Origin of the sequence: Paenibacillus allorhizosphaerae (genome assembly GCF_042659105.1) — a bacterium.
Lineage (GTDB): Bacteria > Bacillota > Bacilli > Paenibacillales > NBRC-103111 > Paenibacillus_G > Paenibacillus_G allorhizosphaerae.
Genome location: NZ_JBHSRV010000007.1, coordinates 173,014 through 230,565 on the forward strand (window position 1 = coordinate 173,014; position 57,552 = coordinate 230,565).

The window sequence follows — 57,552 nt, forward strand, 5'->3', positions numbered from 1 at the left end:
GAAGCAAGCCAAACGTCTGGCGAACTTGGCTCGAAATCATAATGTCCGGGATCGTGACACCGATCGGACAGGAGCAGTAATTGCAGCGCCGGCAATTGTGGCTTCCGAGCTCCAGCGCCAGCTGCTCCAGCTCGCGGCGTTCCTCGTCTCCCACTTCCTCGCGCATCGCCGCGATATTTTCCTTCACCTCGTCGACGCTGACCATCCCCGAGATAATGACGTTCACATCCTGACTGTACGGGTAACGGATCGCCTTGGAGACCGGTTGAATAAACCCCCCCGAGAGCGGTTTCATTGCCGTCTTGCCCATGTGCTGGCGGGTAGCCTCCGGGATCAGCTCCTGCAGCGCAAACGGCTGCGCCAAATTAAGGTGAAACAACACCTGATCGAACTGCCCTTTGCTGATCCATTTGGCAAGAAGCTCCGGACGGTGGCCGGTAATGCCGATAAAACGGACATGCCCTTTGCGCTTCATCTCCAGCGCCGCTTGATACGCGCCATCCTCTTCCATTGCCGCTTTAAACTCCTGAACTGTGTTTACATAATGAATCTGGAGCAAGTCGATAACGTCCGTTTTCATGCGGGTCAAACTGCGCTCCATCTCTTCCATGGCCGTCTTGTAATCGCGTTTATTCGTCTTCGTGGCGAGAAAATATTCCGAACGCCGGTGCGAGATGCTGTCCCCGATAATCTCCTCGCTGTTCCGGTAGCCAGCGGCCGTATCGATATAGTTGATGCCTTCATCCAGCGCGTAATTGAGCGCCGCCTTTGCCTGCTCGAAAGGAACGCCCGGCAAATTCATCGCTCCAAAACCAAGCGAAGATGCCCGGTGTCCCGTATTGCCAAACATCGTGTAACGCACGTAGCTCCATCTCCCTTTTCCCATGCGTAATCATGTTTCGGAATGAATGGTAAGTATGTGAACATTATAGTGCAAACGTCTGCAAAAAAACAGACTTGTCCCGGATTAAATCCGGGTGTATCATCGACTTTGTTATGCTGTGGACGTATAACTGGCAGGCTGCGCCCCGCTCAGCTTGTCGCTCTCCACCGAAAATCATTGCAGCATAAATAGCGCAGGCCGCCAAACAAACAGCGGCTGCCTGCGCTCTACTAAAATAAAAATGATGCCGCTTGAACAGCATTGCTTCACCGTCCGCCGCCTCTCGACTTATCGTCGTCTTTCCCATCATTTTTCTTTGAATCGTCGGTCTTGCGATCGTTATTTTTGTCCTGATCTTTGTTGTCCTGTTCTTTTTTGTCCTGATCTCGCTTATCCTGTTCTTTCTTCTCTTGCTCTTTCTTCTCTTGCTCTCTCTTTTCCTGGTCCTTCTTCTCCTGCTCTTTCTTCTGCTCTTCCGCTTTCTTTTTTTGCTCCTCTAAGCGCCGGGCGGTTTCTTCCTTCCGGCGCTGTTCTTCATTTTTTAGGGCTTCTTCCCGCTTCCGTTCTTCCTCTTTCTTCTTTTCCTGCTCCTTGCGATCATCCTGTTTGTCCCCGGGACGCACCGTGCCGGGATTGGTTGTTCCCGGCTTCGTCTGCGGATTGGAAGGATTCGTCCCCGGCCTGGTAGTGACCGGCGTAGACTTGTTATCCTTGCGGTCATCCTTCTTGTCGTCGTCCCTGTCTTTTTTATCGTTGTCTTTTTTATCTGTTGGTTTGCTGGGAACGGCCGTACCGGGCTTTTTCGGATCCGTTTTGCCGTTTTGCCCGTTCTGGTTCGTTTGATTGCCTTGACCGTTTTTCTCGTTTTGATTCGTTTGCCCGTTTTTGCCCGGTTGACTGCCGGTGGTCGTGGAGCCTTTGCCGTTGTTGTCTCTCTTCTCTTTCAGCTTTTCTTCGAGCTTCTTGTCAAGCTGCCCCGATTTCTCTTCCTCGACGAGCTTCTTGATATCCGATTTGCTCGGGATCGCCCCGCTCTGAATGGCCTTCGATATTTCTGGTTTTTCTTTCGATAGCTGCAATACCGATCCTTTTTTCAGCTCATCCAGCGTCACTTCCGTCCCGCTGTTTTTGGCATTCAAATACACGGTGTATTTGCCCATGGAAACACCGTTCTGGACGGCCGCTTGGCGTACTTCCTGCGGTGCGGCGAACGCCGCGACCTGGTAAGAGCTTGCCTCGGCCGGATGCGTCTTCTCGATGTGTTTGGTTACCTGCTCCTGCAGCTTGGTGGCGAGCTGCGTATCGCTGACCTTGGCGTTCTCTTGTACCACCGTGCTAGCAATAACGATCTCCGCTTCGCCTTTCGCTAGCGACTTTTCCTCTGCCTTATCCAGAAGACGGGATGCGACCGATTCAAGCTTTTCCCCTTTGTAACTGATGTTCTGAACCAATTCGTTGCCGTCTTCGTTCAGCCCCCGAAGCTCAAGCACGTTCTCGTTCATATCGATGCCCATCTCAATGCTCGGGTTTATATCCATCGATATGTAAGCAATGACTTCGGGACTTCCCAGCTTGCCGTTGAAGCTCGCGAACAGCACCAGGCAAAAGATGACAGCTGCAGCAATCGCCGAGCGTCCTGCGACAGACGGACTTCGCCAATTGATTCCGGAATCGGCGTACGCAATTTCTTCGCCGATTTCACAATTTCTTTTTTTGCGGGACACCCGTTCGAACTTGCCGTCCGGGCGCATCACGATGATGCTTTTGTCCGATATTTCCATGACAACCCCTTTATTCACTCGCAACCCCCCCTTCTTCCGAGTCGTCTCTGATATGTAAATACTCTCTGAGATACGGGTATGGCCCGTTGTAAATCAGAGCGACTGCAATAATAAACTTACGGTTGCGCTCAAGCGTCTTGCGGGATACTTCCACCTGATCGAGCAGTTCTTTGATCGGAAGCATCCTTTTTGTGACCATAATCCGCATGAGCTCCGGATTCAACGCCAGCTTCTTGGCAATGACAAACAACGCCTGCCTGGAATCGTCGTGCTTCGGGGAAGCATCGACCAAATCTCCAAACTGGATACTGAATTCGGACAGGCAGCGGTTCAGATCGAGAATTTCGCCGCGACGTTCTTCGGCGCCCTTCTCCTTCTCGTACTCTTCGATGGCTTGGTGAATTTCAATCGGGTTGACGATATTGTCTTCCTCGTCCTCCACCTCGAACGTACTGTACGGAATTTGCTGCGAGAACCGCTGCTCCTTGCGGACATAATCAATCAGCCTGCGGCGAATAACCTGTTCGGCAAAGCCCAGGAACGACCTTCCGGCGTGAGGCGAAAACTGATTGATCGCTTCATTGAATCCGCCGAGAGCGATACTGAATTCATCGTCGCGGGCCGGGTCGATATATCGTTTGCAAAATCTGCTCGTCACCTTGGCTACATACGGCTGATAGTCCGTAATGAACTGGTTGCGCAGACGTAAATCACCTTCTTGGATACAAATTACAATTTGCTCCGGGGTTTGCATGCTCCCCGAATCGGGGTGGTGAGACTGTCGTTTCCCGAGAAACTTCTTAAATAAAACAAGCAGCAATCGTTCCACCTCGCACTAAATTTTTCGCTACGTTTACTGGAATTACGGGGGTCACTGGCACTCGAATGAAACCTTATTTTCAAGGTGCTTTTCGGAATATAAGGTTTTCTTTTCCAAGACCCGTATTTACAAAAAAACGTCCCTCAATCCGCTGTTCTTAGACAGGCCGAATAAACGGCGGACCCGGGAAAGCAGCGTGCTTTTCCGGCGGCTCGCCATAGCGGCTTATGTGCAAGCGACGGAACTCCGACGCGTTGCCCCTGCTAAACGTATCGCGGGGAAGGGACGAAAGAAAGGTCTTACTTAACGGCCTCGCATGGTCTTCTTGTTCTTCAGCTTATGGCGCCGCTTGCTCAGGATATTCAGCCGTTCCTTCAGCTGCTGCTCCCACTCGGCGTCGCCGATTTGCTTGGCCACCATCAGCAGGTCCAGCGCCATATCGATCTGGCTGCGCACCACTTCAAGCGGGTCTTCGTTCTCGTTGTTGACGCAGTTTTCGAACAGCTCGGCTTGATCGCGGCTTTCTACGTATTCCTGGAAATCCACTTCCGGCGCTCCGTCTCCATGCGCGTATTCGGCTAATATTTCATATTCGTTCTCAACCAGATGGTGAACTTCCACCCGGTGGCATACCGGACAAAACAACAGCGGCACATTATGAATTTGTGTCCGGATATGCTTTAACGTCCCCTTGGTTCCGATCATGCTTGCCCCGCAACAAAAACTCATCGACATTGCCCCCTGTCTCCTATCTTGGCTTCCATTTATCTATATTCCATGCAAGTATCGTCGTTTCTAAAAATAATGCGCAGACCGCTATCCCAAATTTTATTCGACCTCAACATACAAAAATCCTCTTTTTTCACAGCGAAAAGTGCCAGTTAAATGTTTCCTTCCGCTCCATTTCCGGTGAAAAATGCATAGCATCGCCGAATGCTGCAAATTATGTAATAGAAATCTCTATGAGGAGGCGCAGCCGTGAATTCACTGCCGACATCCGGCTACGAGCTGCCGGACCGATATGAGAAGGACTTGCTGCACGCCATGGCGCAGGGCCCTGAAACGCTGCATGCGTACTGGGAAGTAAGCAACCGCAAGCGGTGGCTCTGCTCCCAGCAATTCGAATGCGATTACGGGGCGCTGCCGAAAGTGCTGCGGATATACGACGTAACGGCGGTTTACTTCAACGGCCATAACGCGAACGGCTTTTTCGATATCGAAACGACGCCGGAAGCCGTTAGCTGGTATATCTATGGTCTGATTCCGGGAGCTGTGTATTTAGCGGACCTCGGCGTATATACGCTAGAGAGGCAGTTCGTCCCGCTGCTTCGTGCAAATCCGGTCCAACTGCCGCGAAATGCCGAAGCTCCCTGGGGTTCTCCAATCGTACCGGTCGCGCTGCAAGCCCAATCGCAACATCCCGCATTCGGGCGCATCGTTCCGTCTGATTTTGAAAATTTCAATTTGTACTCCAACTGTATGAAATGAGGTCGTCCTTTTATGTTATATTGCCTGCAGCCGAAGCCGGAGCCATCAGGCTATCTGGCTTTGGTTCTCCATGCCCACCTGCCCTATATTCGCCATTACGACAGGGACGATTACATGGAAGAACGCTGGTTTTACGAAGCGATGACCGAGACCTATCTTCCGCTTCTTGAAGTGTTTGACCGTCTGATGGAAGACGGGGTGGATTTCCGGATCACGATGTCGCTGACACCGACGCTGCTTTCCTTATGTTCCGATCCGCTGATGCAAAAGCGGTTCGCCGTCCATTTGGACAAGCTGATCGAGCTGGCGGACAAAGAAACGGTCCGGCTTCGCCAAGACCCGCGTTTTCTTCCGCTCGCCCGCATGTACGCGGAACGGTTCCGCAAGCTGAGGCAGTTGTACGAAGCTGCCGATCGAAACGTTGTTTCCCTGTTCAGGCATTACCAGGACGAAGGCAAGCTGGAGATCATGACCTGCGCGGCGACGCATGGATTTTTGCCGCTCATGAAGACCGAGGAAGCGATTCACGCACAGCTTGCCACCGCCGTTAAGGAGCACGAGCGTCTTCTCGGCCGCAAGCCGCGCGGCATTTGGCTTCCGGAGTGCGGCTTTACGCCCGGCATCGATCGGATCCTGAAATCGCTCGGCATCGATTACTTCATCGCCGATTCAACCGCGGTCGCCTATGCAACGCCTCGTCCGAACCGGGGGCTGTATGCGCCGCTGATGACGCCTTACGGCGTCTCGGCGTTCCCGCGCGACCCCGAATCGTCGCAGCAAGTGTGGAGCTCCGAGCAGGGCTACCCGGGAGACTACGACTACCGCGAATATTACCGCGACATCGGCTGGGATTTGGGTTGGAACGATCCGCGGGAATGGGAGCATATTCGCCCGTATGTCCTTCCGACGCACGAGCGGGTCAATACCGGCATCAAATATTACCGCATTACGGGCAAAGAAAACCACCGCGAGCCGTATAACCCCGAATGGGCGAAAGCGAAGGCGGCGGAGCATGCCGGCCATTTCATGTTCAACCGGCAGCATCAGCTTCGTCACTGGGCCGCCCATTTGGACCGCAAGCCGATCGTCGTCTCGCCCTACGACGCCGAGCTGTACGGCCATTGGTGGTACGAAGGGCCGCTCTGGATCGAAATGCTGTGCCGCAAAATATTTTTCGATCAGCGTGACATTCAAATGATTACGCCGTCCGAATATTTAATTGAATATCCTGTGGCCGATACCGGCAAGCTGAACGAGTCCAGCTGGGGACGAGGGTCGACCGCCGAGGTGTGGCTCCAGCGGAACAATGACTGGATTTACCGGCATCTCCACGAAGCCGAGCTGCGGATGATCCGCCTGGCGACGAAGCATGAGCATCTGACCGGCGGCCGCACCCCCGCTTCGCTGCTGAAGCGTGCGCTGAATCAGGCGGCGCGCGAGCTGATGCTGGCGCAAAGCAGCGACTGGGCGTTCATCATGGACTCGAAGACCGTCGTCGAGTACGCCTGCCGGCGCACGAAAGACCATCTCGGCTGCTTTCGGATGCTGTGCGACCAGATCGAGGCGTCGCAGATCGACGAGGTGTTCGTCGCCGAGCTCGAGGCGAAGGATCATTGCTTCCCCGAGATCGATTTCCGGGACTATATAACGATCGAGCGCACCTCGCCGATTCCGATCATCAGAGACGAGGGCGAATGGCAGCGTGTTTTAAAGGAAACGGAGTACCGGCCAAACCATGTGATGCTGGCTTGGGAGTATCCGCCCAAGTATGTCGGCGGCTTGTCACGCGCCGTCTGCGATTTGGCGGAGTCGCTGGCTGCGCGTGGCGAAATGGTGCACGTCGTTACAAGCTCACACGAGGGCGCGCCTTATTTCGAACGCCGAAACGGCGTCTATGTGCACCGAATACCGGTGCTTCACTCGTACGATACGGACTTTTACCATTGGACATTCGAAATGAATTTGGCGATGACCGAGCACCTGGTGCGCTGGAAAGAGCACGGTGGACGCATCGACCTGCTGCATGCGCACGACTGGATGGTATACCATACGGCACGCGAATTAAAAATGAGCTACGACATCCCGCTCATCAGCACGATTCACGCGACGGAGTGGGGACGGAATCAAGGGCGTCTCCATTCGGAACTATCGAAAAAAATTCATCATTTGGAATGGCGGCTCACGTACGACTCCGATCGGGTGTTTGTTTGCAGCAGGTCGATGAAGCACGAGGTTGAAACGTTGTTTCATCTGCCGGAACGGAAAGTGCTCGTCTTTCCTAACGGCGTCCGTCTGCTAGGCGACCTCTCCGAATCGAATCGTTCGGAGGAATCCGCACAAGAAGCCAAGCGCCGTTTCGGCGTCGAGGGCCGCCGTATGCTGTTCTTCATCGGCCGCCTCGTCTACGAGAAAGGCGTGCAGACGCTCATTCATGCGATGCCGCGCATTTTGGCCCATGCCCCGGATACCGTGCTGTTCATCGGCGGCTCCGGTCCGATGGAGGAGGAGCTGAAGCAGATCGCCGCCCACCTGGGGGAGCATGTCCGCTTTACCGGCTTTGTGGATGACGAGACGAAGGCGGCCCTGTACCGCGCAGCCGATATTTGCGTCATCCCGAGCCACTACGAACCGTTCGGCATCGTTGCCCTGGAGGCGATGAAGCATCGGAAGCCGGTGGTCATTTCCGAAACGGGCGGACTTGCGGAAATGGTCGAGCATGGCGTCGACGGCTACAAGGCGCTGCCCGGTCACGTCGAATCGCTTGCCTGGCACATCAGCGATCTGCTGATGCAGCCGGAGCTCGGTCATCGGATGGCGGATTCGGCGTACCGCAAGCTTCATGAACGGTTTCTGCTGGAGCATATCGCCGGGGGTGTGGCGGATGAATACCGCAAGCTGACGCATGAACAGATGCCTGTGTATGCAGGAACCGTCTGATCTCACGCTTCGGCAGCCGCTTTCGATTCATTTTCTAACTACAAGAGGAGTGATGCGCATGAAAGCCGTAATCATGGCCGGAGGCAAAGGGACGAGACTTCGTCCCTTGACCTGTCACGTGCCTAAGCCGATGGTGCCGCTGACAGGCCGCCCTTGTATGGAATACATTATCGATTTGCTGAAAACTCACGGCATTAGCGACATCGCCGTGACCGTACAGTACTTGCCGGATGTGATACGCGACTATTTCGGGGACGGAAGCGAGTTCGGCGTGCGTCTTCATTATTTCGAAGAAACGGCTCCGCTCGGAACGGCCGGGAGCGTCAAAAATGCAGAGTCGTTTCTCGATGAAACGTTCATTGTCATCAGCGGCGACGCCTTGACCGATTTCGACCTGACGGACGCCGTCCGCTTTCACCGGCATAACCGCTCGCTCTCTACGCTGGTGCTCACGCAAGCGGAGCACCCCCTGGAGTACGGTGTCGTGATGACGGACCCGGAAGGGCGCATTATCCGCTTTCTGGAGAAGCCCAGCTGGGGGGAAGTATTCAGCGATACGGTCAACACCGGCATTTACATCCTGGAGCCGGACATCTTGCGGCGGATGGAGCCGGGAATCGAGTACGATTTCAGTACACAGCTGTTCCCCGGTCTGCTTGCGGAACAAAAGCCGCTATTCGGATACGTCGCTTCCGGCTACTGGTCGGACATCGGCAATCTGCAGCAGTACCGGCAAACCCAGTTTGATATGCTGGACGGGCGGGTAAAGGTAGCCATTCGCGGCAAGCAAATGCAGCCCGGCATTTATATAGGTAAGGACGTTACAGCGGGAGCGAACGTCAAATGGATCGGTCCCGCCTATATCGGCGACGGCAGCCGGATCGACGACGGCGTGGAGATCGGCGAATACTGCATCGTCGGCAAAAACAACGTGCTAGCCAAAGACAGCGTACTCGGGCGGTCCATCTTATGGGACCATAACCACATTGCCGAAAAAAACGAGCTGCTCGGCTCAACGCTGGCCAGCCGCATCTTGTGCAAGGAAAGCTCGCAGCTCGCCGACGGCAGCGTCGTAGGGAGCCACTGCGTGCTAGGGCCTCGAACCGTCGTGCAGCCGGGCGTCAAAATATGGCCGAAAAAGCAAATCCGCGAGCACTCCCGATTGAACTCATCCTTTATATGGGGCGATCATGCCGGCAAAACGCTCTATAAAAGCTTTGGCGTCGCCGGTATGCCCAACGTGGAAATGACCCCCGAATTCGCCGCCCGCTTCGCCACGGCTTACGGCGCCACGCTCGCAGCCGGCAAAACGATCACCGTCAGCTCGTCGCACAACGAATTCGCCAGAATGTTGAAGCGCACCGCCGCCGCCGCGCTGCAATCGGTCGGCGTGCATGTCGTCGACATCGGCGATGTGCTGCCGCCGGTCGCCCGCTTCGCCGTGCGCGAGCTGCAGACGGCCGGCGGACTGCACGTACAGCTTGGCGACGCCCGGTCCGAATGCCGGTTCGAATGCTACGACGAGCAAGGGCTGCCGATCGGCAAAGCGGCGGAGCGTAAAGTCGAGAACAGCTATTGGCAGGAAGACTACGCCCGCGCCGCCGCAGGCGCCGTGGGCAGCTACCGTACCGAAGACAAGCTGGCCGAGGCGTATCTCAAAGCCGTGCTCGCAACCACGGCATTCGCCCCGGCGGAAGACAGCCGCTTCCGCATCGTCGTCAGCACGCATCCGGGCGTATTCGGGCTGCTTCGCCCGCTGCTGAATCAGCTTCACTGCGAGCTCGTGCACTTGCCCGCGGAGCTGCAGCGCGATCAGCTGGGCGAGACGACGCGCGCCCTCGGGGCCGACTTGGGTCTCTGGCTCGACGACGACGGCCGGGCCATGGCCTTGTATACGTCGGAAGGCGAACGCATTGCAGACGACCGGCTGACGGTGCTGCAATATATTTCATTCTTTCATAGCTCCCCGGGAGCGCGCATCGGCGCACCAGGAAGCGCGCCGATGCTGCTGGACAGCCTTGCCGAAGGCCTCGGCTGCATGCTGATCCGCACCAAAGAAAGCATGCGGAGCATCATGGAAGCATCAAGCGATCTGGGCTTCCATCCGTTGTTTGACGGGATGCTCGCTACCGGCCTTATTTTGCAAAATATGAATCGAAGCGGCTTGTCTATTCAGCATTTGTTGGAGCTGATTCCTTCCTTTTATTTGCAGCGCGAACGGATCGACTGCCCTTGGGACCGCAAAGGTCTCGTCATGCGCAAGCTGATGCAGGAGGCGCAAGACCGGCAGGTCGAGCTGCTCGACGGCATCAAATTTTATCACGACGGCGAAACGGTGCTGCTGCTCCCCGACTCCGACGATCCGATCTTTAATTTGATCGCTCAAGGCGACCACCCGGAACGTCTAGCGGCGCTCGTGCATCAATATCGCGAACAAATTCTAAACTTTTTGCAATAAGCATACATTGAATTGTCGATGACAAGCGAGAGATCCGCTGCCGCAGCGGACCGTTGCAGACGGATCTTTCGCCCCACTCGCGGAAGGAGAGGATACCTTATGAAGTTGTTATCGATCGGATCGAAGCAGATCGCTTTTATCCGGTATGACGATCAAGCCTCGCAGATGCATATTCAATACCATACCGGCCAGACCCACACCTGCAACGGCGTCAACCCGGAGCAATACCGGCTGCTGCTGCAATCGCCGAACCGGTACGATCTGATCATGAAACTGACCGCCAGTCCGGCGAACGTTCCGACGCAAGCCTAAAGTTCATCGACAGATTCACGTTTTACCGCCAAATCTCCACTTCAAACTGCACGATGCGCCGCGCGATGAAAGCGATGGCCGAGCGATGCAGCTTCCGGCGGAGATTATTTTTTTGCGGTATATAATCTACGAAAATCGGAAATACCAGATTAATAGAAATGTGAAATTTTGGATTGACCTGTCCGAAAGATCAAGATAATCTAGTAAAAAAAGCCCTTAAGCTTCTGGATCGTACAGAGAAAGTATTCGGTTGGAAGGATGTGAGTGGATTGCCCAGACCGTTAGTTATCGGAAACGGAAAGTTCTTGATCAATCTGGATCAGCATACGTGCATGCGGGACTTATATTATCCTTATGTCGGACAATTGAATCATGTCGGCGGCTATCAATGCAAGGTCGGTTTATGGGTAGACGGTTCGTTCACTTGGCTGTCCGACCCGGAATGGAACATGCAGCTGTCCTACGCCGAAGATTCCCTCGTCACCGAAGTGCACGCTTCCCATTACCATCTGGGCATTACGCTTACGATTAACGACGGGGTGCACCAGCGTGAAAACATTTATTTGAAACAGGTGCGTATTTACAACCACTGGGATACGGTTCGCGAGGTGCGCTTTTTTTTCAATCAGGATCTCGTTATCAACGAAACCGAGGTCGGCGATACGGCCGCTTATTACCCGCAAAACCATACGGTATTTCACTATAAAAAAGACAAGTACTTCATGTTCAACGGCTCCGCCGGCAGTGAAGGCATCTATCAATACACGACGGGCGTCAAACGATTTTACAATGCCGAAGGGACATGGCGGGATGCGGAGGACGGCCACTTGATGGGCAATCCGATTGCCCAAGGCTCCGTCGATAGCACCATCTCGTTCCGGCTGCATGTGCCGCCGGTTTCGGAGGATACGCTGTATTACTGGATGACCGCCGGCAAAAATCTTGAAGAAGTGAAAAAGCTCGACGCTTACGTCAAAGAGAGCGACCCGGGCAAGCTGCTTGACCGGGCCAAAATTTACTGGCAGCGCTGGGTGAACAAATCCGACCGCGACTACGGCAACTTGAACGATGCCTGTATTCGGCTCTTCAAGCACAGCCTGCTGATCGTCCGGACGCAGACGGATGTGAACGGAGCGATCATAGCCGCCAACGATTCCGATATCATGCAATCGAATCGCGACCATTACAGCTACATGTGGCCGCGCGACGGCGCCCTTATCGCTTATGCCATGTCGATGGCCGGCTATCAGGGAATGATAACGCCTTTCTTCGAATTTTGCGCCCGTGCGCTGTCGCCTGACGGCTATCTGCATCACAAGTACAATCCCGACGGCACGGTCGGCTCCAGCTGGCACCCGTTCCTGAACGGCGGCAGCATGCAGCTGCCGATCCAGGAAGACGAAACGGCGCTGGTGCTGTTCGCCTTGTGGCAAGATTATGCGCGGCACGGCGATATCGAACTGCCGCAATCGCTTTACAGCAATCTGATCCGACGCTCAGCGCGTTTTATGTCAAGCTACATCGAGCATGATCTCAGCTTGCCGAAGCCGAGTTACGATTTGTGGGAGGAACGGTACGGCATCTTCACCTTTACCGCGTCGGCCGTCTACGGCGGGCTGATCGCAGCCGCCAATTTTTGCGCCTTGTTCGGCGATGAAGAACGATCGAGCCGCTACCGCCATACGGCGGAAAAAATCAAGAGCGGTATCCTGAAGCATCTGTGGGATGAAACGGAAGGCCGGTTCGTCCGCGGGCTCTATTTGGACAACGGCGTATGGGTGAAAGACAAGACGCTCGAGAGCAGCGTATACGGCATCTTCGAATTCGGGGTTTTGCCGGCCGATGACCCTCGCGTCGTCAGCACGATGAAAGCGAACCGCGCCGGTTTGGCCATCAAGACCGAGATCGGCGGAGTCGCACGGTACTATCACGATTACTATTTTCAGCGCTCGTCCGATATCGGCAATATCCCCGGCAACCCCTGGATCATCTGTACGCTCTGGATTGCCGAATGGGAGATCGAAGCGGCAAAGACGCTTGCCGATCTGGAGTCGCCTCGCCGGACGCTGGAATGGGTCGTATCCCATGCGATGGAAAGCGGTATTCTCCCCGAACAACTCGATCCGTTCGATGGCGGGCCCGTCTCGGTAGCTCCGCTGACTTGGTCCCATGCCACTTATGTGCTTTCTGTTGTGAAGTACACGGAGAAGTACAAGAAGCTCTGTGCAGACACCTGAAATAAGCACCCTCGTAACCGCCTCAGCCTTTGTGCTGCAGCGGACGCACGGGGGTGCTTTTTATATTGCCGGTCTTCCTGCTACATCTTGATTAGAGCACTGCCTCTTTCAGCTTCGGCGATCTCCCGCTTCAAACCGAGACATTGCCGGATCGTCTCCGCCTTAACCCGCTCCCTTTGGGCGACTTCGCTGCATCCAAAAAAAGCATCGTCGCGCAACAGCTCTTTGAGCGCCAACAAAGCCGCTTCTACGGCTGCCGCCTCCTTTTGGAGCAAAAAATAAGCGATCCGATAACAAAGCGCCTCGTAGGATTTGAGCACTGTCCCTTTGTCCTTCAGTTCCATGTCTCCCCACCGCCCCTTGCAACGCAGATTAAGGTTCCTTCGGCCTTCACGCTTCCGCGCTTAATCTCTTCTACTCCATTAACGACGCTGCCATCCATTTTCTGACGGGTGAATTTCAAGATCATAGTCGCCATAAATTAATGTATTTTTTTCCATTTCTCCGTCAGATTCCCTTCGGAACGCTCGTTTATATCATTGAAAGCCCATTATTCCAAAAAGGAAGTGTGTATTCGTATGAACAAATGGAACTGGCTCATCTTGTTTTCGCTCATGCTGCTCCTCTCCGCACCGATGCATGCGCTCGCCTCCGAAAGCAAGGAAACGGAAGCCAAAACCTCGGCACCGCCGGAAGAAGCACATGTCGACTCCACTTTCGACCCCTACTTCAATTATTTGGAAAACGGATATGGCTACATAACGGCGCAGGGCAGCGGCAAGGTGTCCATATCCGGCGAATCCCACGCTACCCAGTATGTCGATACGTTAGGCGTACAGATGACACTCCAGCGCTATACCGGTTCGGATTGGGTCGATGTGAACGTCGGAAGCGACTATACGAATTCGGAAAGCAAACGGGTATACGCTTCGGACACTCGCCAAGTGGCAAGCGGTTACTACTACCGTCTGGTGACGAAGCATTGGGCTGTCGAAGGTAGCGTGACCGAGTCCGGGTACCGGACATCGTCCAGCGTTCTGGTGAACTAGCGAAAAAAGCGCAGACTCAAAAAAGAACCTCCAACTCCACGGCGGAACATCTTCGTGGTTTTGGGGGTTCATTGTTGTTTATTTGCGATGGAGCCGTCAGGCTCTCGTATTATTTCATTGATTTGGCCAGCTTCATAATTTCTTCCTCGCCGAGCTTACCGTAGATTTCTATCTTCACATCCTGAACGAGCCATTCCAATCTCGAGCCTCCAACCGTGTACAGTACCAAAATGGCGTTATAACCGTTCACGTCCACCTCTTTAATCGTACCTGCCGCTTGATTAATGGTCGTATTCGCACCGGTGCCCTCCGAACTCAGCTTCTTTTGCGAAATATCGAGCATTTGTCCCGATGCGTGAAGATAAGTCAAATCGGATAAGCGATATACGCCGTCGGTATCTTTATAAATCTCCACGCGGTCCAGCGCGTAGCCTTCGGGTAGCACAGCGGGCACCTGCAGTGCGTAGTCCAGCTTCTTCTTCGCTTCCTCCACTGTTACTTTCTCCGGATGAACGACGCCACCGTTTGCGGACGGCCCTCCGATCGGCATCGGCACAGAGCCGTTGCCCGCCTTGGCATACTCCGGCGGAGGCGTCGTCTTGGCCCCGGTCGTATCGGCTTTCTTCGTCGAACCGAAGAAGACGTTGACCATGCCATCGTCCGTTTGCCGAACCATCTCGAACCAGTTCTTGAACGCGGATGTCGGGCTTAAACTGCCGAACGATAACCCGATGAGAATGGAACATGCGGCGATCGCCGAACCGATCCTTACCGACTTCCACCTTTTACGCCGCCGCTGCGCCGTTTGCAGCCGCACCTGCAGCTTCCCCCAGGCTTGTTCCCCGTCAGGCACATGCAGATTTTCATATATGGTTTTCACTGTTTCCCTGATGGGAACATCATGCTCCGACTCGATCCTGTGCTTTCCTTGTCCGTCACTCATGGGCCGTCACTCCATTTAAGTCTGAAAAGTTGCGCCAACCGCTTCCTCGCTCTGGCCAGCCGCTGCGTCAACACCTGTTCGGTAATGCCAAGCTCCCGTACGATCTCCTGATAAGGCTTCTCCATAATATAATGCAGCAATATGACCGTACGATGGTCGGGGCTCAGCTCTCCAATCGCTTGATGCAGCGCTTCGTCGCGAATGGCTCGTTCCACCCGGGCGTCGATCGCCGTTTCGATAGCAGCCGCGCACGAAAGCTCTTCATTTGTATTAACGCGCTCCAGGTCAAACATCTGACGGTACTTTTTATTTTTACGAATCAAGTCGAGCGCAGCATTGCGTGCAACTCTTCTCAGCCAGGCAGGCATATTCGAATCCATGCGGGTTTTCGGTCCATGTTCGATGATTTTCATAAATGCGTTCTGGATCGTGTCCTCCGCAAGGCCGGGATCGTTAAGCAGAAACAACACATCGCGATATACGAGCTCCCGGAACGATAGGAACAATTTCCGCTGCGTCTCTTCATCGAGCGCGTAAAAATTACTGCGGAACAAAAAAAATAATGGTTCAGACAAGATACGGTCCTCCGAATAGCGTTTTCCTTTTTTGGAACTAGATTCCATTCCTACCCTATTATAGGGCCGCTGCCCGGAAGCTGTCTACCAATCTTGTGAACCACTGTATAAAAACAGAGGCTATTCGTGTATGTACGTTGCTTTGTATCGCTCCGCGTCCCATAGCTGTGCAAGCTCGGACGAATCGCTCATTTCGATCACAAGCAGCCACCCTTGTCCATAGGGCGACATATTGATCACGTTCGGTTCTTTGTGCAGCTTCTGGTTCGTATCTACGATCGTGCCGGATACCGGCGCATACAGCTCCGTAACCGTCTTGACCGATTCCATGCTGCCGAACGGTTCGCCCGCCTGCACCGTATCGCCGACTTCAGGCAGTTCTACAAACATCACCATGCCGAACTCTTCTTGGGCAAAATCGGTCATGCCGATGACGGCACGGGTGCCTTCCACGCGAACCCAATGATGATTTTCACTGTACTGCAGACCTTGAATCACTTCCATATGAACGATCGGCTCCTAACCATTTTGATCATGAAATAGATCGTAACATTGGACAAATTCAAAGTCAATATTATAACAATTCCTATATTATAATTATTATCATTTGTCACAAATTCATCTTTTTCGGGATTTCTACAAAAAAAACTCTTACGATGAGCAAGTCATCCTAAGAGTTTTTCCATGCTTTTGTTGTCTATCTTATTTACGGATTGCGTTAACGATAAGCTCACCCATCACCGTCGTACCGATCGCTTTGCTCTTATCGACGGCGATATCGCCTGTCCGGTGTCCGGCATCCAGTACTTCCTTCACAGCGCGTTCAATGGCTTCCGCCGCATCGTGGTAACCGAAAGTCAAACGGAACATGAGCGCTACGGACAAGATCGTCGCAATCGGGTTGGCAATGCCTTGCCCGGCGATATCCGGCGCCGAACCGTGTACCGGCTCGTACAAACCGAATGCGCCTTCGCCCAAGGATGCGGACGAAAGCATACCGATGGAACCGGTGAGCATGGCCGCTTCATCGCTCAAAATGTCGCCGAACATGTTCTCGGTCACGATGACGTCGAAGCTGGACGGACGGCGCAGAAGCTGCATTGCGCAGTTATCCACGAGCACGTGCTCGAGTTCTACGTCCGGGTAATCCGCTGCGATCCGGATTACAGTCTCTCTCCACAAGCGGGACGTTTCCAGCACGTTCGCTTTATCTACGGACGCCAAGCGCTTGCTGCGGGTTCTGGCGATTTCGAACGCTTGACGAACGATGCGCTCGATTTCTTTTACGTTATATACACAAGTATCTACCGCTTCTTGACCGTTCTCGCCTTCGCGGCGGAACTTCTCGCCGAAGTAGATGCCTCCCGTCAGCTCGCGCACCACGATCAGGTCGGTGCCTTCCAGCACTTCCGGCTTCAGCGTCGAAGCTTCCTTCAGGCAATCGAATACGTTAGCCGGACGAATGTTCGAGAACAACCCGAGCGCCTTGCGGATGCCGAGCAAGCCCGTTTCCGGACGCAGCTCCTTCGGATTGTTGTCCCACTTCGGACCGCCTACCGCTCCAAGCAGAACTGCGTCGGAACGTTTGCACATCGCCAGTGTATCTTCCGGAAGCGGCGTACCTTTCTCGTCGATTGCAATGCCGCCGAACAAACCGTGTTCAAATTCGAATCCGTAACCGAATACTTCCTCGGTCTTCTTCATTACATTAATCGCTTCCGCCACAACCTCGGGACCAATGCCGTCCCCGGCGATAACGGCGATTTTTTTCACGTCAGCCATGCAGTTCACTCCTCTGATTTCATTATCTCATTTGTAGCATATTTGGTTTGTAATGACAAAGATATAAAATCTATCATCGCGATAGTTAAAACCTATAAGCTTCTGTTAATCACCATGCTCATGATGCTTCTTAAAGATTCACCGAAATCGTTCAATTGGGATTTGGTTACTTTACCCGCGTTCAGCCAAAAACCGAAAACGGGATTAGCCCCCTTCCCTCAGCACATGCTAGTCACAGCGCATAGTAAGTATAAAGACGATGCGTTCCTCGTGCTGGAAACGATGCTATCGGATGAAGTGCAGACGGCTAGAGGCCGGGATGCGGGAATCGCTCCGGCATTGAAAAATAAGTCCGTGCAGGATCAGTTCATGAAGGGCGTCGGATTTGCGGCAGGAAAAAATGTCGTCGCGTTTTTCAAGCTCGAGTTCGCCGCACCAAGAAAAGGAACACCGTACGACAAATTAGCGATTACTGAAGTAAGCAATGTGTTGACCTCCGTCCTGCAAGGAAAAAAAGATGTCAATACGGCGCTGCGTGACGCGGAAGAGCTAACCATAAAAAAAATAGAATCGGAGATAGCGAGCAAGAAATAAATTTTTTCGTCTAGCTTCCAACAAAAAAAGTGCGAGCGTCAACAGCTCAAAATACGATTGTTGACGCTCGGCAATTTCCTACTTCAACAGCTTGATCGACTGATCTTTTGCGGAAACGATGACAATCGCATCATCATAGGCACTTACGGTCTTAACCGGATCCGCCACGGCCAGCTCAAGACGGCCCGACGGGTCAACAATTTTGAGACCGTAATCTTCGCCCTCCGCCAGATTACAGAGGATGCGGCCATTCACGAACTGCATGCTTTCCAGCGGCTCCTTCAATACAAGCACATCTTCTCCGGAAGGCTTCACCTGGTACAAATCATATTGCCCGTAATTGTTCTTGTCCGCGACCGTGTAATACACTTGATCTCCGGCTTCAAACCAGTCGAACGCCGGATGCTCGGATACTTTTTGCTCGTTTGCCCCATTCAAGTCCGATACATATAAAGCGCCGTCCGCCTCCTTCACATAGTAAAGCTTGTTATTTATTATTTTAAAACGGCTCACTTCCGCATCTACGATCTTCACGGTTTCGTTTGTCGTCAAATTCACTTTGTAAATTTTATTGAAATCGCTCCGTTCATCCGGATTCGATGAACCAAGCACATACACTTCGTCTCCGACGACGGTCGTAGACTTATCCGCGCCGAACCCTCTGCTGGATTCGTTAACGGTAAGATGCCATCCGTACATCAGCTTCGGATCGCCTACAGGCGTCCTTTCGCGATCCGCTTGACCCGGCTGTACCAATGAAAGATTGTTCCCGGAAGGAGGCACCGCTTGGCTAATGATTAACGTTCCGCGCGCCGTATTCCGGAAATCCAGATATCCCCGGTGCTGGATTGCCGCTTTTCCCGTATCATCGACCTTGCAATAGACGTCGGAGCCCATCAACGCCCCGCCGACATGATACATAAACCAAAGCTCGTCATCCCGGATCTGAAAGTTTAACCGTTTCATCGGGCCTTTTTCCGTATCCAACTCATAAGCGTATACGAGTTCTTTACTTGTCGTGTCGTCCATCGGTGATCGGTACACCCGGTTCGTTAATCCTTCCGTCTCCGCATAGTAATAGTATCCCTTAAACACGGCAACGTCGTTATCCCCTGCCTCTTTCGGGAGCTTCACCGTCCGGACCTGCGGGTTGTCGGAACGAATCGTAAGTCCGTCCGCATCGTTCCACTCATAATCCCAGCCGAATTCGTCATGGGCAAATTTCCACGTAAGCGGGAAATACGTGACATCGTTAAAGCTTAGCAGCGGATACTGCTCCTGCGAATTATCGACTGCTTCGCCATTCATCGTGATCGCAAATTCCGGAATCCCCGCACTGTAACTTTTCGCATTTTTGCCGGCTTTGCTGTAAGGCTCATAGGAAGACGCTACACTGCCTTTCGCAATCGCAAGTCCGTCCTCCGCTGTCCAGCTCGACTCCAGCCCAAGAAGTCTGGTATCGTACCATGTCATCGGAAAATACGTAATATCTTTGTACACGAGCAGCGGATATTCCCGGTATTCATTTTCGATGTGATTCCCATTGAGCCTGACCGCAAAATCAGGCAACGTCACTCTCACTTGGCGTTCCGCAGCAAAGCTGGCGCTCGTTGGAACGATTAAGCTTACCCCTAACGCCAATACCGCGGCGCGCAAACCAAACTCCCTCCTCATGATTCCCATTGCTCCTCTCCCCGCTTCCTATGCGTATTAGACTGCGAAGCCGTCAAAATTGTTGCGAGGGTTATTCCTTAAACCCGTTATTGTGTTGTCGCATATAAAAGATTAAAATAGTTTTAACACGAAATATGTTGTCGAACTTGACTAAAGGAGTCCTGTCGTTATGAATTACCGTTTTTCCGATACCATCGAGAGCTTCAAATCATCAGCGGTTCGCGAAATACTGAAGCTAACGCAAGGACGCTCGATCATTTCGCTCGCCGGCGGCTTGCCCAACGAGCAATATTTTCCTACGGAAGCGGTGAAAGAAGCGTTCGAGCGCGTGTTCGAGCAAGGGCCGCAAGTGCTGCAATACGGTTTGACCGAAGGCTACACGCCGCTGCGCGAGAGCATCTCGCGTCATTTGGCGCGCAAAGGCATTCATGCCGGCGTGGACAATATGCTGCTGACGACCGGTTCGCAGCAGGCGATCGACTTGCTCACCCGCGTCTATATCGATCCGGGCGACGTCATTCTCGTGGAACGGCCGACTTATTTGGCCGCCATTCAAGTGTTTCAATCCCGCAAGGCGCGCATCGTATCGGTCGATTGCGACGCCGACGGCATGGATCTGGAAGATTTGGAACGCAAAATCAAGCAGTACGCACCCAAGCTCATTTATGTCATTCCTACGTTCTCCAACCCTTCCGGCAAAGCATGGAGTCTGGAACGCCGCAAAAGTACGCTGTCCATTTGCAAGCGCAACAACGTGCTTATTCTCGAAGACGACCCGTACGGAGAACTGCGCTTCGGCGGCGACAACGGCGAGATGTTCCCTTCGCTCTTCTCGCTTGACGAAGGCGCAAACGGCAGCGCGGTGCTGTATACGAGCACATTCTCCAAAATCGTTGCGCCGGCGCTTCGCACCGGATGGATTGTCGGCGATAAGGAAGTCATTATGCATATGACGCGCGCGAAGCAAGCCGCCGATCTACATTCCAGTTCCATGGACCAGCAGGCGCTGTATCAGCTGATGGAGCATTTCGATATTTACGCGCATATCAATCTGATTCGCCGCGAATACGAGGCGCGGATGCGGCAGATGATTTCGCTGCTGCAAGCGAAAAACTGGGAAGGCGTCAAGTGGATCGAGCCCAAAGGCGGCATGTTCGTCTGGGTCGAGATGCCGCAGCATATCGATACGCAGGAGCTGCTCAAGCTCGCCGTCGAAGAAGAAGTGGCTTTCGTTCCCGGCGCCAGCTTCTACGCGGACGAGCCGCAAAAAAATACGATGCGCCTCAATTTTACGCATACCGATACGGACGATATGGTTCGTGCGTTCGATCGTCTGGGCCGTGCGCTGGAAAGAATGGAACAGGTCATTGCCAAATAAGGAACAGCTAACGATACTTGCACCATGAAAAAAGCTCCCTGAAGACACGATCGCGTGCCTCAGGGAGCTTTTGCGTATGGTTTCGTTTGCTATTTTAAATCAACGTCACGTTGTCTCGTCCGCGTGCCGGCGATTTGCGTTTCTCGATCAGTCGGTTGATCGCGTCGACGTAAGCGCGGGCGCTCGCTTCGAGAATGTCCGTGCTGACGCCTCGTCCTTGCACGGAATAATCGCCCTGCTTAAGCACGACATGCACTTCGCCGAGCGCATCCTTGCCTTGGGTGACGGACTGGATCGAGTAGTCGTCCAGCTCGACGTCTTCCTGCGTAGCTTTGTCGATCGCCTTGTAGATGGCGTCGACCGAGCCATTGCCTACGGCCGCTTCATCGAGAGTCGCGCCGTCGAGCGTCTTGATGCGAACCGATGCGGTAGGCGTCGATTGGTTGCCGTATGAAACCTGAATCGTCTCCAACGCGAACACTTCCGGCGTTTCGATCAGCTTCTCCTCGATCAGCGCCAAAATATCTTCGTCGGTGACGTTCTTTTTCTTGTCGGCTAAATCTTTGAACTTCGCAAATGCGCTGTTTAGCTGTTCATCGCCAAGATCGTAGCCGAGGTCGACGAGCTTCTCTCGGAACGCGTGACGGCCGGAATGCTTCCCGAGCACGAGCTTGCTCTCCTTCAACCCGATCGTTTCCGGCGAGATGATCTCATACGTCGTCTTTTCCTTCAGCATGCCGTCCTGATGAATGCCCGACTCGTGCGCAAAGGCATTGGCGCCGACAATCGCTTTGTTGCCCGGGATGACCATACCTGTCAGCTTGCTGACAAGACGGCTCGTACGGGCAATTTCGCTCAGCACAAGCGACGTCTTCGCTTGGAAAAACTGTTGTCTCGTTTCGAGTGCCAACGCCACTTCTTCAAGTGCCGTATTGCCGGCCCGCTCCCCGATTCCGTTGATTGTGCCCTCGATTTGATCGGCTCCGTTCAAAATCGCCGCTAGCGCATTGGCCGTAGCCATCCCGAGATCGTCATGGCAGTGCGCGCTCAGCTGAATGTTCTCGATGCCCGGCACGTTTTCCTTGAGCGTCTTGAAGATGTTGCCATATTCATACGGCGTCATATATCCGACCGTATCCGGGATGTTGACGACCGTCGCACCGGCGCGAATCGCCATCTCCGTCACTTCGCACAGGAAGTCGAGCTCCGTCCGTCCGGCATCCTCCGGAGAAAATTCGATTTTGTCAAAATATTTTTTCGCGTACCGAATGGCCGCTTCCGCCGTTTCCAGCACCTGATGCTTTTCCATCCGCAATTTGTGCTTGCGGTGAATCGGCGAAGTCGCCAGGAACAAGTGCAGGCAAGGGTCCTGCGCACCGATCAGCGCTTCGCGCGCCGCATCGATATCCTGCGTACGGGAGCGTGAGAGGCCGATGATCGAAGCGTTCTTCACTGCGCGGGCCACCGCGCTAACACCTGCCAGGTCACCCGGGGACGCCGCCGGAAATCCGGCCTCGATCCGGTCCACGCCCAGCTTCTCCAACTGCAGCGCGATCTCGACCTTTTCCTGCATGTTCAGATTGACACCGGGCGATTGCTCGCCGTCGCGAAGCGTCGTATCGAAAATATAAATTTTTCTCATGGCCTGTGTTCACCCCCTGAAGTTTGGCAAAACGGTTATCCTCTGCATAAAGCACAAAAAGGTACGACCCGAAGCGAGGCGTGAGACGAACGGGAAACCCGTCCGCCTTCGCGCGTCTTCAAACCGACCTTATGCGCATCAATAATACAATGAACTGTCCTGCTATATTACTTCTTGATCCAGTGCATCAGTTCGCGCAGTTGGGAACCGACTTGCTCCAGCGGATGCTCGGCTTCGAGGCGGCGGGTAGCCGTCAGGAATGCGCGGCCCGATTGGTTTTCCAAAATAAAGTCGCGAGCGAATTTGCCTTGTTGGATATCGGAAAGCACTCTTTTCATTTCTTTCTTCGTTTCGTCCGTAATGATGCGTGGGCCTGTTACATAGTCGCCATACTCCGCCGTATTGGAGATGGAATGTCTCATGCTGGCCAAACCGCCTTCATACATCAGGTCAACGATCAGCTTCAGCTCATGCAAGCACTCGAAGTATGCCATTTCCGGAGCGTAGCCCGCTTCCACGAGCGTTTCGAAGCCGGCTTTCACGAGAGCGGAAGCACCGCCGCAAAGTACGGCTTGCTCACCGAACAAGTCGGTTTCCGTTTCTTCGCGGAACGAAGTTTCGATGACGCCTGCGCGCGTGCAGCCGATCCCTTTGGCGTAAGCAAGGCCGATTTCTTTGGCTTTGCCGGTAGCGTCTTGTTCTACGGCGATCAGTCCAGGTACGCCGAAGCCTTCAACGTATACACGGCGAACCATGTGGCCCGGCGATTTCGGAGCGACGAGCAGTACGTCTTTGTCCGCAGACGGCGCAATTTGGCCGAAGTGAACGTTGAAGCCGTGGGAGAACATAATCGTTGCGCCTTGCTTCAGGTTCGGTTCGATTTCCTCTTTATATACGCGGGCTTGCGTTTCGTCAGGCATCAGGATTTGAACAACGTCGGCAAGCTTCGTAGCTTCCGAAACGGAGAACACTTCGAAACCGTCGTTTTTCGCTTGTTCGAAGGAACGGCCTTGACGAAGACCGATAACCACTTTCAGGCCGCTGTCGCGAAGGTTTTGCGCTTGTGCGTGGCCTTGGCTGCCATACCCGATAATTGCGATCGTTTTGCCTTTCAATACGTTCAAATCAGCGTCTTTTTCATAGTACATTGTTACTGCCATGGTATAATAGCTCCTCCTTTGATTTAAAAACCCTGTGAGCGGGTGTTCAAACGGACTGCATGGCCGTCCTGTTCGAATCCGCTTGAACTCCCGCTCACAGCTTCATTTTACTACGATTCAATTCATCTATAAACGTTTATTTCACTGCGCCGCGAATCATGGCCGTTACGCCCGTGCGGGACAGTTCTTTGATGCCGTATGGCTTGAGCAGCTCCGTCATGGCGTCGATTTTGTCCGAATCGCCGACGACCTGCACGATCAGCGAGCTCGGCCCGATATCGACGACAGCGGCGCGGAACGTCTCGACGACGCCGAGAATTTCCGGGCGGGCGCTCGGTTCGGCGCTCACCTTGATCAGCGCGAGCTCGCGCGCGACCATCGGATTCGAGCTCAAATCGACGACTTTGATCACGTCGATCAGCTTATAGAGCTGCTTGGAAATTTGTTCAAGCGTATTGTCGTCGCCGGTCGTCACGATGACCATCCGGGACAACCCTTTCTCCTCCGATTCGCCGACGGTGATGCTTTCGATGTTGAAGCCCCGGCGTCCGAACAGGCCGGACACGCGCTGCAGCACACCGGGCTGGTTATTGACTAGTACGGAAATGGTGTGTTTGCGGTTCATTCCGAATCCCCCATTAACATTTCATCTAAGGCCGCGCCTTGCTGAACCATCGGGAACACGTTCTCGTGCTTACGGACAACGAACTCGACGAGTACAGGGCCCGGCGTATCCAGCGCTTCCTGCCATGCGCGGCGCGCTTCTTCCTTATTGGTCGCTCGCAATCCTTTCACGCCGTAAGCGTCAGCCAGCTTGACAAAGTCGGGGCTGCCCGCCAGATCGATGTGGCTGTACCGGTTGTCGTAAATGAGTTCCTGCCATTGGCGTACCATGCCAAGCACCTGGTTGTTGATGACGACAATTTTGACCGGAATGTTGTTGATTGCGCAAATCGCCAGTTCCTGCGAACACATCTGCATGCCGCCGTCGCCGTTAATGGAAACGACCAGCCGGTCCGGATTGGCCACTTGCGCTCCGATCGCCGACGGGAATCCGAAGCCCATCGTTCCGAGTCCGCCGGAGGTAATCCAGGAACGCGGCTTGTTGAATTTGTAATACTGCGCCGCCCACATTTGATGCTGCCCTACGTCCGTCGTAACGATCGCATCGCCTTTGGTCGTCTCGTGGATCATCTCGATCACGTACTGGGGCTTCAGCTCCGTCTCCGAATCCTTGTAGCCCAGCGGGTTGTTGCGGCAGCTTTCCTGCACCCATTGAATCCACGCTTCCGACTTCGCCGGCTTCGCCTTCAAGTTCGCAATCTGAAGCACCGCCTTCACGTCGCCGACAACCGGGATAGCGGTCGGAATGATTTTGCCGATTTCGGCGGGATCGACGTCGATGTGCACGATCTTCTTCGCGCTTCGGGCAAAGCTGCTGACGCGGCCTGTGACGCGGTCGTCAAACCGGGCGCCGATGCTGATCAGCAAATCGCAATTTTGCAGCGCATGGTTGGCCGTGTACGTTCCGTGCATGCCCGGCATGCCCATCCACAGCTCATGCGCGCTCGGGAATCCTCCCAGCCCGAGCAGCGTCGTCGTTACCGGAATGCGCGTTTTCTCGACGAACTCGAGCAGTTCCTTCGACGCATCGGCGTAGACCACGCCGCCGCCTGCGAGAATAACCGGTTTCTCCGCCTCGGCGATCGCCTCGAGCAGCCGGTCGACCTGCAGCTTGTTCGGCTGCACCGTCGGGTTGTAGCCGCGAATATCCACTTTGTCCGGATAAACGAACGGCTCTTTCGCGTTGGACACGTCCTTCGGAATGTCGATCAGCACCGGTCCTTTGCGTCCGGTCGATGCGATATGGAACGCCTCTTTCACGATCCGCGGAAGGTCCTTCACATCGCGCACCAAATAGCTATGCTTGGTGATCGGCATCGTAATGCCCGTAATGTCCGCTTCCTGGAACGCATCCGTACCGATCAGCGTGCTGGCTACGTTGCCGGTGATAACGACGAGCGGCACCGAATCCATGTAGGCCGTCGCAATGCCGGTGACCAGATTCGTTGCCCCCGGGCCGGAAGTCGCGATACAGACGCCAACTTTGCCGGTCGAGCGCGCATATCCGTCCGCCGCGTGGATGGCACCTTGCTCATGCCTTGTCAGCAAATGGTTAAAATCGGGATTGCCGTGCATCGCATCGTAAATATATAAAACCGCTCCGCCCGGGTAACCGAAGACGCAATCCACATCCTCCAGCAGCAAGCTTCTCAGCAGCGCTTCCGAACCTGTAATGACGTCCGGCTGCAGCAGCTCCTGGCGAAGCTGTTCTTTTGATTTTTGTTGAGTTTGAACGATCATTTCGATGGGCCTCCTCTCAAAACTCGGGAATATACCAAAAAACCCCTTTCATCCCCGACGCATGGAATGCGTCTGACGGGACGAAAGGGGTTAAGCTTCCGTGGTACCACCCAGATTTGTTAAATGCCTCGCGGCAAATAACCTTAGCAGGTAATGTACGCCGCTAGCACCATTGAAACTGCCGCACCGGCTAGCGACGATGTTCGCAGTCAACGATAACGTGACGATTACCTTCGGCACGTTAACGTGTGCCATTCCGATTCTCCCTACTAGCTATGGCGCTTTTAAGCAATACAATCCTACGCAGCCATACTTTTCAGGAAAACAGCTCCGAGGTGAGCTCGTTCATAAGGGATTAAGGCATTGGTTTCAGCATCTCCGCTGCTCTCTGGTTCATAAGAGCCCTTATAACTTCGTCCTCTTCATAGCCGTTAACATCTGTTGTACTTTTTAAGTATTATATGCCTTATCGGTGCGTTAGTCAAGCGCTAATCCGGCCGCCGCCCCCCCCAGATCCTGCTTGTTTACAGCGGCGCCGGTTCTCCGGTTGAGCAACACCATTGTCCGTCAGCCAGCTTAACCGTGATGTGGAACGGCCTCTTCGGCACACTCGGGCGTGGCAGACGGGCGAAAGGTCCAGTAGTAATTCAAAATAAAATTCGAGAGCGGAACCGCAACGACCACCGTGCACTGTCCGATCAAGTAATGCCAGTGCAAAAGGTCGACCGAGACATACATCAGCGCAACGTTCAAACCAAGCCCCGTAACGGAAACGATGCAGTATTTCAAAAGCGGTCCCCACCCTGACGGCGTCGATTGGAACGTCCAGCGCCGGTTCAGCACGTACGAAACGAGCAGCACCAGCAGAAAGCCGAACGCCGAAGCGAGCACCGCGCGCAGCCCCAGCCACTCGACCAACGCATACAGGGAGGCAAAATGAAGCACCGTCCCGAGCACGCCGACAACGCCGTATTTGACCATCAGCCGGATCATGAGACTTCTCCCGGATGAAACGGCAGCGCGGATGGTGGACTTTGCCGCTCGGCCGTCGAGGCCGCCTGACTTTCCAGGCGGCGGCTGACCAAATACCGCGGCCTCCCTTTGACTTCGTTGTAGATGGAAGCAATGTATTCCCCGATAATGCCTAGCGATATCATAATGACGCTTCCGACGATCAGCAGCAGCAAAATGACGGTGGTGAACCCGGTCACCGCGCTGCCCGTCAGCTTCAAGTACAGCGTCTGTACGCCTAGCAGCACCGCCCCGATGAAGAAGATCAGGCCGAACAGGCTGACGAAACGAAGCGGAATGGACGAAAACGCGACGATCGCATTCACTGCCAGCTTCAGCAGGCCGAGAAAGCTCCACTGGCTTTTGCCGTCGGTCCGTTCCGGCACTTCGAATGAAATTTGCGCCCGGTCGAAGCCGAGCCACGCCGTCATGCCGCGGAAAAACGTATTGCGCTCCGGCATCTCGCGCCATGCCTGCACCACCCTTTGGTCCAGCAGCTTGAAATCGGAGGCGCCCTGCAAATCAAAGCCGGACAGCCGGTTCAATAGGCTGTAAAACAGCGCCGACCCCATCGCTTTGTCGATCGGCTCCTTGCCCCGGTTCTCCTTGACGCATTCCACGACTTCCTTCCCTTCCTCGCGCCACATCCGGATCATTTCCGGCAGCAGGGCGGGCGGATGCTGCAGATCGGAATCCATGATGATAACCGCGCGTCCCCGGGCATGCTCGAGTCCCGCGCAAAGCGCAAGCTCCTTGCCGAAATTGCGGCTGAGCTTCAGCGCCGAAAATGAACTCGACCGCCGCGCGGCAACCGTTAACTGTTCCCATGTCCCGTCCCTGGATCCGTCGTCAATGACGATCATCTCGTACGAGGAAACGAGCGAACGGATTTCTTCCTCGATCTTCCTGAGCGAATTCACGATATGCTTCTCTTCATTGTACACCGGGATAACGACCGATATTTCGGGCTGCGTTCGTTCCACCGTCTTTCACCTCCTCTGGATTCCGTATCACTTTGTACAAGCGCCATTTGCCGCCGATTTCCTTATCCAGAACGGTCCAAGATGTCCCGTGCTCATAAAACCCCGGATACGTTCGCTCTTCGGCGCTTTTGGCCGAGCTCTTGTCCGGCTTTGGGCTTACAATATAATCGATGCCGCTTCCTACCGGATCCTTCAGCGCATCGTCGAATTCCGTATCGCTCGTAATCAAAAATTTCTCGGGATGTCGGCTGTTCAGAATGACCGAATAGGCGGAATAGGAATCCATCAAAATTTGATGCCCCGCCAGCTCCGTATCCAAATAACGGGCCACTTCCTTCTCAATCTGCTGGGACGCCGCATACTGCCTTGCATGCAAAAACTTGTTCTCGTCCGGGGCAATCGCCGGATCGAGCAGCGCTTTGGTCAAAATGACGGCAGTGAGCGCCATGCCGACAAGCACGATGCCGTAGTTGATGACCGACCGCTTGACTCGCGACAGTTCATAAGGCAGCCATGCCACCGTAATCGGCAGCACGTACATGAAATAGCGGAACCACCCGTAAGACGACCCTTTCATCAACATGAGAAACTGCAGGGCTATTATCGACACGAACATGAGAAGCAGCACCGCCAGGTCCCACACGAAAAACCGGCGGTTCCACAACCGGAGAAGCAACACCGAAGCGAGAGGGACGGAATAGTAAGCCGTCTTTTTGGCGACGAAAAGCAGTCCGAGCAGCGGATTTCCTATCATATCGACAAACTGTTGTTCGTTCGCAAGCCCTTCCGCCTGCGCTACGTTCGAATAATCCCCGCGCAAAAAATAAAGCGGATCGCCCATAATCAAGTAGTTGAAGCCGACCCACAGCAGCCCCGAGTAGATGAGCGGCGACAACGCCAACGCCCATGTGCCTTCGATCTGAAACCAGCGGAAGACGACATTGCGCCTCGGAAGCGGCTCAATATTCGGATCGCTCGTAGGAATCAGCATGACGATCAGGATGATGCCGAGCGCGACGGCCGCCCCGAATGGCACCGCTTCGTAGCGCGTCCAGAATGCAAGCGCCAGCGCAAAACTGAGCTTGATCAAGCTGCCGACTTTCCGGCTGCGAACCCACAACGATAAATGCACGACCGCATACATCGTAAAGAAAATAAACGGCGCATCGCTAAGCCCATTGGCTCCGAACAAAAACATAAACGGGTTACAGCTGAACGCCAGGCTGAACAAAACGGCGAACCACCGCGACAGCCCGAACTGGGCCGCTGCCCTCGCGAGCATGACCGCCGTCATGCCCGCAAACAGACTGCTCATGAGCACGCCGGCCAGCGCGGAGGAGGCCAGCGCGGGGAACCAGCGGTACGGCAGCAAAAACACAAGCTCGATCAAGCTCGGCAGCGGGTTCCAGACGAAGCCGATCGCCGCCAGATGCGGGTCCCGGCTGTACAGCACATAAAACGCATTGGCCACTCGGCTCATCGTGTCGGAGTGGACATAGCCGATCACATGACTGACATAATAACCGGCCGCAAATTCCATGCCGAACAGCAGCAAGAACAGCCCCCAATACACGCTCCGGTGAAGCTTAGCCATCTGTGCCTTATCCTCCTCCCTGAACCGTCTCTCCTGCTGCGGATGCCGGTTTGTGCTTCGCCAGTCCATGCGTCGTTTTTTCCCAATAAAACGGCTTCGTGATCAACTGCCAAGCTGCTTTCACGGCGGCAATGCTCATCATCACCCAATAAATCGGGGTCAACAGCGCATATTTGACCAGACCGTAGGAAAACACATGTTCCTTTCGCTTCTCCAAATCGTGAATCACCCAATAAACCCCGGCCACGTTGCTGAGCACGAACAAAAAGTTGCCGATCAAAAACTCGACCGCAGCCAAATAATAAATGACGCCGGGGAAAAATTGCGGAATCCACTGCATTTTCCATCCGTACCACAGCACCAGCATAATCCAGTAAACCGGATTGAGCAGCGGCAGCAGCGGCGTGGAAAGAACCATCACCTGAAAGCCGAGGAAGCCTTTCAGACCAAGCTCGCGATACAGCTGCAGCGGGTTGCGCATATGGACAAGCCACGTTTGCATGTAGCCTTTGATCCAGCGGGACCGCTGGCGGATCCAGTTGCCTACGCGGCTGTTCGCTTCCTCCCATGTACGGGAGTCGACGATCGCGGTGGAGTAGCCCGACTTGTACAGCCGAATGCCAAGATCGGCATCCTCCGTTACGTTGTACGGGTCCCAGGCATTGATTTCTTTCAGAATCGACATTTTAAAATGATTCGACGTGCCGCCGAGCGGAATCGGAATATCCAGCTGCATGACGCCCGGCAATAGCAGCTCGAACCACATGCTGTATTCGTGCGTAAACCAGCGGGTGAGCAGGTTTTGCTCGCTGTTGAAATAATTCAGCTTCGCTTGAACGCAGGCGCAATGCTCCGGGCTTTTCATGAACGTCAAATGCACTTTCTTCAGTTGGTCCGGGTCCGGGCGATCCTCTGCGTCGTAGATGACCACATATTCGCCCCGCGCGCGGATCAAGCCGTAATTGCAAGCCTTCGGCTTCGTCTTGGGCAAAGAATGAGGAACCACGATGGTCGTATAATACGGAGGCAGCTTCATCTTGCTTAACATCTCCTGCGCCTCTGTATCGTCTTCCTCGATCAGCAGCCGAACGTCCAGCTTCGATTTCGGGTAATCGAGCTGCTCGATGTTGCCAAGCAGCTGCGGGATCACTTCGCTTTCCTTGTACATCGGCACGAGAATCGTATAGACCGGCAGCGTTCGTTCATCGACGGCGTCTATCTCTTCCTGCTTGAAACGGAATTGCGCAAAATCCCGCGTACCGTACATCACAATGAGAAACTTGAACAATGTCATCACAAAATAAAAAAGCTGTATCCCGACATTGAGCACGATCAGTGTATGAAGCCAATCCAGACAGAGCGCTATTACGAACAAAAAGACGCAGATGCCGCCGGCGACAAGCTGGGGCGTCGTGAACGTGACGTGCGCCGAATTTTGCGGCTGCTCGTTCACCAGCTTTTGAGTGCTTTCCTCCATCAGCTCGGAAGGATACACTTTCTTCCAAAAAAATTCCATCTCTTCATGCGTAGCCATTACCTGCTCGACCGGCATACCCAGGAAGCTCTCAATGGTATACAGCGCCTGTTCCGTGAGCGGATTGCCGACGGCGACCAAAAACCGGTTCATGTCCTGATTAATGACGACGGCGTTAAGCTCCCGGGCTAAAATTTCGGGAAGCTTGACGAGCTCGTCAAACGACAGCTCATGACCGATTCTCCCCAGGTTGTTCTGATTCGCGATATAACGGTACAACAGCTCCGGTTCGATGAAACGAAGCGATGTCAAAATATCTCCGAGCAAGCCGCCGCTTTTCCGCTGAAATTCAAGCGCCGTTTCCAGCTGTTCCCGGGTAATGGCTCCGGCTTCGACAAGCAGATCGCCGAGGCGGCCTTTTTCACCCTGCCGTCCGACGACAGGCTCGAGCCGTTCCTTCGTCACCAGTCCGAGATCGACGACGATATCCCCAAGCCGGCCACCGACTTTTTCCTGATACGCCATGGCCTTGTTCAATTGTTCCTGGGTGAGCAGACCTTCCGTCAGTAACAAGTCCCCCAGTTTAATCTTGCCGTTATCCAGCGGGTCGTCCAGCCGCGGCCTAAAGCCTTCCCGGTTCATAATGAGCATTTTTTGCTCCAGCAGCCGATCGACGGAGCGGTTTGTATTCTCCAGTCGTTCCTTCAAATGCTGAAGTTGCTCTTCCAGCTCCCTGAGCCGGTCCTGTCCTTCCCGTTCTAGCTGAAGGAGAAGCTCCCGCTCGTGGCGAAGCCGTTCTTCCCGCTCAGCGGCCTGCTGCCGGGTCCACTGCAGAGGAAAGCCGAACAAGGCGCGGCGGAACGAGGTTACGGATTCCGGTTTCTTCGAATCCATTTTTTCAATCCCGCTTCCAATTTCTCCGCTTGCGCGAGCTCCGCCTGAATCGCCGCCGCCTCATTCTTCAGCCTTGCCTGCTCCCGCAGAGCGAACCGTCTTTGCTGCTCCCGCTGCCGCTCCACCTGCCCGATCTGCTCATCCAGCGCGGAAAAGTATCGGCGCGCCTCGCGGGCGTCATATCCGAACAATACGTCTCTTGTCCTCGACTTTTTCCTCACTCTCAAGCCAATACCTCCCCTTACCGGATATCCGTTGTAATTTCGATCGCGTCCAGCGGCTCCAGCGCGCGCACGACGGCTTGATCGCGTTGTTCCAGCAAAAACGTGTTCCCCGCCTCCGCCGTAAACGTCTCCCCGTTCTTATGAACGCACGCCGAGCCGTGGAGAATCATCCAGGTTACCTTTCGACCGTATGCCCCCGAAGCATCTATGGAGGTCTCCTGCCCCTTGCTCAAATGAATACGGCGCGTCTCCACTTCGATGCCATCGGCGAATACGGCACTATCCAGCGGTCGAGACCATCGCTCCGATGAACCGTCCTGCGGCAGCTCTTTACCGATCATCTTCCGCAGCGTCTCCTTTAGCTCCGCTCCTGCATCCTTGCGCGTGACGAGTATGCCTTCCCGGCTCGCCGCAACGACCACATCGGACAAACCGACCACAACGGCCGGAATATCAAGCTCGTTGACAGCATGCACATTGCGGCTCCCTTCGGAAATAAAAACCGGTCCGCTTCCCGGATGCTTCATTTCTTCCGTCAATGCGCACCAAGTGCCGAGATCTTTCCACCGCCCGTCGTATGCCAAAGCCGTTACACGACTCTCCCGCTCTGTAACGGCATAGTCGAAACTACGGGGATCGAGCCGGTCGTACGACAGCAGAAGCTCTTCGTACGTTTTGCCCGTAATGCCCATCTGCTGAAGCATATCGAGCAAATACCCTGCACGGAAGCAAAAAACGCCGCAGTTCCATAAGGCCCCCTGTTCAATAAGCCGGGCACTTTCTTCAAGGGACGGCTTCTCGTGAAACCGGCGTATCGCCACCGCTTCACCCGGTACGGCAGCCTCCTCCGGAATCATATATCCGTATTTGTCCGACGGCTTCCTTGGTTTGACGCCGACAAGCGACAGATTCGCTCTCGAACGCTCCAATACATTCGGTAGCTGTGCCAACATATCGTAAAATCGATCCTCCGCCCAGCTGTCCACCGGCAAAACGACGACCGGCTCTTCTCGGGATACGCCGCGGTGCGTAACCAGGTAGGCTACCGACAGCAAAATAGCGGGGAACGTGTCCCGTTTGTCCGGCTCCAATACCAAATCGACTTGCCGCCATATTTGACCAATGATCAATTCTCTTTGAGCTGCCGATGTGGCAATGACCGTGTTTTTCTGCAGACCGCGCCGGGTAAGCTGATGCCACACATTTTGCAGCATGGAGACCGGTTGGCCGGTTTCATCGGTAAACAACCGCAAAAACTGCTTCGGCTTCGCTTTCGTCGATAAGGGCCACAATCTTGTACCCGTTCCGCCAGACAATAAAATGATGTTCATCTCTCTCACCCGATCCGCTATTAATATCAAAATAATTGTAATCTATTTACATTTTAATTTTTAAAACTTTATTTTTTTTCAATCATATCACAATACTTTTATATTTCTCTTTGGTTAATATTAGCGCTTTGTCAGGTTGCGGCTCTTTCTCCCTCAAATGTTAAGAATGTGTTAAACAATCACTGTGCAATTGGTTGTCCAAAGCGCGTTAGCTTACATTTCATTATAACGACCACTTCTCAACAAATTCTGAACTTTTTGTCGAATGATGCAGAATCATTCCTGGTTATGTCGAATAGGGAATGATCCGAGCGGAGCCGGGAGCAACACAAAAAAAACCGCCGGATTCCCGACGGTTTCGCACTTGCATTTTATGAAATTAGGCGTTTACTTTTTCTTTTGCCGTTGCCGCCAAGGAGTTGAACGCGCCGATGTCGTTCACTGCCAGTTCAGCCAGCATTTTGCGGTTTACTTCTACGCCAGCCAGCTTGAGGCCGTGCATCAGCTTGCTGTAGGACAGGCCGTTTTGACGAGCAGCCGCGTTGATCCGAACGATCCACAATTTGCGGAAGTCGCGTTTTTTCGTACGACGGTCGCGGTATGCGTACATCAGGGACTTCATCACTTGTTCTTTGGCTGTCTTGAATAATCTATGTTTCGAACCGAAATAACCTTTAGCAAGCTTCAATACTTTCTTGCGACGATGCGTGCGGATGAATCCGCCTTTCACTCTTGCCATGAGTATCTACCTCCAAAATGTTAAGTATATCGCGTGAGCGGTGATTACTTGATGTTGGCGAGCTGCTGCTTCAGGCGTCTTACATCGCCGGGAGCCATAACCGGGTTCGTGCCGAGTACGCGCTTCGCACGAGCGGATTTGTGGGACAGCAGGTGGTTTTTATATGCTTTGTAGCGTTTTACTTTGCCGGTACCTGTAATTTTGAAACGGTCTTTCAAGCTGCTGTGTGTTTTCATTTTAGGCATGGAATGGTTCCTCCTTTAAGATTGAATTATTGCTGCTTCGGAGACAAAATCATGATCATGCTGCGGCCTTCCAGCTTCGGTTTGCGTTCTACGACGCAAAGCTCTTCCACTTCTGCGGCCATACGCTCCAATACGCGTTGTCCGATCTCGGCATGGGCAATTTCCCGGCCGCGGAATCGTACCGACAGCTTCACTTTGTCGCCTTCGCTCAGAAATTTCTGAGCATTGCGAAGCTTCGTTTGAAAATCGTGCTCGTCAATGGTCGCGCTAAGGCGAATTTCTTTGAGTTCCACAATCTTCTGATTTTTACGGGCTTCCTTTTCTTTCTTCTGCGTTTCGTAACGGAATTTCCCGTAATCCATAACACGGCAGACCGGCGGTTTCGCCGTCGGAGCCACATTGACCAAATCCAGATTCAGATCGAGCGCAATTTGCAGCGCTTCGCGAATCGGCTTAATCCCCAGTTGCTCTCCGTCCGCACCAATCAAACGAACTTCCCTCGCCCGAATTTCATCATTAATCATGTGCTCTGTACTTATGACCTGCCACCTCCAAAGGATTGTAACCGAGAATAAACGGTTCTGCGTTCTTGCCTTATGGAACGGCGCCGTTTATCCACTGACAACTGACCCCGTTACTTGCCGGAGCAACAGTTGCATTCGGTTGATGCGAAGCTATAAGTTTCCAAAAACTTATAAATTCATATCAACAAAAAAGACGTAGGCGCTTTACGCCCACGTCTGTTAGTCCAAGTGATCATTGACTCTGAATGGCATCAGAAATCGTTGCTCGTTCACTTAAGTTCGTAACCAGCCAACCCAAAGTCGGTCAGGTGAGAAGCGGGCGCTTCTTCTTTCGCACCAAACTAATATACCGTTTTTCAAAGTCGATGTCAACTATTAACTCCATTGTGCTAAAAAATCAACTGGCCTGCTTGCTCTGCACATCCTCGAGCCGGATGACCCGCGTATGCTCCGTATGGCTCCACTGCTTGTTGTTCTGCGTAAAAAAAGCGTAGAAGGTGATCGGCCACCAGGACAACAGAAACAGCGGGAACGTCACAAGATATTTATACGAACGCCATGGCGCCTTTTCCAAAATCAATGCAATGACGAATTGAGCGTACGTCAGCACTGAGAAAACGGCGAAGAAGTTCGGCGATATTTGGAACAGCGACGTAAAGTTCGGAACGCCCGGAATCGATAGATCGATCCACAGCACGACCGTTAAGATAGAGCCGATAAACAAATTGTACACATTGACCGCATAGATCGCGGTATCAATCTTGGACCAGCTGCCTTCCTTCAGCCCTTTCCACAGCAAAGGGAAGAAGTAACGTCTCGCCACGTTGAAGTGACCCTGCATCCATCTCAGACGTTGCCGCGCCGACGCTTTGAAAGTGAGCGGCTTCTCGTCGAATACTTTGGCATCGTAGTTGAATGTCGGATTGACTCCGCGCATCACACAACGCATCGTAAACTCCAAGTCCTCAACAAGGCTCGTGGCACCCCAGCCCATGTCCTTCAGCAAGTTGGTGTCAAAGCACATCCCGGTTCCCCCGAGATAGTTCGCCAGACCGAGGTTTGTCCTCGGCAGCTGCCACAGACGGTTACAATACCAGTACGTTACCGCATAAGCGGCGGTGATCCAGGAATCGTGCGGATTCTTCGTATCCAGGTAAGCCTGAATGACCTTCGAACCGTTGCACAGATCGTCGTTCATATGTTTCAGGTAATCGGTGCTGACCAGATTGTCGGCATCGAACATGACCACCGCATCGTATTGACGCGGCATCTTCCACAATTCCTTCAGCATCCACTCGATGGCGTATCCTTTGCCTCTCAGCTTCGGGTTGTGCCGCTCGCAAGCGTGAACGCCCATATCGCGCGCGATTTGCGCCGTGTGGTCGCTGCAGTTGTCGCAAATGACGAAAATATCGTAAAGTTCTTTCGGATAATCAAGATTTTTCAAATTATCAATGAGCGCCCCGACCACTTGTTCCTCATTATGTGCGGCTACGAGGACGGCGAACGTTTTTTGCGGTGCGTGATTTGCTTTGTTCTTGCGGCGGTACCAACCGAAAAATGTCAGAACCAACTGATAGGCACCGATCAAAGCAATTATGATCTGGAGTCCTAACAGGATATTGTCCAGCATGAAACATCCCCCTTTTTTTGTATGTACCCCTGGTTGTCTCTCTAGCGTATCTTATTTGTTCTCATAAAATCTGATTCGATGGTGCGATTTGGATTACGAGGGTAGCCGAATATGATTTTCCTCTCTTTGCTCCGTTTTGTCAAAAGCTCCAAAGCTCATTGATGTGCCAGAACTAACGTTTTTCTCGGGAAAACGGCGGCATTAACACTCAGACTCTTTATCATCCATCTTTTTACGTCTTATTTTCATCGTTTTTCACATATTTTATAAGTTCAGACTGGAAAAAACTTTCTACTGGCCGGCCTGCCGACTTCGCCTATTATACTACCGGATGACCCTTTCCACAAAATCCGACACGATCCGTGACACGCACCGGTACATCTTTCCCGGCATACATAGTACTAAACGTACTACTTGAGCAAAAGGTTGCAGTTTTCGGTTGCTCCGTTTCACCAGCGCGACACATGCTACCTTCTTCTTCAGTTCCTTATGCTTGCAAAAAAATATCCTGCGGGCGGTTACGAGGGATGATGAAGCCTCGCGCCGATTCGCCGGATTAACCGGCGTGTACTTCGGATACAATGGTAACAGGAATCAATGGTGTTTTGCCACCCCTGCCGCCCGAATTCCCCGATCGAATAATCGGTCCTTGCGCGATGTACTTAATAAATAAACATGAACCGTCATGTTGAAACAGCAAATGAAACGCTGCGTTCATACCGCGTTGATACTGCTCTAACAAAACGGTGTTATTTTATATATAGATCGCCGGTATCGCTGATTCCGGGCAGGGAGGTGCAACCGCATTGAGTCGTGTCGCGACATGGCTGCTGCAGCATGAAAGACGTCTGTTTTGTTTTGTCAACCAGAGGATTCACCATCGAGCGCTCGATTATTTGTTCGGCGCCATTACGCATTTGGGAGGCGCCGCGCTCAGCATTCTGCTCGCCCTGTGCTTTGCTGTATTTGCCGAAGGCAGCCTGCGACTGGCAGGTATTCAAAGCTGCGTAGCGCTTGCCGTAAGCCACGTTCCCGTCGCCATTATGAAGAAAAAATTTCCGCGACTTCGTCCTTATCTCGTCGTTCCCGACGTCCATACGTGCAAAAATCCGCTGACCGACCATTCGTTCCCGTCCGGCCATACAACGGCCATATTCTCCATCGCCGTGCCGCTGGCACTGATCCATCCGCTCCTTGCGGCGATTTTGCTCCCGCTGGCATGTCTCGTAGCCTTCTCGCGTATATATTTAGGACTGCACTACCCGTCCGACTGTCTCGCCGGCTTTGTCATCGGGGCGGTTACGGGCTTGTCGACCGTTGCATTTTTCGGGTAAAAGCATTAATGTTAAATTTGTGCAATTCACTTGGTACAAGGTGTGGTGAACCGCCAATGCGTAAGAAGAGAGTCTTGTTACTATCCGAGGGCTTCGGCGCGGGGCATACGCAAGCGGCTCATGCCCTGTCCGAGAGCCTCCGCATGATCTCTCCCGAAATCCAGACACGCGTGCTCGAGCTCGGAAGCTTCCTGCATCCGACGCTGGCCAGATGGATCTTTACCGCATACCGTAAAACGGTATCCAATCAACCGAAACTGTATGGCATCGTATACCGGTCTCAATATAAAAAATCGCTTAACCGCTTTACCCAGTTGGCACTTCACCGTATTTTTTATGCGCAAACCGCCGAAGTGATCCACCAGCTTCGTCCCGATACCATCGTGTGCACACATCCGTTCCCCAGCGCCGTCATATCCAGGCTGAAGCGTTCGGGGCTGGACGTGCCGTTATGTACGGTAATTACCGATTATGACGCTCACGGCACCTGGGTCAGTCCGGAAGTCAACAAGTATCTCGTCTCAACGGCAGACGTCAAGGAAAAGCTGCTCAGCCGCGGCGTTCCGTCCGATACGGTCAAAGTGACCGGCATTCCGGTTCACCCCAACTTCTGGCAGCCGCATAACCGGGAGGAGCTTCGTGCCCGTTTCGGCCTGAAACCGATTCCGGCCGTGCTTGTCATGGGAGGCGGCTTCGGGCTTGTTAACGACGAGTCGTTTCTCGGCCATCTGACCCGCTGGCGGGAGCAGATCCAAATTACGATATGTCTCGGCCATAACGACAGAGCGATGTTCGAGCTGGCGGAGGACGAACGTTTCCGGCATCCGCACATTCGGCTGCTCGGGTTTACGAAGGAAATCGATAAATGGATGGACGTTTCGGATTTGTTAATTACGAAACCCGGTGGAATGACCTGCACGGAAGGACTGGCGAAAGGAATTCCGATGCTGTTCTATAAGCCGATTCCGGGACAGGAAGAAGAGAATTTGCAATACTTTGCCCAGCACGGGCTCGGGGAACAGATCAAATCGGCGGAAACGATTGATCACTGGTTCCAATTGTTAGTCGATCATTACCCCGATGTCGTCCAGCGCCGCGATGCGTTGACCCACAGCATCGAACCGTACAATCCGGCCCATTGCTCGCAGGCGATCGTCGAAATTCTCCAGCAACTGGCAGCGAAATCATAGTAGTGATTCGAATGCCGCTCGCATCTCATGCCGGAAGGCGGCATCAAACAAAAAAACCATGGTCTCGCCGCAAGCGGCTCCATGGTTTTCTTTTTTACCGATCTTGACCGATCGCCAGCTGCCGCAAATGATCGGCCAGCGCTTGCTCGCCAATAACCACTTCCAATCGGTGTATCGGCATGCTCCGTTCGTAAAACTTCGTTTCGTATTCCGTCATGATTAAATCGGTTCGCGGCCCTTCCGCATGCAAATCGAGCGAAATGTTGCGCATGCGCAAACCGAGATCTGCGAATGAATTGAGCGAAAACTCAAATAAGGAACGGGAGTCCGTTTTAAAATGAATTTGTCCGTTAGCATTTAATATGCCGGCATATTTGTTTACAAAATCACTATGGGTCAAACGCCGCCGGGCATGCTTCTTCTTCGGCCATGGATCGCTGAAATTCAAGTAAATCCGCTCGATCTCATCCTTACCGAACATGTTCTCGATGGATTCGATGTTGTACCGGACCAGGCGCAAATTGCTCAGATCGCCTCCATGCTCCTCCCGGGACTCTCTGGCCTTTTCGCAGCCGCGGCGTATAAGCTCGTCATACATATCGACGCCTATGTAATTAATATCCGGGTTGAGCGCGCTGAGCTGGCTTATAAACCGCCCTTTCCCCATCCCGAGCTCCACGTGAATGGGACGGTCGTTACCGAACACGGTCGACCACTTTCCTTTAAACTGTTCAGGCTGCAATACTGCAAGTTCCGGCTGCGCCTCCAGCGCCTCCAGAATCCCTTTCCGACCTCTTAAGCGCATAATAAAATGTAAACCTTCCTTTAACCGATTTTCGTACCGCTTCAGGCTTAGATTATACTCTGAATCGGATAGAAAGAAAAGAACCGGCTAACCGCCAAACAACAGCGCGATCAGCCGGTTCGTACCGCCAGGTCAGGCTTCGAGCAGTTGATAATGGATTTTTCCCGTTTCCGGAAGAATCATCGTCTCGATGGTCTTCCGTACTTTTTTCCTCGCCTCCACAGCAACCCGCGGGTCATTGTTGAAACGAATGCCGGCTGCAAGAGCCATTGCTTCCTTCAAGGAAAGCTCCACCGTCACCTTCTCTTCGCCATGACAAACCGTAATGTCGTCCATAGCACATCACCTCACTGGAAAGAAAGTGCGAGCGAAGACGGCTGTTATCTTACTTCGCGCTCATCCCGGTTGCGTCCGCGCATACCGGTCAGACCAAGAAGTCCCAGCAGACCAAGCCATCCCCAGTTCGAACCGTTGTTTGTCGCGTACGGACGGGCCGTATTCGTACGGTAGTTAGCCGTGTTATAGTTCCCGCCGTAGCCGTAACCTGTGCGGTCATTGGCGTTCGTATAAGTGTTCATCCGGTCAAGCATATGGTCGCTGTAGTTGCGAACCGTATTGCCTGTTGTCGTGCCAGTCGTACCGGTCGTGCCGGTTGTTGTGGCGCCGTAAGCACCGGAAGTCGTGCCTGTCGTTCCCGTTCCATAGGTTCCGGCTCCGTAATTTCCGACCGTTCCAGTGGCCGTACCTGTCGTACCGGTAGCCGTCGTTCCGGTTGCACCGGTTGTCGTACCGTACGTGGTGGAAGTGGTGCCTGTCGTGCCAGCCGTTTCGGCCAAAGCTTGACCGCTAAAGCCGATCGTTGCCGTTACCGCCAAAGCCAGTACCGTTTTTGCAAACTTATTCATGGGTTAAATTTTCTCCTTTCGGATACTGTTTTTATAGTGCAATTAATAATGCAGCGGCTTGCAGTCATAGCATGATCTCCGCACGTTGTTCTTATCCTGCGCGCGTTCTGGAGGGTTTTGTTAGAGACGAAAGTTCGCTTTTATCGCGATTTTTCGGTAAAATAGAAGCATATTCGCCTTTGTGAAAAGAGGAATTCGCATGCAACAGCTGGATACGGCTCCTCCCCGCTTATGGGGAGATAAACGCTTCCATACCTGGAATTACGAAATGAGAGAACAGTTCGGCACCAAAGTGTTCAAGGTGATGCTGGATGCCGGCTTTACTTGCCCGAACCGCGACGGCAAAATCGCAACGGGCGGCTGCACCTTTTGCAGCGCGCGGGGTTCCGGCGATTTCGCCGGTAGCCGCAGAGACGACCTGGTGACACAATTCAACAAAATTCGCGACCTGCAGCATCAAAAATGGCCGGAAGCGCAATATATAGGTTATTTTCAAGCGTATACCAACACATATGCGCCGGTGGATGAGCTGCGCGAATATTATGAAGCGATTTTGCAGCAGCCGGGCGTCGTCGGTCTGTCGATCGCAACTAGGCCCGACTGCTTGCCCGACGATGTGGTCGATTATTTGGCCGAGCTGAACGAGCGCACTTATCTGTGGGTGGAGATGGGGTTGCAAACGATTCACGAAAGCACCTCCGCGCTGATTAACCGGGCGCATGATACGGCTTGTTATGCGGACGCCGTCGCCAGATTGAGAGCGCGCGGCATTCGCGTCTGCGCTCACATTATTTACGGCCTGCCGCAGGAGACGCATGAGATGATGCTGGCTACAGGCAAGGCTGTCGCGGCCATGGACGTGCAGGGGATCAAAATCCATCTGCTGCATCTGATGCGCAAGACGCCGATGGTCAAGCAATATGAAGCTGGTTTGCTTCAATTTTTGGAAAAGGACGAATACGTCAAGCTGGTCGTCGATACGCTGGAGTTGCTCCCGCCAGAGATGATCGTCCATCGGTTGACGGGCGACGCGCCGCGCGATTTGCTGATCGGACCGATGTGGAGCTTGAAGAAATGGGAAGTGCTAAACGCCTTTGACGCGGAACTAACCCGGAGAAATACGTGGCAGGGCAAGCTTTGGAATCCGCAGCCGCAGATTGGATAACCGATTCAAGGAGCCTGCACCCTTATCGCGTTCCACCAGCGTTTATAATAGTAGACACGGCTCAAATTCAAGGAGGGATGACGGGTGAAACGAATGTTGATCGTAGCGGCGGCACTCGTGTTTGCCGCCGGCTGCGGCAATCGGCCGGCAGCGCCGACCCCGGCGCCGGCACCGGAATTGCCCGTCGTCGCAACGACGGAGCCAGGTCTTGGCACGCCGCCGAAAGCGGAACCGGCCGCCCCCGAGGCGACCGATACCGCGCCGGCGGGCGGCGCAAGCGGCGAAGCCGACCGCGGCGGCCAAGCTTCGCCACCGGCGGTAAAGCCGTCGGCACCGTCTGCTGCCACCCCGCAGCAGCAGCAGCAGCAGCAGCAGCAGCAGACGCAGGCGCCGGTGGTGACGCCGCCGAAAGCGCCCGCCGCGGAGATGCCGAGTGCGCCCGCGCTGCAGGAGCCCGCGATCGCGACGGCACCGCCGGCAGCGGCGAAGCCGGAGGACAGCGGCGGCAAAGCGGCGCCGATGCCGACCGATTTGATCGCGCCGCCGAAGCTTGAATCGTCTGGCGCTGCGTCGCCGTCTTCGGCCGATGCGACCTCGTCGGCGCAATCGCTGTTCGAATCGACCTGCGCGGTCTGTCAGGGCGGGAAGCTCGAAGGCGGCAAACCGCCTCGCCCGTAGCCAGGTTTTGAATACCATTCGTACCGCTACGTACCGTCGGATTCCGGCGGTTCTTTATTTGTCATCTTTTCGCAAGGGAAAGGAACATCGCCGTGGGATTCGTATCGATCTTAAGCTTCACCCATCAATTGGTCAAAGAACGCGTCTCGCCCGGAGACACGGCCGTGGACGCGACGGCAGGCAACGGTGTAGACACGCTGTTCCTGGCCGCGCTGGTCGGTCCTAATGGCGTCGTACACGCCGTTGATGTTCAAGCGCAAGCGCTGCGCAATACCGCAACGCGATTGAACGAAGCGCTGCCGGATCATCGGACGCTACTGCATCACCGAAGTCATGCCGAGCTGCAAAGTATCGTACCTACAGACCGGTGGGGACAGGTTGCCGCCGTGATGTTCAATCTCGGCTACTTGCCCGGTGACGATCATGCCACCGTGACGCAGCCCGATTCCACGCTGACCGCACTCGCGGCGGCAGCGGAAGCGATCCGGCGCGGCGGCATCATTACCGTGGTGCTATATACCGGCCATCCCGGCGGCAAGGAAGAGGCTAACGCCGTGGAAGCATGGGCTGCCGCGCTGCCGCAAAAAGCGTATCAAGTACTGCAGTATCGCTTTTTTAACCAAAAAAACAATCCGCCTTACTTGCTGGCCATCGAGAAACGGTAAGGATGCGTATCGGTTTACTATAGAAATACGGACGCCGGCTTGCTATAATCCAATCTATAGATTCGACAGGCGCGATGAGCGCGAAAACTAAACCAAGGAAGCAGGGAAGACATTGAAGCCATATCCGTTGCAATGCAAACCTGAGTTTAAAGAACGCGTCTGGGGTGGAAGAGCCCTGGAGCGGTTCGGACTGAATTTGCCGGAAGGTCATATCGGGGAAGGCTGGATGATCGGGGATCATCCGAACGGCACGACCTCGGTCGTGAACGGAGAGCTTGCCGGCATGGGACTCGATCAAATTCGCGAGCAGTATGGCGAAACGTTTTTCGGCAGCAAAGGCTTTTCCGAGAAAAACGGCCGATTTCCGCTGCTGATCAAGCTGCTCGATTGCCAGGACGATCTGTCGGTACAAGTCCATCCGAACGATCATTACGACCGTTTGCCGAAAGGCGAGCTGGGGAAAACGGAAATGTGGTACATTCTGGATGCAAAGCCGGGCGCCAAAATCATATACGGTCTCAAAGACGGCGTAAACCGCGAACAGCTTGCCGCCGCCATCGAGCAAAACCGGATCATGGATTGTCTGAACGAGATCACGGTAGAACCCGGCGATTCCTTCTATATTCCGGCAGGAACGGTACACGCGCTTGGCGCTGGCATACTCGTCGCCGAAATTCAGCAAAACTCCGACAGCACGTATCGTCTATACGATTACGACCGGCTCGGTCTTGACGGGAAGCCCCGCGAGCTGCACATCGAAGATTCGCTTAGCGTCATCGCCTATGAAGGATCGGGCGCTACTTATATGAAGACGGAGCTGAGCCGCGCAGGCGAATGGTTGACGCTTGCCCAATCGCCGTTCTTCGTTACGGAGAAAGGCGAGGTCGACGGCGCGTGGAGCTTAAGTACGCTTTCCGATAGCTTCGTCATTCATATCATTTGCGAAGGAACCGGATCAATCCGCTATGCGGACGGCGAGCTTCAGGTGAAGCCCGGCGAATGCTACCTGCTGCCGGCCAATCTGGGCAGCTACGAGCTGACGGGCCGCATGACCGTACTGCGCAGCTATTTGCCTTAATGCGATGATCAGCCAATCCAATGTAAATGTATGCAATCCCTGGACGAACGGCAAATCAAGTATGGCGAGCAGACAAGCCTGTCACTTAAAGAAGTCGTTCCAGAAGAAATAGGTGAAGCAAGCGCGCCGGTGCCGGTGCTGCAACCGACGAAACATAAAAAGCAGGCATTCGGAACCGCCGAAAGCCTGCTTGCTTATCCTTTTGCAGTATACTACGCTTTGCTTGTTTCCAGCGCCATCGTGAACGACGCCGGGCGTCCGCCGGCCGCATCCGGCGAAAAATAAACGATCAGCAATTGCTCACCCGTCATGTCCATTTCCCCGGACGCCAAATAATGATCCATCCGGAACGGCACGACCTCGATCATCACATGCTTGTGAAGTTCCTTCTCTCCGATGCCAAGCGCGGCGAATTGCGGCGATACGTCCTCGGGCCGCTCTGCCAAGCGGCGCATATATTGCCCCTGCTGCTGCTTGTCCAAGGTGAAATCCCACCAAATTTTGCGGGGCTTGTACTTATGGTTCATGAAATAATCGAGCTTCATCAGTCCCTCGATCACTTCCATGCCTTCCGTCTTTCGATGCGTTAGAAATGCATGCAGCCGGGTAAACAAATCCTCGAGCTGATGGCCGATCTTCTGCCAGCCCCGCTCTTCCCAATAATCGCCGAACTCCTGGAAAAAGTCGAACGCCGACGCAAACTCCCGTTTGATGAGATAGCTTACCGTATGGTCCATCCGATGCGCGTTCCAATATTTCTCGAGCACATCCTCCACCCGCTTGATTCGCACCAAGTCGGAGAACGGCAAAATCCGGTTGCCGAGAATTTCATAAGGCGCATGATCCATATAAATATAGCCGTACTGCTCCGCATCGTTTCGCATGCCGGTCCCGCGCAGCATTTTCAAGAAGCCGAGCTGCAGCTCCTCCGGCCCCAAGGCGAACACATCATTGAACGTTTTACGGAACGATCCGTAATCTTCCTCCGGCAGCCCGGCGATCAAATCGAGATGCTGGTCGATTTTGCCGCTTTCCTTTACCTTCGTTACCGTCCGGGTCAGCTTCGCAAAATTTTGCCGGCGCTTCACTAGGCTGTTCGTCAAATCATTGGTCGATTGTACGCCGATCTCGAACCGGAAAATGCCCGGCGGCGCGTTCTCCGCGAGGTAATCGAGCACCTCCGGCCGCATAATGTCGGCCGTAATCTCAAATTGAAACACGCATCCGCTGTGATTCTGAATGAGAAATTCAAATATTTCCATCGCGTAATCGCGCTTGATGTTAAACGTCCGGTCGACGAATTTGATCAGCTTGGCGCCGGAACGGATCAAGTAGAGCAGGTCGCTCTTCGTTCGCTCCATATCGAAGTAACGCACGCCTACTTCTATAGAAGAAAGACAAAATTGACAGCTGAACGGACAGCCCCGGCTCGTTTCGAAATAAACGACCCGGTTCGCCAAGCTCGGAACATCCTCGGCAAAACGGTGCGGCGTCGGAATGTCATCCAGGTTCAGTTTCGGCCTCGGCGGATTGAGGATCACCCGATCTTCTTTGCGGTACGCGACGCCGAATACGCTGTACAGCGCCCGGTCTCCCTTCAGCTCCGTCAGCAAATGATGGAACGTCTCTTCCCCTTCGCCCATGACGATATAATCGACCTCCGGCAGCCGGTTCATCCAATATTCCGTATCATAGGACACTTCGGGCCCGCCGAGTATGATGGTCAGTTCGGGCATAATCTTCTTGAGCATGCCGATCACGACGATCGTCTCTTCGATGTTCCAAATGTAGCACGAGAACCCGACCACATCCGGCTTCCGCTGATACAGATCGGACACGATGTTCATGGCCGGGTCCTTGATCGTATACTCCGCGATCTGGATATTGTGAAAATCCCGCTCGCTATAAGCTTTCAAGTAACGAAGCCCGAGCGAGGTATGGATGTATTTGGCATTCAACGTAGAGAGTACAATATTGTTCATGAGGTGAAACCCTTCTTTTATCCAAAATAATATCCCTATTCTACACGGAATCCGAATCGAACACAAAAAAAAGAAATGGAACCTCTCGGTCCATTTCCACATTTACAATAGAAACGATTGGCTTTGCATCGCTTCGGTATCCGGCGACAAGGCCGCGAGCACAAACTCGTCTTGTCCTTCTTCCTTCCACGTGCTTGCTTGTGTCTTGAGCTGCGTATCCATCTGTTCTTTCTCTGTCATTAACGCGGACACGTCTCCCTCCGACCGATTGATCGTGTGTTGGAGCCGGTTGCGCTGCTCGAGCCGTTTGGCCAACTGGTACAGGATCATGCTACGTTGATCTTCCTTTCGCTCATAAGTTCTTGCTTCTATGCTACCGTGCGAACATGAAGACAAGATTAAGGGAACATCAATAAAGTATTAAATCCCCTCACCCACTATATGCGGCTTCCAGGATATAGCATTTCCCAAATGTATGAAAAATATGTGAAAAGGCTTCTGTCTATTTGCGTTTACCCTAGCCGTTTACGGAAAAACCGACGCGCCCAACGGCTGCCGCCTCACTCCCATTTGAACGTGAAGCAGGCGATTCCAAAAGCAATAACGAGCCAGCCGCCGAGCAGCAGCGCCTGCCAGCCGACTTCCATCAGCCCCGCTCCTGCATTCATCACTTGCCGCAGCGCCGTCGTCAAATGGGAAATCGGGAGCAGCTTGACGATGGGCTGCAAAAATTCGGGCATATTTTTGATAGGAAAGAAAACGCCGCCGAGAAACATCATCGGAAACGAAATGAAGCCGGCGATCGGCCCGGCGCTTTCCGGCGTCTTAGCCAGCCCGGCGATGATGAAGCCGATCGACATGAACGTCAGCGTGCCAAGGACGATGAAGCCTAGCAGCAGTAGCCAGGAGCCGTTCACCCGGGTACCGAAAAACACCGAACCGATGAGCAGCACAATGACCGCCTGCGCACCGTTCAGCAGCAGTCTTGCGGTAATTTGCGCCGCAATGAACGTCGACGCGCTGAGCGTCGTGCTTTGCATCCGCCGCAGAACGCCCCGTTCGCGCCAAGAGGCGATTTGCCCCGCAACGCCGTTCAAATTGTTGGACATGATCATCATCGCTACAATGCCGGGGACAAGGAAGTCGATGTACGACAGCTTCAAGGCTTGGACCGCTTCTGCATCCAGCGTTATTTTCGGCATATACCCGGACAGCTTCTTGTCGATGCCGTCAATAATCGGGGAAATCAGTTGAAGCCCGACCTGCGAGGCAGCGGCGTTCGTCTCGTCGTAATATACTTTGATCGCCGCGGGCGCGCCGTGCGGTTTCTCCACCTGCTGCCCGTACCCTTTCGGGATGACGATGACGAGCTGCGTATCCCCATGCTTCAAGTCGTCCAGCGCCGGAGAAATCTCCTTGGCATCCTGCAAATCCAACACGACATTGCTTTTTAAAGCCTGCACCAATGCCGTCGAAGCGGAGCTCCGGTCCAAGTCGATCAAGTTGCCCGACACCGTCACCGGATTTCCTTTGCCGAGGAACGATCCGAGCATGACCATGAAGAAGATCGGAAAAAAGAGCGTCCACATCAACACTTGCCGGTTTCTGGCAAACAACCGGAGCTGACTGACGGTCAGCTGAATATACGCATTCATTCTTCCCTTAAGCTCCTTCCCGTCATGTGAATGAAGACGTCCTCCAACGTCGCCGTCCGCGTCTGCAAATCGTGCACCTTCCACCCTTTTTCCTCGGCGAGCGCAATCAGGTCGACCAGCGACGTTTGCAGTTGATCCGTGTACAGCACATACACCTCTTTGCGGCGGTCCACCTGTTTCACCTCTTTCCGCTCAGCCAAGGCGTCCCTCACCTGCTGCTCCTGCTCTTCCGTAAAATCGTCGCTTCCCTCGAGCCGGAATTCGATCGCGCTATCCGACTGCAAGCTGCGAACCAAGTTTCGCGGGGTGTCGAGCGCGATGACCTGCCCGCTGTCCATCAGGCAAATCCGGTCGCACAGCACATGCGCTTCTTCCATATAATGCGTGCTGAGCACGACCGTCTTGCCCCGCTCCTTCAGCCGCAGCACAATATCCCACAACGTCCGGCGCGCTTGCGGATCGAGTCCCGTCGTCGGTTCGTCCAAAAACACAACCTGCGGGTCGTTCACGAGCGCAAGCGCAATGGCCAGCCGCTGTTTTTGCCCGCCGGATAAATGCTTGACGCGGTCGTTTCGTTTTTCCTGCAAAATCATATCATCCAGCAGAGGCTCTATCGGCACCGATACCGAGTAGAAACTTGCGTACATGCGTACAATTTCATGCACTTTGAGCAAATCGAACAACGACGTCGATTGGAGCTGTACGCCGATCACCTGCTTCACTTTCTTCAGCTCGGTCCGGGTATCGTATCCGGCAACCACCGCATGCCCGCCATCCGGCCGGCGCAAGCCCTCGATCATTTCCATCGTCGTCGTTTTCCCGGCTCCGTTCGGTCCGAGTAGGCCGAACACTTCTCCTTTGTACACCTCGAAATGAACGCCTTTAACCGCCGTAAAATCGCCGTATTTTTTGATTAAACCATCCGCTCTGATCATGATTTCTGGCGCCGACAACTTTCCCGCTCCTTTGCACACGCTTTATCCAAACCTTGCTCCAGTATACCATTCGTGCCGGCGCATTGCACTGGACAAAGGACGGGCGATTTCTCCCTGGACGGCCTCCGTGGTATAGTAGTAGCATCGATTAAACGAAACGGAGCGAACTTAGCTATGGCACCTTTGAATCCCGACTCAACATCCAAACCGAACCCGACGAAATCTCGATCCTATTCGAATAACAATAACGATGGAAATGCCGGTAAAAAGCATTCCTCCGGCCCTGGGCGCGGCAAGCCTGGCACTGCCCCGGGCCCAACCGCGTCTGCCAAAAAGCAATCGGTTACGCCAGAGGCGCAGTCGATCGGAATCGGCGACCGGATCGTCGTCACGATCAAGCGGATCGGCATCAACGGGGAAGGCGTCGGCTACTACAAGCGCAAAGCGGTGTTCATTGACGGTGCGCTGCCGGACGAAGTTGTCAAAGCGACGGTTACGAAGTCGGAGCCGACCTACCTGCTCGCCGAGCTGACAGAGATCGAGAAGCGGTCGCCGGACCGCCAAACGCCGCCGTGTCCGGTATACGACCGCTGCGGCGGCTGTCAGCTGCAGCATCTGGCGTATCCCGCGCAGCTGCGCGCGAAGGAAGAGCTGATCCGGGAATCGTTCCACCGCTATACCGGCACCGCTCCCGAAGCATTGCCGCTTCGCCCGATTGCCGGTATGGACGACCCGTGGGGCTACCGCAACAAAGCGCAGCTTCAGGTCGGCAACGTCGACGGGCATGTGCTGACCGGCTTGTATTCGCCGGGGACGCATAAGCTAGTCGACATCAGCGGCTGTCCGGTACAGCATCCGGCGATCAATAGCGTCGTCGAACACGTCAAGAAGCTGCTGCACGAGCTGCGCATCCCGATCTATCACGAGCGTACCCGCAAGGGCATCGTTCGCACCGTCGTCGCCCGCGCCGGAACGGAGAGCGGCGAAGTGCAGCTGACCTTCATCACCGCGGCGGATCATATCCCGCAGCAGGAAGCGCTTGTACGGCTTATCCGCGAAGCGCTGCCGCAGGTGACGACCATCGCCCAAAACGTAAATAAAGGCGTAGCTCCGCTCGTATTCGGCGACAAGACAACCGTGCTATGGGGTAAGGAGCGGCTTGACGAGACGCTCGGCAGCGTCCGCTTCTCCTTGTCGCCGCGCGCCTTCTTCCAGCTCAACCCGTCGCAGACGGTGAAGCTGTACGATGCGGTCAAGGAAGCGGCCGCCCTCACCGGCGACGAGCTGGTCGTCGACGCCTATTGCGGCACGGGCACGATCGGGCTGTGGCTTGCCCCACAAGCTCGCGAGGTGCGGGGCATCGAAGCCGTTCCCGAGGCGATCGAAGATGCCCGGGACAATGCGCGCGCGAGCGGAGCCGCGAACGCGCAGTTTTTCGTCGGGCGCGCCGAGCGGCTGCTACCCGAATGGGTGCAGCGCGGCGTCCGTCCCGACGTCGTCGTGGTGGACCCGCCGCGCACCGGCTGCGAGCGGCCGCTGCTCGACGCGGTCGCGCTGGCGAAACCGGCACGGCTCGTCTACGTGTCGTGCAACCCGTCCACCCTGGCGAAGGACTGCCAGGTGCTGTTCGGGCACGGCTACCGGCTGGAATGGATTCAGCCGGTCGACATGTTCCCGCATACGTCGCATGTGGAGTGCGCCGTGTTGTTAAAGTGGGCGGGTACCAAGAAGTAATGGGCAGTTTCCTTTCTTTTTATATATAAACCTACTAACATTAAAAGGCGCGGGTTTCTGCAACCCGCGCCGTTACTTGTATTCATTTCATTTTCAAGTAGTAATGAACAATTCCCTCGTCACAAATCGCGTATAGCTCTCCGGATAGAACGCCTTGCATCACTGATATTTTTCCGTGCGTCATCCAGGCTGTCAAGCGCATCCCGAAGGTCGCTTTCTTGTTTAGCCCGATATGGTCTCTTTTTTACTGGAGCTACTTTCGTTTTTACGGGAGTTACTCTTTTCTTGATAATTTTCACGGCCATTTAAAATCACCTCCAATTTTGAAGATATTTAATCATATGCCGAAAACGAAATCCCGCTTCATGCTGCTGACTATCTTTATAGTAACTATACCTAAATTTCATTAATATGTACGATGCCCTAACCTCCCTTGGATTTGCTGCGATGCTCATAGCTCTAGTCCAACATATGGTATACTATTTACAAAAATAAACAGAAATCCAAAGCAAGGAGTCGTTGCCTGTTGCATATCGGAATCGATTTAGACAACACCATTCTCGATGCTACCTCGGCCCATTTACAGTATTATAATCAGGTGTCCGGGTTATCGCTAACACCCGGCGATGTTAACGATTTTTATATATACCGCTTGTACGGATGGGATGATGAAAAACGAGATGCGGTTTATCATCAATATGGACATGACATACATTGGAATTCATCGCCATTGCCGATGGCAGTAGAAATATTACAGCAGCTATTTCTTAAGCATCAAATATCCATCATTACTGCACGACCGTTGCTTTTTCATGATGTAACCGTCGAGTGGCTGAAGCTCCACAAAATCAATTATCATACCATCGCATTTACCGAAAACAAACTCCAGCATTGCATCCATTCCCATGTAGATGTGCTGGTTGACGACGGTCCTCATTATGCGGAGGAGTTCGCTCTTGTTAATAAGCCCGTTATTTTATATGAACAGCCTTATAATCTGAACGTTACGAGTGCGTTCGTCTATCGTGCTTCCAACTGGATCGAAGTTAAACAGCATGTTGATGACTTGGAGTCTAACGAATAGCGATTGGATGAGGTATGAAGTAAGTCTGCCGCCTTGTTAAAATTGAATCCCCTCAAGATCACTACGGAGCCGTCGTATGAATTTTTGATCGTTATTCGCATTTACATGATCGCGCCGAAAAAACGATTGAGCAAACATTGTTTGAATTTAAAACGATCCGAGCACATAGCATAACCAAACTTAAGGCTATAATCGATTCAGAACTGCATTTGGAATTGACGGGTTCACACCCCGCATTCGGCACAGTGAAGGTAAGAGAATTGCTTTCCACTTGGGTTGTTCATGATTTAACGCATATCACGCAAATCGTAAGAGTCATGGCCGTGCGGTACAGTACGGACGTTGGACCTTGGAAACAATATTTAGGTATATTGCAAAAACAATGACAATTTTAGCGAAAGATCTTTATTATTGGCCTCTGCCAACTACATATCATCAAAAAAAGACAAGCAACCGGAGCCGCTAAAAGGCGGGCTAAGGTTGCTTGTTTTTTTGTGCATCTCCCCCCGCACTACATACACAGCATGGGAACGATCGCAATGTAATCTCATTCGTATTTCCCCTGCGCCGACGTTATTTCGTGTGACCCGGTATGGATAGGTTATCGACGACCGCAGAAGCCAGTGGGATGCAGTATTTTTCGCTAGCGGGCGCCAACTCATCCTTTACTTCAACCGACTCCCTTTTTCAGGCTACCGTTGCGAGGGCCAACGTTAAAACGAAAGCCTCAAAGCGGTTTGTTCTCAACAGACTAAAAATTACAATATTATAATTCCTATATTGCTTTAATTTTCATGATAGTGTATTATACACAGTATAAGCGATAGTGTATGACGCATAGTATGAAGCACAAGAGGTGGATCGATGAGTACTTTACTGAGTTCTCTGACGACAGAGTTACGGAGAGGGACACTGACGTTAGCCGTATTAAGCCAGCTGCGTACACCTAAATATGGATATTCGCTCGTTCAAATTTTGGAAGCGCGCGGGATCGCGATTGACCAGAGTACGTTGTACCCCCTGCTGCGTCGTCTGGAGAAGCAAGAGCTGGTGACGAGCAGTTGGGATACGTCGGAAAGCAGACCGCGCCGTTATTATGAGTTGAGCGAATTCGGCACGCAGATCTATGAGCAGTTAAAAAAAGAATGGGAAGAGACAACCCGGGAACTGAACATTTTATTAAAAGGAGAGGACATCATTGAACCTGATTGACCTTTATATTCATGAAGTGACGCGTAGGCTACCTGAAAAAAATCGTGCAGACATTGCGCTTGAGCTGCGTTCGACGATTGAAGATATGCTGCCGGATGAGTATTCGGAGCAAGACATCAAGTCCACCCTATCGAAGCTTGGAAATCCGGCAATTCTTGCAAATGGTTACCTGGATCGACCGATGCATTTAATCGGACCGCGTTTTTATGATCTGTATATCCAGTTGCTAAAAATGATTTTGCCTGTATCCATAGCGATTTCCATCGTTTCCGTCATAGCGAATCGTGTGATCGCATACGACGGGAGCGAAGCGGTGCTGAACGTCATACTCGATACGATTGGGCATGGAATTTGGAGTATTTTGAGTGGAGCGATTCAAGTGTTTTTCTGGTTAACGATCGTGTTCGCTTTCCTGGAACGCACTTCGCATCCAAAAGCCAATATTACCTGCACCTCTCATTTCAAAGAATGGGAGCCTGATGATTTGAACAAAATCCCCTTTATCCCTAAAGAAAAGGCGATTTCCAAAGGGGAAGTGTTCGGCAGTTTACTGTGGACGGCCATCTGGGCATCCGTTTATTTTAACGCCGCCCATCTGGTGGGCGTGTATGAGAAAGGACAGGATGGCCTTATTTTCGTAACACCTACTTTCAATCAAGAAGTGCTTCTTTCCTATTGGCCGCTCGTCGTCATCGTAATCGGTCTTGAGGCGGCCTCGGCCATCTATAAATGGACTACCGCGCAGTGGACCCGAAAAGTCGCCTTACTAAACGCTGCGTTCCATCTCGTATCCTCCATCATATTTATTGTCGTTATTAGCGACTCCCGATTGTTCAATACCGCCTTCGTATCGTACATGACGGATTTATTTACAATGACGGACGAAACGAAAAACGGGATCTACGGGCTGGTTGTCTTTATATTCGTGATCTTCGCAGTGATCGACGCCTATCAAGGCTTTCGCAAAGCAAATGGGCACCGAAACAAAAAGTTGAATCTTTGAAAATACAAAAGCCACTTCGATCCGAAGTGGCTTTTTCATCAACAAATGAGGATTCAGGTGATGTCATGCCGGAGAGCCTCTACAATATTCCGGGTCGAATCGTCGTTATTTTTGCTGCTGCAAGTTCCCCGCTACCCGCCCCCCGCATTGTACGATTCAAGATGGATCTGCTATACTGGGAACTGTACTTCCCTATGAACCTAATGATCAAGGAGGTTCCTCCTTTTTATGTGCGGCATGGCATTTATTCGTATAAGGTAGTTTAAGGTACAGAACAATGGTCCCTACCATTTTTTATGAAATGGCTCGGGTCTATTTGGGCTGTGCCTTTTTCATTCCTTATTACGAATGAATGAGGTGCTTTTTTTCGTGTCCAAAAATAAAGAAACGCATCGCGGAACGTTCGGGGTATCGCCTAACTTTTCAGCGCAGCATCTATTGATCAATAAACGATTGATTCATGATTTGATTGATCTTGCGAACATCATGCCGTGCGACACAGTGCTCGATATCGGTGCGGGGGCGGGAGCCATTACATTCCCGCTGGCGGAGAAAGCGGCCACCGTGCTGGCCATAGAAAACGATCCTGTTTACGTCACAAAATTAGCAAGCAAGCTGCGGGAAGGAACGAACATTCGTATCAAGCCGGTTGATTTTTTACGGTTGGACCTTCCCGGGAAACCTTTCTCCGTCGTCTCCAACATTCCGTACTCGATTACAACGCCGATACTCGGCAAACTGCTGGACCAACCCACGGTACCGCTGCAGCGTGCCGTACTCGTCATAGAGCACGGGGCAGCCAAACGTTTCACCGCGTCCCCCATAACGGACCCGCGCATTCTGAAATGGCGCATGTGGTTTGATATCCGGATCGTTTGCACCGTATCGCCCGATCATTTTTCACCGCGGCCCCGCGTGAATTCGGCGGTCGTTGCTATAAGCCGAAAGAAGAATCCCGCTGTTCCGCCGCAGCATCATGCAAAATTCGCGGCGCTTGCCGCGTATGGGCTATCGCGTCCGCAGCTTCCGTTTTTTGCAGCCTTGGCGGACATTTTTTCAGCTCCGCAAATGGCACGGCTCGTGAAAGCGCTCGGAATCGAGCGAACCCAGCCTATCGGGGCGCTCCGCGAACAACAGTGGGGAACATTGCTGCTGGCCATGCTTCAGCATGTCGAGCCTCACCGATGGCCGAAAATGCCGAAAATGGCGAAGAACGTTACACGGAAAAAGAAACGGCGGTGACAGGAACCACGCAATAGAAATTCCATCGTAAATGGATGAAACGCAGCTTCCCTGACCGAAACTGGCAGGGAAGTTATTTTATGATAGCGATATCACCTATTCGAGGAGACGTCATAATGAACCCTACTGTTACCGAAGAGCAAAGTTTGGAATCGATCGGCTTCGTATTTATTCACGGCGCAGGATTGAACAGCGGAATATGGAAGACAGTCGCCAATCAACTGGAGTATCCGTATTTGCTAGTCGATTTCCCGCAGCGGCAAAGCCCGAAAGCCATGCGGCATCACCTGACGCTTCACGATTACACCACCCATATCCAAAAACAAATCGAAGCTTGGAAAGTAAAAAAATTTGTCATCGTCGCGCATTCGTTAGGCGGTATCCCCGCGCTTCAGATCGCCTCGGCGATGCAGGATCGACTGGCAGGCTTTGCCGCAGTCGGAGCAGCCATCCCGGCAAACGGCGGTTCATTTCTTTCCATCATGCCGCCTGCAAAACGCGCCATGATGCATGTTCTTTTGCGCGTATTCGGCACGCAGCCCCCGGAATCGGCCATACGCAGCGGGCTTTGCAACGACCTGACCGCGGAACAGACGGAGGAAATCGTTCGCGGCTTCGCACCGGAATCGATTAGAGTCTATACGGATCGGACCGAAGCCCCCATCCCGAACGCCCCGAAACTGTATGTCAAGTTAACCAATGACCGGGAGTTCGGATTGCCCCAGCAAGACCGCATCATATCCCATCTCGCCCCGGACCACGTCGAGCTACTGGATGCAGGACATTTGCCGATGCTCAGCAAGCCGAACGAGTTACACCGCGCGCTGACGGACTTTTTAGCCCGCATTTAGCCGTTCCATAAAACAGCAATTTATGATAATATATCCTCTTTAGATCTTATCGGGAGGTATTTGGCGTGAGCGAGCTTATGCAAGTCAGAGTGACGGGAATTATTGTGGAGAACGATCATATCTTAGCGGTCAAACAGAAAGTAACGGCGGGCCGAGAATGGTCTTTGCCCGGCGGGCGGGTCGAGCGAGGAGAAACGCTGGAGCAGGCGGTCATTCGAGAGATGGAGGAAGAAACGGGAATCGCAACCAAAGTCATCAAGCTTCTGTACGTATGCGATAAGCCGGATGCCGATCCTTCCTTGCTGCACATCACCTTCTTATTGGAGCGGCTTCACGGCGAGCTGCGCCTGCCTTCCAACGAATTTGATCGCAATCCGATCCAAGACGTAGCGATGATCCCTGTGCATAGGCTGGAGGCGTATGGATTTTCGGAAAAATTCATGAAGCTGGTTCAGGACGGATTCCCTGAGGCCGGGAGCTATCAGGGGTTAAAGCGCAATATCGGGCTGTAACAAAGGAGTGATCTTATGAAGAAAATATACGTCATCAGACATTGCAAGGCTGAAGGGCAGGCCGCCGGCGCCCCGTTAACAGAGACCGGACTGAAGCAAGCGGCGCTGCTTGCCGATTTCCTTTCCGATCGGGACATCGATTCGATTACTTCCAGCCCCTTCGAAAGGGCGTACCGGACCATCGAGCCATTAGCCCTACGATTGCGTCTCCCTATCGCAACAGACGACCGATTAGCCGAACGGGTGTTGTCGGTTCGCCAGCATCCCGACTGGCGCGAGCGGCTTCGTTCAACATACGATGACATGGACCTTTGTTTTGAAGGGGGCGAGTCCAGTCGTACGGCCATGGGCCGGGCCGCTAACGTTGTCAAAGAAGCGCTCGCCAGCGAGCATCGCAATATCGCGGTCGTCTCGCACGGCAATCTGATCTCGCTGCTGCTGAAACAGTTTGACGAGCGGATCGGTTATGCGGAATGGGAAGCATTGACCAATCCCGATGTGTATCTTCTCTCGTTCTCCGCCCCGCTCCAGCATCCCCCTGACATACGCCGTATATGGACAGATTGACCGCGCGGGCTCGAACCGCGATGGCTTTATGGCACGATCATGCCGCTAGGATCTGATCATTCGATCATCGCTTCCCTCGGTGCTCGATGCCATATTTCATCGACCGTTTGTTCAGGCGTCAGCCCGGATGAATCGATCCACATGCCGATCCGCGGCGTTTCCTTTCGCAGCACATCGTCCAGATCGGCTACGGTCCATATGCCGTAGCCTGTTTTGGTACGCGAAG

Annotated in this window: 55 protein-coding genes and 1 pseudogene (2 of these 56 cut by a window edge); 23 read left to right on the forward strand and 33 right to left on the reverse strand. The window is 53.4% G+C overall.

The window, feature by feature from the left end; all coding sequences use genetic code 11:
* From ACFQI7_RS23980 to ACFQI7_RS23995, 4 genes are all read right to left on the reverse strand, one after another.
* Positions 1-862, reverse strand: the 5' portion of a protein-coding gene (locus ACFQI7_RS23980; protein ID WP_218100086.1) for an aldo/keto reductase. Its footprint begins 155 nt before the window's first position; the window shows 862 of its 1,017 coding nt (coding positions 1-862); its start codon is at positions 860-862; its stop codon lies beyond the left edge, outside the window.
* A 287-nt stretch (positions 863-1,149) separates the two neighbouring features.
* Positions 1,150-2,682: an anti-sigma factor domain-containing protein gene (locus ACFQI7_RS23985; RefSeq protein WP_218100087.1), complete on the reverse strand. Its 1,533-nt coding sequence runs from the start codon at positions 2,680-2,682 to the stop codon at positions 1,150-1,152.
* Positions 2,675-3,484 (reverse strand): RNA polymerase sigma factor SigI, encoded by an 810-nt coding sequence (sigI, locus tag ACFQI7_RS23990; protein ID WP_218100088.1) that lies wholly within the window; start codon positions 3,482-3,484, stop codon positions 2,675-2,677. The genes ACFQI7_RS23985 and sigI overlap by 8 nt, the downstream gene beginning before the upstream one ends.
* A gap of 303 nt (positions 3,485-3,787) precedes the next feature.
* Positions 3,788-4,213: a hypothetical protein gene (locus tag ACFQI7_RS23995; RefSeq protein ID WP_218100089.1), complete on the reverse strand. Its 426-nt coding sequence runs from the start codon at positions 4,211-4,213 to the stop codon at positions 3,788-3,790.
* A gap of 249 nt (positions 4,214-4,462) precedes the next feature.
* Between ACFQI7_RS23995 and ACFQI7_RS24000 the strand changes: the two genes are divergently transcribed.
* The 5 genes from ACFQI7_RS24000 to ACFQI7_RS24020 all read left to right on the forward strand — a co-directional run bounded on the left by ACFQI7_RS24000 (position 4,463) and on the right by ACFQI7_RS24020 (position 12,916).
* A complete protein-coding gene (locus ACFQI7_RS24000; RefSeq protein WP_218100090.1) occupies positions 4,463-4,972 on the forward strand; it encodes a DUF4912 domain-containing protein in 510 nt (169 codons plus the stop codon).
* Positions 4,973-4,984: 12 nt separating this feature from the next.
* Complete coding sequence (locus tag ACFQI7_RS24005; RefSeq protein WP_218100091.1) at positions 4,985-7,909, forward strand: 1,4-alpha-glucan branching protein domain-containing protein; 2,925 nt, start codon at positions 4,985-4,987, stop codon at positions 7,907-7,909.
* Positions 7,910-7,967: 58 nt separating this feature from the next.
* Positions 7,968-10,367: a sugar phosphate nucleotidyltransferase gene (locus ACFQI7_RS24010; protein WP_218100092.1), complete on the forward strand. Its 2,400-nt coding sequence runs from the start codon at positions 7,968-7,970 to the stop codon at positions 10,365-10,367.
* A 99-nt stretch (positions 10,368-10,466) separates the two neighbouring features.
* Positions 10,467-10,679: a KTSC domain-containing protein gene (locus ACFQI7_RS24015; protein ID WP_218100093.1), complete on the forward strand. Its 213-nt coding sequence runs from the start codon at positions 10,467-10,469 to the stop codon at positions 10,677-10,679.
* A gap of 269 nt (positions 10,680-10,948) precedes the next feature.
* Complete coding sequence (locus tag ACFQI7_RS24020; RefSeq protein ID WP_218100094.1) at positions 10,949-12,916, forward strand: glycoside hydrolase family 15 protein; 1,968 nt, start codon at positions 10,949-10,951, stop codon at positions 12,914-12,916.
* Between the two features lie 80 nt (positions 12,917-12,996).
* Here ACFQI7_RS24020 and ACFQI7_RS24025 read toward each other — a convergent pair whose 3' ends face one another.
* Positions 12,997-13,260: a hypothetical protein gene (locus tag ACFQI7_RS24025; protein WP_218100095.1), complete on the reverse strand. Its 264-nt coding sequence runs from the start codon at positions 13,258-13,260 to the stop codon at positions 12,997-12,999.
* Between the two features lie 234 nt (positions 13,261-13,494).
* Here ACFQI7_RS24025 and ACFQI7_RS24030 point away from each other — a divergent pair, with 234 nt between their 5' ends.
* Entirely contained in the window at positions 13,495-13,965 is a 471-nt protein-coding gene (locus ACFQI7_RS24030; RefSeq protein ID WP_218100096.1) for a hypothetical protein, read from the forward strand.
* Between the two features lie 109 nt (positions 13,966-14,074).
* Here the strand turns inward: ACFQI7_RS24030 and ACFQI7_RS24035 are convergent, their stop codons facing one another.
* From ACFQI7_RS24035 to leuB, 4 genes are all read right to left on the reverse strand, one after another.
* Entirely contained in the window at positions 14,075-14,908 is an 834-nt protein-coding gene (locus ACFQI7_RS24035) for a DUF4367 domain-containing protein (protein WP_218100097.1), read from the reverse strand.
* Positions 14,905-15,483 carry an RNA polymerase sigma factor gene (locus tag ACFQI7_RS24040; RefSeq protein WP_218100098.1) on the reverse strand — a complete coding sequence of 193 codons (579 nt, stop codon included), beginning with the start codon at positions 15,481-15,483 and terminating at the stop codon, positions 14,905-14,907. The genes ACFQI7_RS24035 and ACFQI7_RS24040 overlap by 4 nt, the downstream gene beginning before the upstream one ends.
* Before the next feature lie 120 nt (positions 15,484-15,603).
* Positions 15,604-15,987, reverse strand: a complete 384-nt coding sequence (gene gcvH / locus ACFQI7_RS24045) for a glycine cleavage system protein GcvH (protein ID WP_218100099.1) — start codon at positions 15,985-15,987, stop codon at positions 15,604-15,606.
* A 198-nt stretch (positions 15,988-16,185) separates the two neighbouring features.
* Positions 16,186-17,265: a 3-isopropylmalate dehydrogenase gene (gene leuB / locus ACFQI7_RS24050; RefSeq protein WP_218100100.1), complete on the reverse strand. Its 1,080-nt coding sequence runs from the start codon at positions 17,263-17,265 to the stop codon at positions 16,186-16,188.
* Between the two features lie 270 nt (positions 17,266-17,535).
* Between leuB and ACFQI7_RS24055 the strand changes: the two genes are divergently transcribed.
* A complete protein-coding gene (locus tag ACFQI7_RS24055) occupies positions 17,536-17,859 on the forward strand; it encodes a type 2 periplasmic-binding domain-containing protein (RefSeq protein ID WP_218100101.1) in 324 nt (107 codons plus the stop codon).
* 78 nt (positions 17,860-17,937) lie between these two features.
* Here ACFQI7_RS24055 and ACFQI7_RS24060 read toward each other — a convergent pair whose 3' ends face one another.
* Entirely contained in the window at positions 17,938-19,533 is a 1,596-nt protein-coding gene (locus tag ACFQI7_RS24060) for a DUF5050 domain-containing protein (RefSeq protein ID WP_218100102.1), read from the reverse strand.
* A 169-nt stretch (positions 19,534-19,702) separates the two neighbouring features.
* On the opposite strand from ACFQI7_RS24060, the gene ACFQI7_RS24065 reads away from it, so the two are divergent.
* The gene (locus tag ACFQI7_RS24065) at positions 19,703-20,911 is read left to right on the forward strand and encodes an aminotransferase-like domain-containing protein (protein WP_218100103.1); all 1,209 of its coding nucleotides are present in this window, start codon (positions 19,703-19,705) and stop codon (positions 20,909-20,911) included.
* 94 nt (positions 20,912-21,005) lie between these two features.
* Here ACFQI7_RS24065 and ACFQI7_RS24070 read toward each other — a convergent pair whose 3' ends face one another.
* The 14 genes from ACFQI7_RS24070 to ACFQI7_RS24135 form a co-directional block, all read right to left on the reverse strand.
* Complete coding sequence (locus ACFQI7_RS24070; protein ID WP_218100104.1) at positions 21,006-22,553, reverse strand: 2-isopropylmalate synthase; 1,548 nt, start codon at positions 22,551-22,553, stop codon at positions 21,006-21,008.
* 167 nt (positions 22,554-22,720) lie between these two features.
* Positions 22,721-23,713, reverse strand: a complete 993-nt coding sequence (gene ilvC / locus ACFQI7_RS24075) for a ketol-acid reductoisomerase (RefSeq protein ID WP_218100105.1) — start codon at positions 23,711-23,713, stop codon at positions 22,721-22,723.
* A gap of 136 nt (positions 23,714-23,849) precedes the next feature.
* Positions 23,850-24,338 carry an acetolactate synthase small subunit gene (gene ilvN, locus ACFQI7_RS24080; RefSeq protein ID WP_218100106.1) on the reverse strand — a complete coding sequence of 163 codons (489 nt, stop codon included), beginning with the start codon at positions 24,336-24,338 and terminating at the stop codon, positions 23,850-23,852.
* On the reverse strand, positions 24,335-26,077 hold the full coding sequence (ilvB, locus tag ACFQI7_RS24085; RefSeq protein ID WP_218100107.1) for a biosynthetic-type acetolactate synthase large subunit: 1,743 nt from the start codon (positions 26,075-26,077) through the stop codon (positions 24,335-24,337). Before ilvB ends, ilvN begins: the two co-directional genes overlap by 4 nt.
* Before the next feature lie 576 nt (positions 26,078-26,653).
* Positions 26,654-27,070 (reverse strand): GtrA family protein, encoded by a 417-nt coding sequence (locus ACFQI7_RS24090; RefSeq protein ID WP_218100108.1) that lies wholly within the window; start codon positions 27,068-27,070, stop codon positions 26,654-26,656.
* A complete protein-coding gene (locus ACFQI7_RS24095; RefSeq protein WP_218100109.1) occupies positions 27,067-28,071 on the reverse strand; it encodes a glycosyltransferase family 2 protein in 1,005 nt (334 codons plus the stop codon). Before ACFQI7_RS24095 ends, ACFQI7_RS24090 begins: the two co-directional genes overlap by 4 nt.
* Positions 28,022-29,665: an ArnT family glycosyltransferase gene (locus tag ACFQI7_RS24100; protein ID WP_218100110.1), complete on the reverse strand. Its 1,644-nt coding sequence runs from the start codon at positions 29,663-29,665 to the stop codon at positions 28,022-28,024. Before ACFQI7_RS24100 ends, ACFQI7_RS24095 begins: the two co-directional genes overlap by 50 nt.
* 7 nt (positions 29,666-29,672) lie before the next feature.
* Positions 29,673-32,033 carry a glycosyltransferase family 2 protein gene (locus ACFQI7_RS24105; protein ID WP_218100111.1) on the reverse strand — a complete coding sequence of 787 codons (2,361 nt, stop codon included), beginning with the start codon at positions 32,031-32,033 and terminating at the stop codon, positions 29,673-29,675.
* Positions 32,006-32,260 carry a hypothetical protein gene (locus ACFQI7_RS24110; protein WP_218100112.1) on the reverse strand — a complete coding sequence of 85 codons (255 nt, stop codon included), beginning with the start codon at positions 32,258-32,260 and terminating at the stop codon, positions 32,006-32,008. Before ACFQI7_RS24110 ends, ACFQI7_RS24105 begins: the two co-directional genes overlap by 28 nt.
* A gap of 14 nt (positions 32,261-32,274) precedes the next feature.
* Entirely contained in the window at positions 32,275-33,588 is a 1,314-nt protein-coding gene (locus ACFQI7_RS24115) for a sugar phosphate nucleotidyltransferase (protein ID WP_218100113.1), read from the reverse strand.
* A gap of 379 nt (positions 33,589-33,967) precedes the next feature.
* Positions 33,968-34,327 (reverse strand): 50S ribosomal protein L20, encoded by a 360-nt coding sequence (gene rplT / locus ACFQI7_RS24120; protein WP_218100114.1) that lies wholly within the window; start codon positions 34,325-34,327, stop codon positions 33,968-33,970.
* Positions 34,328-34,371: 44 nt separating this feature from the next.
* The gene (gene rpmI, locus ACFQI7_RS24125) at positions 34,372-34,572 is read right to left on the reverse strand and encodes a 50S ribosomal protein L35 (RefSeq protein ID WP_218092618.1); all 201 of its coding nucleotides are present in this window, start codon (positions 34,570-34,572) and stop codon (positions 34,372-34,374) included.
* Positions 34,573-34,598: 26 nt separating this feature from the next.
* Positions 34,599-35,096, reverse strand: a complete 498-nt coding sequence (gene infC / locus ACFQI7_RS24130; protein ID WP_218100115.1) for a translation initiation factor IF-3 — start codon at positions 35,094-35,096, stop codon at positions 34,599-34,601.
* Between the two features lie 397 nt (positions 35,097-35,493).
* Positions 35,494-36,729 carry a glycosyltransferase family 2 protein gene (locus ACFQI7_RS24135; RefSeq protein WP_218100116.1) on the reverse strand — a complete coding sequence of 412 codons (1,236 nt, stop codon included), beginning with the start codon at positions 36,727-36,729 and terminating at the stop codon, positions 35,494-35,496.
* Positions 36,730-37,535: 806 nt separating this feature from the next.
* On the opposite strand from ACFQI7_RS24135, the gene ACFQI7_RS24140 reads away from it, so the two are divergent.
* A complete protein-coding gene (locus ACFQI7_RS24140; protein ID WP_218100117.1) occupies positions 37,536-38,063 on the forward strand; it encodes a phosphatase PAP2 family protein in 528 nt (175 codons plus the stop codon).
* 56 nt (positions 38,064-38,119) lie between these two features.
* A complete protein-coding gene (locus tag ACFQI7_RS24145; protein WP_218100118.1) occupies positions 38,120-39,253 on the forward strand; it encodes an MGDG synthase family glycosyltransferase in 1,134 nt (377 codons plus the stop codon).
* Between the two features lie 94 nt (positions 39,254-39,347).
* On the opposite strand, the gene trmB is transcribed toward ACFQI7_RS24145, so the two are convergent.
* The 3 genes from trmB to ACFQI7_RS24160 all read right to left on the reverse strand — a co-directional run bounded on the left by trmB (position 39,348) and on the right by ACFQI7_RS24160 (position 40,963).
* Complete coding sequence (gene trmB / locus ACFQI7_RS24150; RefSeq protein ID WP_218100119.1) at positions 39,348-40,058, reverse strand: tRNA (guanosine(46)-N7)-methyltransferase TrmB; 711 nt, start codon at positions 40,056-40,058, stop codon at positions 39,348-39,350.
* A gap of 132 nt (positions 40,059-40,190) precedes the next feature.
* Complete coding sequence (locus ACFQI7_RS24155; RefSeq protein ID WP_218100120.1) at positions 40,191-40,394, reverse strand: hypothetical protein; 204 nt, start codon at positions 40,392-40,394, stop codon at positions 40,191-40,193.
* Between the two features lie 44 nt (positions 40,395-40,438).
* Complete coding sequence (locus ACFQI7_RS24160) at positions 40,439-40,963, reverse strand: WGxxGxxG-CTERM domain-containing protein (protein ID WP_218100121.1); 525 nt, start codon at positions 40,961-40,963, stop codon at positions 40,439-40,441.
* A gap of 199 nt (positions 40,964-41,162) precedes the next feature.
* Here ACFQI7_RS24160 and ACFQI7_RS24165 point away from each other — a divergent pair, with 199 nt between their 5' ends.
* Positions 41,163-42,128, forward strand: coding sequence for a TIGR01212 family radical SAM protein (locus ACFQI7_RS24165; RefSeq protein WP_218100122.1), 966 nt, complete (start codon positions 41,163-41,165; stop codon positions 42,126-42,128).
* Between the two features lie 5 nt (positions 42,129-42,133).
* Here the strand turns inward: ACFQI7_RS24165 and ACFQI7_RS24170 are convergent, their stop codons facing one another.
* Complete coding sequence (locus tag ACFQI7_RS24170) at positions 42,134-42,475, reverse strand: hypothetical protein (protein WP_218100123.1); 342 nt, start codon at positions 42,473-42,475, stop codon at positions 42,134-42,136.
* Between the two features lie 79 nt (positions 42,476-42,554).
* Between ACFQI7_RS24170 and ACFQI7_RS24175 the strand changes: the two genes are divergently transcribed.
* The 3 genes from ACFQI7_RS24175 to ACFQI7_RS24185 all read left to right on the forward strand — a co-directional run bounded on the left by ACFQI7_RS24175 (position 42,555) and on the right by ACFQI7_RS24185 (position 44,549).
* Positions 42,555-42,806 (forward strand): hypothetical protein, encoded by a 252-nt coding sequence (locus ACFQI7_RS24175; protein ID WP_218100124.1) that lies wholly within the window; start codon positions 42,555-42,557, stop codon positions 42,804-42,806.
* A 92-nt stretch (positions 42,807-42,898) separates the two neighbouring features.
* Positions 42,899-43,471 (forward strand): tRNA (mnm(5)s(2)U34)-methyltransferase, encoded by a 573-nt coding sequence (locus ACFQI7_RS24180; protein ID WP_218100125.1) that lies wholly within the window; start codon positions 42,899-42,901, stop codon positions 43,469-43,471.
* Between the two features lie 112 nt (positions 43,472-43,583).
* Entirely contained in the window at positions 43,584-44,549 is a 966-nt protein-coding gene (locus ACFQI7_RS24185; protein WP_218100126.1) for a type I phosphomannose isomerase catalytic subunit, read from the forward strand.
* A 212-nt stretch (positions 44,550-44,761) separates the two neighbouring features.
* On the opposite strand, the gene ACFQI7_RS24190 is transcribed toward ACFQI7_RS24185, so the two are convergent.
* The 4 genes from ACFQI7_RS24190 to ACFQI7_RS24205 form a co-directional block, all read right to left on the reverse strand.
* Positions 44,762-46,531: a B12-binding domain-containing radical SAM protein gene (locus ACFQI7_RS24190; RefSeq protein WP_218100127.1), complete on the reverse strand. Its 1,770-nt coding sequence runs from the start codon at positions 46,529-46,531 to the stop codon at positions 44,762-44,764.
* A 102-nt stretch (positions 46,532-46,633) separates the two neighbouring features.
* The gene (locus tag ACFQI7_RS24195; protein ID WP_218100128.1) at positions 46,634-46,861 is read right to left on the reverse strand and encodes a hypothetical protein; all 228 of its coding nucleotides are present in this window, start codon (positions 46,859-46,861) and stop codon (positions 46,634-46,636) included.
* Between the two features lie 230 nt (positions 46,862-47,091).
* On the reverse strand, positions 47,092-48,186 hold the full coding sequence (locus ACFQI7_RS24200; protein ID WP_218100129.1) for an ABC transporter permease: 1,095 nt from the start codon (positions 48,184-48,186) through the stop codon (positions 47,092-47,094).
* The gene (locus tag ACFQI7_RS24205) at positions 48,183-49,121 is read right to left on the reverse strand and encodes an ABC transporter ATP-binding protein (RefSeq protein ID WP_218100190.1); all 939 of its coding nucleotides are present in this window, start codon (positions 49,119-49,121) and stop codon (positions 48,183-48,185) included. Before ACFQI7_RS24205 ends, ACFQI7_RS24200 begins: the two co-directional genes overlap by 4 nt.
* A gap of 174 nt (positions 49,122-49,295) precedes the next feature.
* Between ACFQI7_RS24205 and rlmD the strand changes: the two genes are divergently transcribed.
* From rlmD to ACFQI7_RS24250, 9 genes and pseudogenes are all read left to right on the forward strand, one after another.
* Entirely contained in the window at positions 49,296-50,855 is a 1,560-nt protein-coding gene (gene rlmD / locus ACFQI7_RS24210) for a 23S rRNA (uracil(1939)-C(5))-methyltransferase RlmD (protein WP_218100130.1), read from the forward strand.
* 526 nt (positions 50,856-51,381) lie between these two features.
* The gene (locus ACFQI7_RS24215; RefSeq protein ID WP_218100131.1) at positions 51,382-51,939 is read left to right on the forward strand and encodes a 5' nucleotidase, NT5C type; all 558 of its coding nucleotides are present in this window, start codon (positions 51,382-51,384) and stop codon (positions 51,937-51,939) included.
* An 83-nt stretch (positions 51,940-52,022) separates the two neighbouring features.
* Positions 52,023-52,325 (forward strand): annotated as a pseudogene (locus ACFQI7_RS24220) (DinB family protein); the annotation flags it as partial.
* Between the two features lie 478 nt (positions 52,326-52,803).
* The gene (locus ACFQI7_RS24225; protein WP_218100132.1) at positions 52,804-53,151 is read left to right on the forward strand and encodes a PadR family transcriptional regulator; all 348 of its coding nucleotides are present in this window, start codon (positions 52,804-52,806) and stop codon (positions 53,149-53,151) included.
* A complete protein-coding gene (locus ACFQI7_RS24230) occupies positions 53,138-54,154 on the forward strand; it encodes an HAAS signaling domain-containing protein (RefSeq protein WP_218100133.1) in 1,017 nt (338 codons plus the stop codon). Before ACFQI7_RS24225 ends, ACFQI7_RS24230 begins: the two co-directional genes overlap by 14 nt.
* Before the next feature lie 369 nt (positions 54,155-54,523).
* Entirely contained in the window at positions 54,524-55,396 is an 873-nt protein-coding gene (gene erm, locus ACFQI7_RS24235; protein WP_230415139.1) for a 23S ribosomal RNA methyltransferase Erm, read from the forward strand.
* Between the two features lie 116 nt (positions 55,397-55,512).
* Positions 55,513-56,247: an alpha/beta fold hydrolase gene (locus tag ACFQI7_RS24240; RefSeq protein WP_218100135.1), complete on the forward strand. Its 735-nt coding sequence runs from the start codon at positions 55,513-55,515 to the stop codon at positions 56,245-56,247.
* A gap of 65 nt (positions 56,248-56,312) precedes the next feature.
* Entirely contained in the window at positions 56,313-56,759 is a 447-nt protein-coding gene (locus ACFQI7_RS24245) for an NUDIX hydrolase (protein ID WP_218100136.1), read from the forward strand.
* Positions 56,760-56,774: 15 nt separating this feature from the next.
* Entirely contained in the window at positions 56,775-57,326 is a 552-nt protein-coding gene (locus tag ACFQI7_RS24250; protein WP_218100137.1) for a histidine phosphatase family protein, read from the forward strand.
* A 56-nt stretch (positions 57,327-57,382) separates the two neighbouring features.
* Here ACFQI7_RS24250 and ACFQI7_RS24255 read toward each other — a convergent pair whose 3' ends face one another.
* Positions 57,383-57,552: the 3' portion of an AAA family ATPase gene (locus ACFQI7_RS24255; RefSeq protein ID WP_218100138.1), read on the reverse strand. 373 nt of this gene lie beyond the right edge of the window; only the last 170 of its 543 coding nucleotides appear in the window; the start codon falls outside the window, past its right edge; the stop codon is at positions 57,383-57,385.

What these genes read in the sequence shown, in the direction of transcription:
- ACFQI7_RS24250 (WP_218100137.1), top strand. Translation starts at nt 56,775, where the DNA reads ATGAAGAAAATATACGTCATCAGACATTGCAAGGCTGAAGGGCAGGCC.
- ilvN (WP_218100106.1), bottom strand. Translation starts at nt 24,338, where the DNA reads ATGAACCGCAAACACACCATTTCCGTACTAGTCAATAACCAGCCCGGT.
- ACFQI7_RS24240 (WP_218100135.1), top strand. Translation starts at nt 55,513, where the DNA reads ATGAACCCTACTGTTACCGAAGAGCAAAGTTTGGAATCGATCGGCTTC.
- ACFQI7_RS24065 (WP_218100103.1), top strand. Translation starts at nt 19,703, where the DNA reads ATGAATTACCGTTTTTCCGATACCATCGAGAGCTTCAAATCATCAGCG.
- gcvH (WP_218100099.1), bottom strand. Translation starts at nt 15,987, where the DNA reads ATGGAAGTGATTCAAGGTCTGCAGTACAGTGAAAATCATCATTGGGTT.
- rlmD (WP_218100130.1), top strand. Translation starts at nt 49,296, where the DNA reads ATGGCACCTTTGAATCCCGACTCAACATCCAAACCGAACCCGACGAAA.
- ACFQI7_RS24195 (WP_218100128.1), bottom strand. Translation starts at nt 46,861, where the DNA reads ATGATCCTGTACCAGTTGGCCAAACGGCTCGAGCAGCGCAACCGGCTC.
- leuB (WP_218100100.1), bottom strand. Translation starts at nt 17,265, where the DNA reads ATGGCTGACGTGAAAAAAATCGCCGTTATCGCCGGGGACGGCATTGGT.
- ACFQI7_RS24205 (WP_218100190.1), bottom strand. Translation starts at nt 49,121, where the DNA reads ATGATCAGAGCGGATGGTTTAATCAAAAAATACGGCGATTTTACGGCG.
- ACFQI7_RS24115 (WP_218100113.1), bottom strand. Translation starts at nt 33,588, where the DNA reads ATGAACATCATTTTATTGTCTGGCGGAACGGGTACAAGATTGTGGCCC.
- ACFQI7_RS24225 (WP_218100132.1), top strand. Translation starts at nt 52,804, where the DNA reads ATGAGTACTTTACTGAGTTCTCTGACGACAGAGTTACGGAGAGGGACA.
- ACFQI7_RS24135 (WP_218100116.1), bottom strand. Translation starts at nt 36,729, where the DNA reads ATGCTGGACAATATCCTGTTAGGACTCCAGATCATAATTGCTTTGATC.
- ACFQI7_RS24005 (WP_218100091.1), top strand. Translation starts at nt 4,985, where the DNA reads ATGTTATATTGCCTGCAGCCGAAGCCGGAGCCATCAGGCTATCTGGCT.
- ACFQI7_RS24090 (WP_218100108.1), bottom strand. Translation starts at nt 27,070, where the DNA reads ATGATCCGGCTGATGGTCAAATACGGCGTTGTCGGCGTGCTCGGGACG.
- ACFQI7_RS24165 (WP_218100122.1), top strand. Translation starts at nt 41,163, where the DNA reads ATGCAACAGCTGGATACGGCTCCTCCCCGCTTATGGGGAGATAAACGC.
- ACFQI7_RS24160 (WP_218100121.1), bottom strand. Translation starts at nt 40,963, where the DNA reads ATGAATAAGTTTGCAAAAACGGTACTGGCTTTGGCGGTAACGGCAACG.
- ACFQI7_RS24100 (WP_218100110.1), bottom strand. Translation starts at nt 29,665, where the DNA reads ATGGCTAAGCTTCACCGGAGCGTGTATTGGGGGCTGTTCTTGCTGCTG.
- ACFQI7_RS24030 (WP_218100096.1), top strand. Translation starts at nt 13,495, where the DNA reads ATGAACAAATGGAACTGGCTCATCTTGTTTTCGCTCATGCTGCTCCTC.
- infC (WP_218100115.1), bottom strand. Translation starts at nt 35,096, where the DNA reads ATGATTAATGATGAAATTCGGGCGAGGGAAGTTCGTTTGATTGGTGCG.
- ACFQI7_RS24060 (WP_218100102.1), bottom strand. Translation starts at nt 19,533, where the DNA reads ATGAGGAGGGAGTTTGGTTTGCGCGCCGCGGTATTGGCGTTAGGGGTA.
- rplT (WP_218100114.1), bottom strand. Translation starts at nt 34,327, where the DNA reads ATGGCAAGAGTGAAAGGCGGATTCATCCGCACGCATCGTCGCAAGAAA.
- ACFQI7_RS24175 (WP_218100124.1), top strand. Translation starts at nt 42,555, where the DNA reads ATGCCGAGTGCGCCCGCGCTGCAGGAGCCCGCGATCGCGACGGCACCG.
- ACFQI7_RS23995 (WP_218100089.1), bottom strand. Translation starts at nt 4,213, where the DNA reads ATGAGTTTTTGTTGCGGGGCAAGCATGATCGGAACCAAGGGGACGTTA.
- ACFQI7_RS24155 (WP_218100120.1), bottom strand. Translation starts at nt 40,394, where the DNA reads ATGGACGACATTACGGTTTGTCATGGCGAAGAGAAGGTGACGGTGGAG.
- ACFQI7_RS24010 (WP_218100092.1), top strand. Translation starts at nt 7,968, where the DNA reads ATGAAAGCCGTAATCATGGCCGGAGGCAAAGGGACGAGACTTCGTCCC.
- ilvC (WP_218100105.1), bottom strand. Translation starts at nt 23,713, where the DNA reads ATGGCAGTAACAATGTACTATGAAAAAGACGCTGATTTGAACGTATTG.
- ACFQI7_RS24200 (WP_218100129.1), bottom strand. Translation starts at nt 48,186, where the DNA reads ATGAATGCGTATATTCAGCTGACCGTCAGTCAGCTCCGGTTGTTTGCC.
- ilvB (WP_218100107.1), bottom strand. Translation starts at nt 26,077, where the DNA reads ATGATCGTTCAAACTCAACAAAAATCAAAAGAACAGCTTCGCCAGGAG.
- ACFQI7_RS24190 (WP_218100127.1), bottom strand. Translation starts at nt 46,531, where the DNA reads ATGAACAATATTGTACTCTCTACGTTGAATGCCAAATACATCCATACC.
- ACFQI7_RS24035 (WP_218100097.1), bottom strand. Translation starts at nt 14,908, where the DNA reads ATGAGTGACGGACAAGGAAAGCACAGGATCGAGTCGGAGCATGATGTT.
- trmB (WP_218100119.1), bottom strand. Translation starts at nt 40,058, where the DNA reads ATGCGCTTAAGAGGTCGGAAAGGGATTCTGGAGGCGCTGGAGGCGCAG.
- ACFQI7_RS24015 (WP_218100093.1), top strand. Translation starts at nt 10,467, where the DNA reads ATGAAGTTGTTATCGATCGGATCGAAGCAGATCGCTTTTATCCGGTAT.
- ACFQI7_RS24025 (WP_218100095.1), bottom strand. Translation starts at nt 13,260, where the DNA reads ATGGAACTGAAGGACAAAGGGACAGTGCTCAAATCCTACGAGGCGCTT.
- ACFQI7_RS24145 (WP_218100118.1), top strand. Translation starts at nt 38,120, where the DNA reads ATGCGTAAGAAGAGAGTCTTGTTACTATCCGAGGGCTTCGGCGCGGGG.
- ACFQI7_RS24105 (WP_218100111.1), bottom strand. Translation starts at nt 32,033, where the DNA reads ATGGATTCGAAGAAACCGGAATCCGTAACCTCGTTCCGCCGCGCCTTG.
- rpmI (WP_218092618.1), bottom strand. Translation starts at nt 34,572, where the DNA reads ATGCCTAAAATGAAAACACACAGCAGCTTGAAAGACCGTTTCAAAATT.
- ACFQI7_RS24070 (WP_218100104.1), bottom strand. Translation starts at nt 22,553, where the DNA reads ATGAGAAAAATTTATATTTTCGATACGACGCTTCGCGACGGCGAGCAA.